At 64.9% G+C, this 57,671-nt stretch carries 46 protein-coding genes and 1 other annotated feature (2 of these 47 only partly in view); of the genes, 23 read left to right on the top strand and 23 right to left on the bottom strand.

Going from position 1 to position 57,671, the window contains the following annotated elements; all coding sequences use genetic code 11:
* Positions 1–152, top strand: the end of a protein-coding gene (locus tag ACZ1JC_RS02665; protein ID WP_465140310.1) for a glutathione S-transferase family protein. Its footprint begins 487 nt before the window's first position; 152 of the gene's 639 nt are visible here — the last part of the coding sequence; its start codon lies beyond the left edge, outside the window; its stop codon occupies positions 150–152.
* A gap of 9 nt (positions 153–161) precedes the next feature.
* Here the strand turns inward: ACZ1JC_RS02665 and ACZ1JC_RS02660 are convergent, their stop codons facing one another.
* The 6 genes from ACZ1JC_RS02660 to ACZ1JC_RS02635 all read right to left on the bottom strand — a co-directional run bounded on the left by ACZ1JC_RS02660 (position 162) and on the right by ACZ1JC_RS02635 (position 6,994).
* Positions 162–2,018, bottom strand: a complete 1,857-nt coding sequence (locus ACZ1JC_RS02660; protein ID WP_465139446.1) for an AsmA family protein — start codon at positions 2,016–2,018, stop codon at positions 162–164.
* Positions 2,019–2,126: 108 nt separating this feature from the next.
* A complete protein-coding gene (locus ACZ1JC_RS02655) occupies positions 2,127–2,420 on the bottom strand; it encodes a DUF3325 domain-containing protein (protein WP_465139447.1) in 294 nt (97 codons plus the stop codon).
* On the bottom strand, positions 2,417–4,021 hold the full coding sequence (locus ACZ1JC_RS02650) for a PepSY-associated TM helix domain-containing protein (protein WP_465139448.1): 1,605 nt from the start codon (positions 4,019–4,021) through the stop codon (positions 2,417–2,419). The genes ACZ1JC_RS02655 and ACZ1JC_RS02650 overlap by 4 nt, the downstream gene beginning before the upstream one ends.
* The gene (locus ACZ1JC_RS02645) at positions 4,018–4,281 is read right to left on the bottom strand and encodes a hypothetical protein (protein ID WP_465139449.1); all 264 of its coding nucleotides are present in this window, start codon (positions 4,279–4,281) and stop codon (positions 4,018–4,020) included. Before ACZ1JC_RS02645 ends, ACZ1JC_RS02650 begins: the two co-directional genes overlap by 4 nt.
* A 50-nt stretch (positions 4,282–4,331) precedes the next feature.
* A complete protein-coding gene (locus ACZ1JC_RS02640; RefSeq protein ID WP_465139450.1) occupies positions 4,332–6,602 on the bottom strand; it encodes a TonB-dependent siderophore receptor in 2,271 nt (756 codons plus the stop codon).
* Between the two features lie 167 nt (positions 6,603–6,769).
* Positions 6,770–6,994, bottom strand: a complete 225-nt coding sequence (locus ACZ1JC_RS02635) for a hypothetical protein (RefSeq protein ID WP_465139451.1) — start codon at positions 6,992–6,994, stop codon at positions 6,770–6,772.
* Between the two features lie 314 nt (positions 6,995–7,308).
* Between ACZ1JC_RS02635 and ACZ1JC_RS02630 the strand changes: the two genes are divergently transcribed.
* Positions 7,309–8,613, top strand: coding sequence for a sugar porter family MFS transporter (locus ACZ1JC_RS02630; RefSeq protein ID WP_465139452.1), 1,305 nt, complete (start codon positions 7,309–7,311; stop codon positions 8,611–8,613).
* Between the two features lie 117 nt (positions 8,614–8,730).
* On the opposite strand, the gene ACZ1JC_RS02625 is transcribed toward ACZ1JC_RS02630, so the two are convergent.
* The 5 genes from ACZ1JC_RS02625 to ACZ1JC_RS02605 form a co-directional block, all read right to left on the bottom strand.
* Complete coding sequence (locus ACZ1JC_RS02625; RefSeq protein ID WP_465139453.1) at positions 8,731–9,378, bottom strand: outer membrane protein; 648 nt, start codon at positions 9,376–9,378, stop codon at positions 8,731–8,733.
* A 164-nt stretch (positions 9,379–9,542) separates the two neighbouring features.
* Entirely contained in the window at positions 9,543–10,745 is a 1,203-nt protein-coding gene (locus ACZ1JC_RS02620; protein WP_465139454.1) for a glycosyltransferase family 4 protein, read from the bottom strand.
* 83 nt (positions 10,746–10,828) lie between these two features.
* The gene (locus tag ACZ1JC_RS02615; RefSeq protein WP_465139455.1) at positions 10,829–12,481 is read right to left on the bottom strand and encodes a capsular polysaccharide export protein, LipB/KpsS family; all 1,653 of its coding nucleotides are present in this window, start codon (positions 12,479–12,481) and stop codon (positions 10,829–10,831) included.
* A gap of 20 nt (positions 12,482–12,501) precedes the next feature.
* Positions 12,502–13,350: an inositol monophosphatase family protein gene (locus tag ACZ1JC_RS02610; protein WP_465139456.1), complete on the bottom strand. Its 849-nt coding sequence runs from the start codon at positions 13,348–13,350 to the stop codon at positions 12,502–12,504.
* Between the two features lie 44 nt (positions 13,351–13,394).
* The gene (locus tag ACZ1JC_RS02605; RefSeq protein ID WP_465139457.1) at positions 13,395–14,603 is read right to left on the bottom strand and encodes a DUF2279 domain-containing protein; all 1,209 of its coding nucleotides are present in this window, start codon (positions 14,601–14,603) and stop codon (positions 13,395–13,397) included.
* Positions 14,604–14,777: 174 nt separating this feature from the next.
* Between ACZ1JC_RS02605 and ACZ1JC_RS02600 the strand changes: the two genes are divergently transcribed.
* Positions 14,778–15,788, top strand: coding sequence for a phytanoyl-CoA dioxygenase family protein (locus ACZ1JC_RS02600; protein WP_465139458.1), 1,011 nt, complete (start codon positions 14,778–14,780; stop codon positions 15,786–15,788).
* A gap of 268 nt (positions 15,789–16,056) precedes the next feature.
* Positions 16,057–17,091, top strand: a complete 1,035-nt coding sequence (locus tag ACZ1JC_RS02595) for a KpsF/GutQ family sugar-phosphate isomerase (protein WP_465139459.1) — start codon at positions 16,057–16,059, stop codon at positions 17,089–17,091.
* Between the two features lie 244 nt (positions 17,092–17,335).
* Here ACZ1JC_RS02595 and kdsA read toward each other — a convergent pair whose 3' ends face one another.
* The 5 genes from kdsA to ACZ1JC_RS02570 form a co-directional block, all read right to left on the bottom strand.
* The gene (kdsA, locus tag ACZ1JC_RS02590) at positions 17,336–18,178 is read right to left on the bottom strand and encodes a 3-deoxy-8-phosphooctulonate synthase (protein ID WP_465139460.1); all 843 of its coding nucleotides are present in this window, start codon (positions 18,176–18,178) and stop codon (positions 17,336–17,338) included.
* A 129-nt stretch (positions 18,179–18,307) separates the two neighbouring features.
* On the bottom strand, positions 18,308–20,785 hold the full coding sequence (locus ACZ1JC_RS02585; RefSeq protein ID WP_465148476.1) for an EAL domain-containing protein: 2,478 nt from the start codon (positions 20,783–20,785) through the stop codon (positions 18,308–18,310).
* A gap of 200 nt (positions 20,786–20,985) precedes the next feature.
* Positions 20,986–22,596: a peptidase dimerization domain-containing protein gene (locus ACZ1JC_RS02580; protein WP_465139462.1), complete on the bottom strand. Its 1,611-nt coding sequence runs from the start codon at positions 22,594–22,596 to the stop codon at positions 20,986–20,988.
* A gap of 11 nt (positions 22,597–22,607) precedes the next feature.
* The gene (locus tag ACZ1JC_RS02575) at positions 22,608–24,230 is read right to left on the bottom strand and encodes an amidohydrolase (protein WP_465139463.1); all 1,623 of its coding nucleotides are present in this window, start codon (positions 24,228–24,230) and stop codon (positions 22,608–22,610) included.
* A 124-nt stretch (positions 24,231–24,354) separates the two neighbouring features.
* The gene (locus ACZ1JC_RS02570; protein WP_465139464.1) at positions 24,355–27,225 is read right to left on the bottom strand and encodes a TonB-dependent receptor plug domain-containing protein; all 2,871 of its coding nucleotides are present in this window, start codon (positions 27,223–27,225) and stop codon (positions 24,355–24,357) included.
* Positions 27,226–27,925: 700 nt separating this feature from the next.
* On the opposite strand from ACZ1JC_RS02570, the gene ACZ1JC_RS02565 reads away from it, so the two are divergent.
* From ACZ1JC_RS02565 to ACZ1JC_RS02520, 10 genes are all read left to right on the top strand, one after another.
* Entirely contained in the window at positions 27,926–30,394 is a 2,469-nt protein-coding gene (locus ACZ1JC_RS02565; RefSeq protein WP_465139465.1) for a zinc-dependent metalloprotease, read from the top strand.
* A gap of 48 nt (positions 30,395–30,442) precedes the next feature.
* Positions 30,443–31,018, top strand: coding sequence for an Lrp/AsnC family transcriptional regulator (locus ACZ1JC_RS02560; protein ID WP_465139466.1), 576 nt, complete (start codon positions 30,443–30,445; stop codon positions 31,016–31,018).
* A 97-nt stretch (positions 31,019–31,115) separates the two neighbouring features.
* The gene (locus tag ACZ1JC_RS02555; RefSeq protein ID WP_465139467.1) at positions 31,116–32,303 is read left to right on the top strand and encodes an FAS1-like dehydratase domain-containing protein; all 1,188 of its coding nucleotides are present in this window, start codon (positions 31,116–31,118) and stop codon (positions 32,301–32,303) included.
* A 216-nt stretch (positions 32,304–32,519) separates the two neighbouring features.
* Positions 32,520–33,515 carry a zinc-dependent alcohol dehydrogenase family protein gene (locus ACZ1JC_RS02550; RefSeq protein ID WP_465139468.1) on the top strand — a complete coding sequence of 332 codons (996 nt, stop codon included), beginning with the start codon at positions 32,520–32,522 and terminating at the stop codon, positions 33,513–33,515.
* A 35-nt stretch (positions 33,516–33,550) separates the two neighbouring features.
* Positions 33,551–34,081 carry a nuclear transport factor 2 family protein gene (locus ACZ1JC_RS02545; RefSeq protein WP_465139469.1) on the top strand — a complete coding sequence of 177 codons (531 nt, stop codon included), beginning with the start codon at positions 33,551–33,553 and terminating at the stop codon, positions 34,079–34,081.
* Positions 34,078–34,974, top strand: a complete 897-nt coding sequence (locus ACZ1JC_RS02540; RefSeq protein WP_465139470.1) for an SDR family NAD(P)-dependent oxidoreductase — start codon at positions 34,078–34,080, stop codon at positions 34,972–34,974. Before ACZ1JC_RS02545 ends, ACZ1JC_RS02540 begins: the two co-directional genes overlap by 4 nt.
* Positions 34,964–35,530, top strand: a complete 567-nt coding sequence (locus ACZ1JC_RS02535; RefSeq protein ID WP_465139471.1) for a nuclear transport factor 2 family protein — start codon at positions 34,964–34,966, stop codon at positions 35,528–35,530. Before ACZ1JC_RS02540 ends, ACZ1JC_RS02535 begins: the two co-directional genes overlap by 11 nt.
* Before the next feature lie 5 nt (positions 35,531–35,535).
* The gene (locus ACZ1JC_RS02530; RefSeq protein WP_465139472.1) at positions 35,536–36,438 is read left to right on the top strand and encodes an SDR family NAD(P)-dependent oxidoreductase; all 903 of its coding nucleotides are present in this window, start codon (positions 35,536–35,538) and stop codon (positions 36,436–36,438) included.
* Positions 36,428–37,483 (top strand): AraC family transcriptional regulator, encoded by a 1,056-nt coding sequence (locus ACZ1JC_RS02525; protein WP_465139473.1) that lies wholly within the window; start codon positions 36,428–36,430, stop codon positions 37,481–37,483. The genes ACZ1JC_RS02530 and ACZ1JC_RS02525 overlap by 11 nt, the downstream gene beginning before the upstream one ends.
* 14 nt (positions 37,484–37,497) lie before the next feature.
* Positions 37,498–37,553, top strand: a sequence feature (sul1 is cis-regulatory element that is thought to sense ions involved in sulfur or methionine metabolism; They are found in Alphaproteobacteria).
* A gap of 72 nt (positions 37,554–37,625) precedes the next feature.
* The gene (locus tag ACZ1JC_RS02520) at positions 37,626–39,113 is read left to right on the top strand and encodes a SulP family inorganic anion transporter (RefSeq protein ID WP_465139474.1); all 1,488 of its coding nucleotides are present in this window, start codon (positions 37,626–37,628) and stop codon (positions 39,111–39,113) included.
* Between the two features lie 55 nt (positions 39,114–39,168).
* Here ACZ1JC_RS02520 and ACZ1JC_RS02515 read toward each other — a convergent pair whose 3' ends face one another.
* Positions 39,169–41,430 (bottom strand): FdhF/YdeP family oxidoreductase, encoded by a 2,262-nt coding sequence (locus ACZ1JC_RS02515; protein WP_465139475.1) that lies wholly within the window; start codon positions 41,428–41,430, stop codon positions 39,169–39,171.
* A 270-nt stretch (positions 41,431–41,700) separates the two neighbouring features.
* Here ACZ1JC_RS02515 and ACZ1JC_RS02510 point away from each other — a divergent pair, with 270 nt between their 5' ends.
* Positions 41,701–42,474, top strand: coding sequence for a BON domain-containing protein (locus ACZ1JC_RS02510; protein ID WP_465139476.1), 774 nt, complete (start codon positions 41,701–41,703; stop codon positions 42,472–42,474).
* A 65-nt stretch (positions 42,475–42,539) separates the two neighbouring features.
* Here the strand turns inward: ACZ1JC_RS02510 and ACZ1JC_RS02505 are convergent, their stop codons facing one another.
* Positions 42,540–44,141 (bottom strand): ABC-F family ATP-binding cassette domain-containing protein, encoded by a 1,602-nt coding sequence (locus ACZ1JC_RS02505; protein ID WP_465139477.1) that lies wholly within the window; start codon positions 44,139–44,141, stop codon positions 42,540–42,542.
* 135 nt (positions 44,142–44,276) lie between these two features.
* On the opposite strand from ACZ1JC_RS02505, the gene ACZ1JC_RS02500 reads away from it, so the two are divergent.
* From ACZ1JC_RS02500 to ACZ1JC_RS02475, 6 genes are all read left to right on the top strand, one after another.
* Positions 44,277–44,843: a TetR/AcrR family transcriptional regulator gene (locus ACZ1JC_RS02500; protein WP_465139478.1), complete on the top strand. Its 567-nt coding sequence runs from the start codon at positions 44,277–44,279 to the stop codon at positions 44,841–44,843.
* A gap of 203 nt (positions 44,844–45,046) precedes the next feature.
* A complete protein-coding gene (locus tag ACZ1JC_RS02495; RefSeq protein WP_465139479.1) occupies positions 45,047–45,841 on the top strand; it encodes a tetratricopeptide repeat protein in 795 nt (264 codons plus the stop codon).
* Positions 45,842–45,945: 104 nt separating this feature from the next.
* The gene (locus tag ACZ1JC_RS02490) at positions 45,946–46,839 is read left to right on the top strand and encodes a MipA/OmpV family protein (protein WP_465139480.1); all 894 of its coding nucleotides are present in this window, start codon (positions 45,946–45,948) and stop codon (positions 46,837–46,839) included.
* A complete protein-coding gene (locus ACZ1JC_RS02485; protein ID WP_465139481.1) occupies positions 46,836–47,951 on the top strand; it encodes an MBL fold metallo-hydrolase in 1,116 nt (371 codons plus the stop codon). The genes ACZ1JC_RS02490 and ACZ1JC_RS02485 overlap by 4 nt, the downstream gene beginning before the upstream one ends.
* 63 nt (positions 47,952–48,014) lie before the next feature.
* Positions 48,015–48,812, top strand: a complete 798-nt coding sequence (locus ACZ1JC_RS02480; protein WP_465139482.1) for a transporter — start codon at positions 48,015–48,017, stop codon at positions 48,810–48,812.
* Positions 48,813–48,887: 75 nt separating this feature from the next.
* On the top strand, positions 48,888–49,103 hold the full coding sequence (locus ACZ1JC_RS02475; RefSeq protein WP_465139483.1) for a hypothetical protein: 216 nt from the start codon (positions 48,888–48,890) through the stop codon (positions 49,101–49,103).
* 79 nt (positions 49,104–49,182) lie between these two features.
* Here the strand turns inward: ACZ1JC_RS02475 and ACZ1JC_RS02470 are convergent, their stop codons facing one another.
* The 3 genes from ACZ1JC_RS02470 to ACZ1JC_RS02460 form a co-directional block, all read right to left on the bottom strand.
* A complete protein-coding gene (locus tag ACZ1JC_RS02470; protein WP_465139484.1) occupies positions 49,183–49,977 on the bottom strand; it encodes a hypothetical protein in 795 nt (264 codons plus the stop codon).
* A gap of 70 nt (positions 49,978–50,047) precedes the next feature.
* On the bottom strand, positions 50,048–51,352 hold the full coding sequence (gene pncB / locus ACZ1JC_RS02465) for a nicotinate phosphoribosyltransferase (protein ID WP_465139485.1): 1,305 nt from the start codon (positions 51,350–51,352) through the stop codon (positions 50,048–50,050).
* An 11-nt stretch (positions 51,353–51,363) separates the two neighbouring features.
* Positions 51,364–52,143: an NUDIX hydrolase gene (locus tag ACZ1JC_RS02460; protein WP_465139486.1), complete on the bottom strand. Its 780-nt coding sequence runs from the start codon at positions 52,141–52,143 to the stop codon at positions 51,364–51,366.
* Between the two features lie 63 nt (positions 52,144–52,206).
* On the opposite strand from ACZ1JC_RS02460, the gene ACZ1JC_RS02455 reads away from it, so the two are divergent.
* Positions 52,207–52,794, top strand: a complete 588-nt coding sequence (locus ACZ1JC_RS02455; protein ID WP_465139487.1) for a cysteine hydrolase family protein — start codon at positions 52,207–52,209, stop codon at positions 52,792–52,794.
* A 22-nt stretch (positions 52,795–52,816) separates the two neighbouring features.
* Here ACZ1JC_RS02455 and ACZ1JC_RS02450 read toward each other — a convergent pair whose 3' ends face one another.
* On the bottom strand, positions 52,817–54,532 hold the full coding sequence (locus ACZ1JC_RS02450) for a methyl-accepting chemotaxis protein (protein WP_465139488.1): 1,716 nt from the start codon (positions 54,530–54,532) through the stop codon (positions 52,817–52,819).
* A gap of 419 nt (positions 54,533–54,951) precedes the next feature.
* Here ACZ1JC_RS02450 and ACZ1JC_RS02445 point away from each other — a divergent pair, with 419 nt between their 5' ends.
* Positions 54,952–57,177, top strand: coding sequence for a TonB-dependent receptor (locus ACZ1JC_RS02445; protein WP_465139489.1), 2,226 nt, complete (start codon positions 54,952–54,954; stop codon positions 57,175–57,177).
* Between the two features lie 153 nt (positions 57,178–57,330).
* Here ACZ1JC_RS02445 and ACZ1JC_RS02440 read toward each other — a convergent pair whose 3' ends face one another.
* On the bottom strand, positions 57,331–57,671 hold the end of the coding sequence (locus tag ACZ1JC_RS02440) for a glycoside hydrolase family 97 protein (protein ID WP_465139490.1). It continues 1,690 nt past the right edge of the window; 341 of the gene's 2,031 nt are visible here — the last part of the coding sequence; its start codon lies off the right edge, out of view — the gene reads right to left on this strand; the stop codon is at positions 57,331–57,333.

Genomic DNA, 57,671 nt, shown 5'->3' with positions numbered 1-57,671 from the left:
ATATCATGATGAGCTTTCCGCTCGAAGCCGCAAGGGATCGTGGTTTCCTGGCCGTCGGCCGGCCGATGACGAATATCTGGCTGGAGACGATACAGGCAAGGCCGGCCTATGAGATCGCGTTGGAGAAGGGCGGGCCCTACCGTTTCGCATGAGCATATTGCTCAGTTCCCCTCCGCCGCCAGCGTCCGCGCACGTAGCGCCATGCAATCGGCATCGATGGCCCTGGGCGATTGCGTGCCGGAGATGGCCTTGCCCAGCGCCTTGATGACGTTGCCGATGGACTTGACCTCACGCGGGATGACGACGGCCGGGTTGCGGATCGTCCCCCCCGCATGGATCGAACCGGGCAGGCGCAAGACGGCGCCTTTCTTGGGAAGGCCGGTAAGCGTGAGCGCGATACGCTCGTCGGGAAAGGCGATCGTTCCCGTGCCGCGCGTCTGGCTTTCGCTGGTATCGATCAGCACTGGCGCCGCGGTGCCGGTTCCGCGATGCATTTCCAGGCGCGCGACGGCGCAGCGCAACGTGGCCCGCTCATCGTCCCCGGCGATGAGGCCTTTGCCGACATCGAAGCCCAGCAGGCTGGCAAGTTTTGCCGGCAGGATACCGTCATGTGCGATTACGCCGATGGTGCCGTCAGACGTGCCGACGGCTTCGCGGATCGTGTCTCCCACGCCGGACAGGCGAACCCGGCCATCGACGGTTGCGTCGATTTCTCCGCTGCCACCCGCCAGCGCATCGATGCTGCTGCCCCGCAGATCGAGGGCCAGGGCGATCGTCGGCTTGGTCTGCCCCTGTCGCTGATCCACTGTCACCGTGCCGCCGATGACACCGCGGCTGAGGCGCAGGGTCAGGGGTTTGGCGACGAGCAACCGGTGATCGAGCGTCAGAACGCCTTGCGCGCTGCGCAGTGGGGAAGAGCCGGCGCCGATGATCCGGTCGATCCGAAAGGCGATGCGCCCATCGGTCTTGTCGATCTTGTGGATATTGAGCCGGGTGTTGGGGACCAATCTCTCCCCCTGGGACTTTTCGAGGGCATGCGCGGCGGTCCGGCTTTGATCGGACGCCAGATCGGCGAAATCCAGCGTTTCGAACCGGATTTCGCCATCGAGTTTTGTACGAGCGGAAGTCTTGTCCACCGAGAGCTTGGCGGAAAGCCGACTGGTGCCGACCGTGCCCTTGAGATCGCGGACCGTCCAGACCTGCGACTGGTGCCGCACGCGCGCGGTCAGGCTGATCGGCTGCGTGTGGAAGAGACCAGCCTCGATCACGCGGTCCATCAATTTCAGGTCATTTGCCCGCGCGGTTACATCGACCTGCATGTCATCCGTGCGCAGCGGCCCAGCCATGGTGCCCTTGGCGCGCATGTCGATCGCGGATCCGGCAATGCGCGCCTCGAACGGCCAGACTGCGCTTGACGCCGTGGCCGGACCCTTGATCGATACTTCCACGGCATTGCCGTCGATCTCTCCGGGACCGGCAGCCATCAACCCGCCTCGGGGATCGATGGTGAAATGGAGGTTCACGGATCGCTTGCGCAGCGCGTCTCGATAGCGGATCTGCCCCTGCGCCGATTCAACCTCGGAAAGAGAGATCGCGCGGCCTGATCCGCCTTCCCGCTTGTTGCCGTTGCTCCAGTTGACGCGGCGGTTCGCGTCCCGGACGAGGTCGAGCATCACGCCGTCCGCGGAAACCAGTTCCGGGCTGCCGCGCCCGATGAGCATCGGCAATATCGCGATGCGCACACGAAGCTGCCGGATCGAGGCAAGCTTGCCCGGACCGGCCCACGCCGCCTGCGGAACTTCGACGCCATTCAGCCTGAGGACGGGAGTGAACGAGAAGGCTTTATCGCGAGACATCCTTGCGATCGTCACCGGGCGGCCGAATTGTGCGCTCAGTTTGCGTTCGGCAAGTTGCTTGAGCCAGCCGACCGGAAAGCTCGCGGCGAATAGCGTGGCGATGGCGAGACATGCCGCGAGAACGGCCAGAGTAATCGAAATGCGCCGACGAAGCAGGGTCATTGCCTGCTAATGCGTGGGCGGAGCGGACGTTCCTTGAGGGGAACGGTGGCACGTCGTTTGTTCTTCCCGACGCCTCGCAGCCTGGCCGCGCTGTGCTTGCCGGGAAGGTCATTTCGAACGCCGTGACCGGTCAGCCTCGGTGGGGGTGAGGTTGAGAAAGAGGAACACGGCAGCCGCCCCGAAGCTCAGCGCGCCCAGCCAGAGCACCCCGCCGTAGACAGCGCCTTGTGCCGCGAAGGCGAGCACGAAGCACAGCACCACTCCCGCCCATGCCAGACATTTCAGCACGCGCTTGCGTTCCGGTGACGGGCGGGCACCAAGGCGTTGTTGGTAGTGCTGGCCGCTGGCAAGGCCGAACAGCGCGAACGCGGCGATGGCGCAGAGAAGGCAGAGAATCGTCATTCCGCTGCCTCCAGCATGGGTGCACGCGTTGCAGTTGCCGGTGGACGCTGGCGCCTGGGACGGCGCTCCGCCGGGCGATAGGTGTGGACCCGCCACGCCGTCGCCAGAAAGGCCGTGCCGAAGACGATCAGGGCAAAGTCGATGCCCGCCAGCACGAAGTCTCCCGCCGCCAGCGTCGCCGGAAGGCCGCGCGGCGTGGCCAGCATGTCGTAGAACGGGATCGTCGCCAGCAAGGCCCCGGTGGCCGCCAGCAGCACCGACCAGGCCCGTCCTTCGCGCAGTACGCCGGCAATACCGAGTGAGAGAGCCCAGGCGATGAACAGCGTGTGGATTTCCCAGTCCGCGCGGCCTTTCATGGCCAGCGGCAGCACCCGGTTCGCCCAGAGCATCGCGGCGATGCCGAGCGGGAAACCGCCGACCACGGCCACGTTGAGCCAGGCCACGATGCGAAAGCCCAGATGCGGGCGTGCGGGATTTGGCAGTTTCTCGCGCCGCTTGACGGTCCAGAGCACAAGGCCGCTCGCCACCATCAAAGTGCCGCCCACGCCGCAAAGGAAGTAGAGCCAGCGCAGGCCGTAGTCCGCGAAGCGCCCGGCATGGAGGCCGATCATCGCCCCCGCCGTCACATTCGCGCCGCCCGGTGGCGGAGACTGCCAGATCACCGCGCCGTCGGTGCCGCGATAGGTCACGGATGGCGTGCGGGATGACAGCATGGAAGTGTTCGCGCGTGAGACGGTTACGGTGGCGGCAGCGTCTCCGGGTTCTGCTACATTGATGGAACCGGCCGGTCCGCCCAGCCGATGTTCGGCATCGCGGACCAGGCGGGTGATATCGGTCAGGGGGGCAGGATCACCGGTGCGCAGGGGGTCCTCGACGTGCGGGAACAGGCGGTCATAGAGCTTTTCGGGATCGGCATAGTTGGCGACCGAAGCCCATGGCATCAGCATCGCCATCAGCGTGACCACGCCGGTGTACGTGATCATCAGGTGAAACGGCAGTGCCAGCACGGCGGTGGCGTTGTGCCCGTCCAGCCATGAACGCTGGCCCTTGCCTCGGCGCAGGGTGAAGAAATCCTTGAAGATCTTCTTGTGCGTGACGATCCCGGTCAGGATCGCGACCAGCATCGCCATCGCCGAAATGCCCACCAGCCAGCGTGCCCAGAGCACCGGCATGTAGTGAAGATCGAAATGGAAGCGGTAGAAGAACTCGCCGCCGCGCGTTTCGCGGGCGACCGTAGGCTGGCCGTCCGCGCCGATCAGCGCCTGATTGTCGCGGCTGCGGCGCCCGCCGCGTCGGCCCCGTTCCTTGCCCGGTTCCGGCTGCGGCTGCCAATAGACTTGCGCCCCGGCCGAACGGTCGCTGGGCATCGTGATGTACCAGCTTTTCGCGTCCGGTGCCTTGTGCTGGAGGAAGCGCTGGGCCCCGGCGAGTACGGTATAAGGCTGCTCGATCCGGTCCAGTTCCGGGCGCATCCAGCGGTTCAGCCCTTCTCTCCAGAAGGCCATTGTACCGGCCGCGAAGATGACGAACAGCACCCAGCCGAGCAGCAGGCCCGACCAGGTGTGCAGGAACGATTGCGATTGGCGGAAGCTCTTGCTCATAGCCGTCCGGTTCCCATGATCGAAAGCCAGGTCAGCCCGCCGGCAAGGGCGCCGGCAAGCGCGAGTGTCCACACCGCGCGCCAGCCGCTGCGGGCGGCGAAGGCCCACATCGCTGCGCCTGCGCAGAAGGCGAAGGCGACCAGCGTTGCCGCCACCGTCGCCTCCGCCCGGTCGCCGGGCAGCAGCCGCGCCAGTGCCATGGCCCAAAGGCTGGCGACGGCATATCCCAGCGGCACGGCCGCCAGGATGCGCAGGGTCATGTCGCCCCGCCGCCGCCACGCCTCCGCACGGTTGCTGCCCGACGTAGCGCTCACGGGTAGGCGAACCGCAGCGTGGCGAAGACGGTGCGCGGGCTGCCGAAGTAATTGCCGCGACCGGTGGAGGAGATGCGCGCGTAATAGGTCTTGTCGAACAGGTTGTTGACGTTGACCGATAGCGAGATGCGCTCGTCGAAATCGTACCCGGCGCGCAGGTCCACCACGGCATAGCTGCCCTGGCGCACGATGGTGGAGCGGGTGGTGACGACGCCCGCCGCATTGCGAACCGCCGGATTGCCGCCGTAAGTCGAGCTGAACCACGTCAGCGCGCCGCCCACGCTCAGGCCATTCAGAGGGCCGCTGGGCACCTTGTAATTGGTGAAGGCCTTCACCGAGTGCTTCGGAATGATCGGTACCAGCGGCAGCCCTTCGAACTGCGCATTGGCATCTTCCAGATACTTGGTCTTGGTGAAGCTGTAGCCGCCGTTGATCCGCCAGCCGGGCAGGATCTCACCCGCGGCCTCCGCCTCGAACCCGCGCGCGCGGACCTTGCCGATCTGCAGCACGACGGTGGCGTCGTCCGGATCGTTGAACAGGCGGTTGGTCTGTTCGATCTGATAGGCGGCGGCGGACAGCAGCAGCTTGTCGTTCATCAGCGAAAGCTTGGTGCCCAGTTCGTACTGCGCGCCGACCAGCGGTTCGATCTGCCGCCCATCCGGACGCGCGCGGCCTGCCGGGGCGGCCTGCGGCGTGAAACTGTCGGCATAGGAGCCATAGAGGTTCCAGTCCTTCGTCACGTCCCAGACAAGGCCGGCGTAAGGCGTGAAGCGGGCATCGATGGTATAGCCGGACTTCTTGCCCAGCACCGGCAGCAGCGTCTGCGTATCGGTGTCCCACCAGGTCAGGCGGCCGCCGCCGATGGCTGTCAGCCCTTCCACCGGATTGAAGCGAAGCTGGCCGTAGGCGCCGTATTGCTCAACCTTGGTGTCGCTGCCGCCATAGCTCTGCAGCACGCAGTTGACGGGGGCAGGGGTGATGACGGTGGTGCTGTTCGGGCAAGTCGCGCCGGTGCCCTGCACCGGATAGTAGGGCAGCGGGCCATAGGGATTGAGCGGCGGCTCCAGCGGCGAAACCGGATCGTAGACGTCGATCCGCGCATAGTTGGACAGGCGCGTGAAGTACGACTGGTACGAACTGCTCTGATAGTCGACGCCCAGGATCAGTGTGTGGTCCCGCCCGAACGCGGGGAAGCTGCCCACCGCGTTGAAATCGAAGGCATGGGTCTTCATGAAGCTGTCGCCACGATAGGCGATGTGGTTCGTCACGCCGTTGGTGGGCGTTACCGGCTGGTTGCCGATGTAGCTGTAGACGTCGACACGGTCGGTATCGGTGTAGAGGCCGCTGGCACGCAGGGTCCACCGGTCGCTGATCTGATGCGTAACATCGGCGAAGACCGACCAGATTTCCGATTTGAAGCGGTTCCAGTCCGCGCCGAGATAGGTGGAGCGCGGCACGTCAAGCAACTGGCCTTCGCTGCCGTCCCAACCGCCAGCGATGCCGGGCAGGCCGGACTGGATAGCGGGCTTGAAGCGATCGTAATTGACGCCGAAGGTCACCGTCGTGCGCGAGCCGATGTCGACTTTGCCGGTGCCGAACACCGCCAAACGATTGCGGTGGGCGACGTCGAAAAACTGGTCCTGATCCTGCACCATGGCGCCCGCGCGCACGGCCACGCCCTGCGTCAGCGGTGCGGAGATATCCAGTTCCCCGCGGAAGTTCTGGTAGCTACCGTAGCCCAGCGAACCTTGCGCCTTGAATTCGTCCAGCGGGCGCTTGCGCACCATGTTGATGCTGCCGGCCGGGTTGCCCGATCCGCTGAACAGGCCCGCCGGTCCGCGCAGCACTTCCAGCCGGTCGTAGAAGAACAGGTCCGGCACGACGGCGGGGAAGTTGAAGGAGAGGGTGGGCGTGCCGTCGATCAGGTAATTGCTGATCGCGAAACCGCGCGACATGTAGGACGGGTCTTCGCTGCCGACACCCGTAACCGTGATGCCCGGCGTGGCGGTCAGCGCGTCTTCCAGCGTGAAGAGATTCTGCGCCTGGATCTGCTCCCGATCCACAAGCGTGACAGTATTGGGAATGTCCTTCAGCGGGGTGACCGTCTTGCCCACCTCTCCGCCATAGCTCTTGCCCAATACGATGATGTCGCCTTCACTGTTCCGTTCTGGCGCCTCAGCAGCTTCTTCGGACCACGCCTGCGCGGGATACATGGAAAGGATCGCAAGGCCGAAGGCCCCGGCCGAGTTCAACAGTCTGTTTTTCAATGGGTCGCTCCCTGATTCGCAGGGGCGGATACAGCGATTGCTATCGCGAGTCACTCGCAATATGGCTTGGACAGCAAGCCTTGCAATGTAGCAACGCATTGATACGTATCAGCAATGTTCCGCAAATGTTGCCTCCAACGGTCGGGGGTAGCGGGGAAGCGGACACGCTATTTCAGGCGGCGAACTACCGCCCGGCTTATGAAAAAGACGGCTATGACAATGAACAGAGTGGGCAGGAAAATCGGAATGCGATCGATGAGTCCGCTTCGCTTCGGCCCTGCATCGCCCATCACGCGGGCTAGATCGAGTATCAGGACGGGTACGCCAATGGCCGCGGCTGAAATGCAACCGACACGATCTTCGGGCGGCAAGCCTTCGTAACTCTCACTCATCACCACCACCTACCACGCACATCAATGTCAGCAATGTCGGCGAAAACGCGCCCCTATACCTGGGCCCCTGTGCCTGGTTCGTGTCCGTTCAAACCTGTACTCATTTCCGTTCAGGGCGGGCGAGGCCGTTTGGGATTGACGCTCCGGCCAATTCCCAACTTGATCGCGGCATGATTCACGATGGACTCGGAAGATGCGTCTCCTAGCGAATTGCCTGAAGATGGATGCGATTGACCAACTGGCGAAGTCCGCTTAGCCCGTACGGTGAAATTATAACGCAAAATTAAAAATTTAATTGGGATGGGCATGTCTTGATGAATTCTACGCTGTTTCGCGGGGTGCTGGTGGGGGCGTTGGCCGGACTGTTGTTCGGCTTCGATACGGCGGTGATTGCCGGCACGACGGAGGGCATTCGTACGGCATTCGGACTGGACGCCACCGGCGTTGGCATTACCGTTTCGAGCGCGCTTTGGGGCACCTTGGCCGGCGCGCTGCTGGCCGGTGTTCCCGGGGATCGCTTCGGCGCACGCGCTTCGCTGTCGGTGATCGCACTGCTCTACCTCATTTCGGGCATCGGCTGTCTTCTGGCGCCGAACTGGCCGGTGCTGCTGGTCATGCGTGTGCTTGCCGGTTTCGCGGTGGGGGCATCGTCCGTGCTCGCGCCGGTCTATATCGCCGAAATCGCTCCGGCCGAGCGGCGCGGGATGATGGTAGGGGCGTTCCAGCTCAATGTCGTGCTGGGCATACTTGTCGCCTATCTCAGCAACTACTTCGTATCCAGCCTGCAACTGGGCGCATTGGACTGGCATGTGAAATTCGGCGTTACCGCCATTCCGGCGGTGCTGCTGCTGGTGATGATGCGCACGATCCCGGACAGCCCGCGCTGGCTGTTCGCCAAGGGGCGAGAGGGTGAGGCGGCGGCGGTGCTCGGCAGGCTGGGCAATGCGGACGTTGCGGGCGAGATGGAGCGCTGGCGGCGGGCCGAGGGGGCAACCCATGCCCCGCGCCTCAGCTGGAAGCGGCATCACCGGCCGATGCTGCTGGCGATTGCGATTGCCGGGTTCAACCAGCTCTCAGGCATCAACGCCATCCTCTACTATCTCAACGACATTTTTGCGGCCGCTGGCTTCAGCGGCGTTTCGGCAGACCGGCAGGCCATCGTGATCGGCGCCTGCAACTTGATCTTCACGGCACTGGCGCTGACGGTGATCGACCGTATCGGCCGCAAGACGCTGTTGCTGATCGGATCCGTGGGGCTGACGGCCGCGCTAGCTGGCGTGGCGGTGATCTTCTCCAGCGGCACGCATCAGGACTGGCTGCTCTGGCTGCTGATCGGCTTCATCGCCTTCTTCGCCTTTTCGCAGGGCGCAGTGATCTGGGTCTATATCAGCGAGATCTTCCCGACCGACGTGCGCGCCCGAGGGCAGAGCCTGGGATCGTCGGTCCACTGGTTCATGGATGCGGTGATCGCCTTCGGGTTCCCGCTGGCGGCAGCCCATGCGCGGGCCCTGCCGTTCTGGCTGTTCGCGGCGATGATGGCGCTGCAATTCGTGGTGGTGGCGGTTTTCTTCCCGGAGACCAAGCGGCGTTCGCTGGAAGCCATCGGAGAGGCTATGTAGCGATCCGGCCCAGATTGGCGATCCGGGCGGTGCTCCCTGCCGAGGGGGTAGCGACGATTGCCAGCCGGCAGGGAGCGCGCGCGGAGACGGGGGCGAATGCCTCCGTCTCGGCAGGTGCTATTTGAAGCGGACGCCCACGCCGCCCATGATGCGCTGGCGTGCGGTGTGGCCGTGATAGTCCGAATAGACGTACTGGGCGTTGAGGTAGACCGGCATCCGGCCCTGCGTCAGCGTATATTCCACGCCGCCGCCGACCTGATAGCCATCGGCGCGATAGTGGTCGTAGACCAGCTGGTTGCCGTCCGGCGCATCGATCCGGCGGCGCTGTTCGGAATTGACGTAGCCGCCCTTGGCGAAGACCAGCAACTGCGGGGTGAACAGGTAACCCGCGCGAACGGCGGCGCCCCATTCCTCGAACGCCTTGTGGCAGATGCTGTTGTCGTCGGGGAGCGACTGGCAGTTCTGGTTCCAGTTGTTGGCGCGCCAGTAGCTGCCTTCGGCGCCGATCACGATCCTGTCGCCATACATGCCGTCAAAACCGACCGTGGCACCATAGCCGAACTTGTCGTTGTGCGTCCCTTCGGACTGGAAGCGGTCGCCACCGAAGTTGCCTTCGACGCGGATGCCCCGGAACGAGGTGCCGTTGCTGCTGGTTGAGGTGGAAGAAGATGAGCTCGTGGTGGTGTCCGTATCCTGGGCCGCAGCCGATTGAGATGCGATGCCTGCGATCATCACCGCAGCGAGCGTGAGGGATTTGGTAATCATGGCCAACTTCCTTTGGTTGTCGCTAGCTGCCCAACCGGAAAGGCGAAGATTTGGTTTCATTAAAATTAGTCGCAGAATGGGTATTGGCGCCAATCTGTGACGGATAGGCCACACCGTAAAGCAGGCCTATTCTAGCCCTGAAGCCCGCAGAATTCTGCGTTTTATTATGCTTTTCCGAGCGTTGCCAACCAAGGGGCCACCAAAGCCATATGATCGCCCCAGTCAGGCGTCGGGAACTTTTCCAGCGCAGCGATTTGGCGGCTGCGATCTGTGCTGTCGAGCATATAGTCGCCGGCGGCAGCGGCCCATGCGGCGGGATCGTCGGCATCCAGAAGCAGCGGCACGCCGGCCGCAATTTCGTGATAGATCGCAAGGTCCGCAGCGATCACGGGCGTGCGGCGCAGCATGGCCTCCAGCACGGGAAGGCCATACCCTTCCACCTTGCTGGGCATCAGCACGGCGCGCGCGTGGGTGATCCAGGCGTCCAGTTCCGCGTCGTCGCAGGAACCCAGTTCGATCACCCGCCCATGTTCCGGCGCAGGTTGGTCGAGGCGGGCGAATGTCGCTTCCGCCATCCACCCGCGCTGCCCAACGAGCACGAGGTCCGGCGTGTCGGGGCCAAGCTTTGCGCGCAGCTTGTCCCACGCATCGAGCAGCAGCATGTGGTTCTTGCGCCCCTCTATCGTGCCGATCGAGAGGAAATAGGGGCGGGAATGCGGGACGGCGCTGCCGCTTGGCGCAGCCGGCTCGATGCCGAGATGGGCGACCAGTTGGGCGGGATTGGCGATGCCTTTCTGTACGGCAAATTCCGTCAGGGCCCGGCCGGTATCGGCGGAATTGAGGATGATGCCATAAGCGCTGCGCAGGGCATTGCGCATGCGGACGGCGTGCTTGTCCTTCTCACCGGGGCGGCAGAATTCCGGGTGGGTGATGGGGATCAGGTCATGGATCAGGTAGACCGGGCGCAGGCCGCGCTGTTGCAGCCATTCGGGAAGGCTGTCCACATGAAGCCCGGTATGGCCGACATTCAGGTAGATCCGCCCGGCAAGGTCAGGCCCCGCCAGCATCGCGCGGGGTATCGCCCGCGCCAGCAGCAGGACGAGGCGCCGCTTGTCCAATTTGCCGATACCGTCCATCAGCAGCGCGAACAGGCGGTCGCTATCTTTCGGCCCAAGCACGATCCGGCGATCGCGCCATTGCAGGAACGCGCAGGACTGGCTGGCGAAATGGTCCAGATAGGCCAGGCACACGCGGTCGATGCCGGTTGGCAGCCGCCCGCGCCAGAGGCGCCAGATCAGGCGGCTGACATCGAGAACGATGGGCCGCGAGGCAAGGCTGTCAGTTCGGGAGGAGCGGGCTTCTGGCAAGATCTGGTCCGGTCGGGGAGGTGCCTCGGGAGCGGAGGCGCTTAGCAAGTGGCTGCGCCGATTGGCAAGCGATGGAGCCGATGTCATCGCCGCCCGAGCAAACGGTTCAGCCGGCCCTGCCATTCGCGCAGCCAGATCTGCGGCGAACGGACGATGGCCTGACCCGCTGCGATGCGTTCCACCAGCACCTCCGCCTCGCAGGGCAGGCGGGTGACCGGATCGAGATAGCGCGGATAGAGGATGAGCGTGGCCGCCACCAGTTCGTCCAGCGTGCGGCGGCGCGTGCGCCGGTCCGGCACCGGGCCCAGATCGCGCGTGAGGCCCCAGCCGGCATAGAACGGCACGCCGTGGGTGACGACCTCACGCCCGCGCATCAAAGCCTCGAACCCGGCCAGCGAACTGATGACGTGAACGGCGTCGACGCGGTCCAGCAGCGCCGCGATCGAGGAAGTGCGGTCTATCTCGTCCGCGAATTCCAGCGCCTGCGCATCGGGTACGTGGCCCTTGCGGTGGCCGGCCTCCACATCGGGATGCGGCTTGAAAATGATGCGCGATCCGGGTTCCTGCGCGCGGGCCCGGCGCAGCAGTTCGAGATTGCCCAGCCCACCGCCGCCGGTGAGCACGGCACGGTCATCCTCCACTTGCCCGGTGACCAAAACAAGCCGGCCTTCCCGCCGACCATCTTCGGCGGAGGCGGCCCGGTTGCTGTCGTTCTCGTACTTGCTGATGCCGGCCTGCACGAGCCGCCGACGCAGATCGGCGGCCCGGGACAGCATCGGGGCATCGATCTCGGCGGTTTCCAGCAGGGTTTCCAGCATGCTGGCCTGCGCGGGATCGAAATGCGGCCCCTGCGTATCGACCACGATCGACAGCGGCGGCACGCAATTGGCGCCTAGTCCGGTCGAGCGGATCATGCCGTCCTCGATCTCGCCGACGGGCACGCCCTTGGCTTCCAGCGCGGCAATGGCCGCAGGATCGCTGCGGGTGATCCAGGCGAGCGCCTGTGCGCCGGGGGTGGACACGTTCTTGCGATCATGCGGCACCGGGCCGGACCCGGCCCACAGCAGATTGTCCGCCGTGATCCGCTTCCAGCGCGCAATACCAAGCACCGATGCGACCGTGCGGTTCGCATCGATAAGCGCGCGCCAGCGGCCGAGGATGGTGATGGCTTCGAGGGCGTCTATCTCGCCGCCGGTGAACGGGTTGCGGTAGGTCCAATGCTGGCACAGTTCCCGCGCGATCACGGGCCCCAGCGCTTCTGGCTGGGCAAGCGCGGCGAAGCGGCCCGCGCCGACCACGGTAAGCGGCAGGCCAAGAATGGCGGCAATCAGCGCGATCTCGTCATCGGCCGAGGCAATCACGTGGCTGGCGCCGGCGCAGAGATGCCATGGATCGATGCCGGCCGGCAGGCTGGGGACCGCCTCGGAACCGGCTGGGCCGACCGAAACGGCGCGATCGAGCAGCCCGGCCGCGCGGGCGCTGGCCACGCAGGCAGACAGACCTTCGGTTGAAGAGGCTGCAAGGATCACGTCGCGGGCGGCTGCGGGCGCGGGCCACGCGCCCCAGAACGTCCCGCCCACCCGCGACTGCTGCAAGGCGGCCACCAGCCTGTCGGCGATGGAAAGGTCTGCCGGCCCAGCCTCTTGCCGTTTGGCGCCTTCCGGGCGCGGCACGGCAAGCGGCTGGGCGCGGTGGCCGGGGAAGGGGGGGATGCGCAGGAACGGAACGGTGTTCATGGAAATATCGGTCGCGGGGGTCACAACGTTACATTCGCCTTGGTAAGATCGTAACCCAATTCTTCAAGCCTGCGCGCCACTGCATCCCACTGTCGGGGGGAGGTAGCGGCGATCAGGCCCTCGGCATTTTCATCGCTGCGATAGGGCGCTCCGTTCGGCCGCGCGGCGCGCCCGCCGGCGGCGTTCAGGAAGACGATGCCCGCCGCGTGATCCCACGGCAGCGTGCGCGTGAACAGCGTGACGTCGTTGCCGCCGGTCGCGATGCGCGGGTACTGGTCGGCGGCGCAGCGCGGGCTGTCCACCACCTCATGATCCAGCGCCAGAGCCGCGATCATTTCCGCACGGAGGGTCCGGTCGGCGAACAGGCGTGTCACGGCAACCAGCGGGCGTTCGCGTGCGGGTTCCGGTACGGTGAACGCCTCCCCGTCGATCCAGGCACCCCGGCCCGCGCGCGCGGCGCAGAAGCGGCCGGAGAGCGGATCGAAAATCCAGCCGCCCACCGGCAGTCCATCCTCTACCAGGGCGACCAACATGCCGAATGGGCCCTGGCCCGCGGCAAAGTTGGCCGTGCCGTCCAGCGGGTCGATCAGCCATGATGTGCCGCTGCGGAGGCGCTGGAGCAAATCGGGATCGGCATGGACCGCCTCCTCGCCGACGATGCCGGCGCCCGGGATCAGTGTTGCAAGCCGGTCGGAGAGGATTTCTTCGCTCTCGCGGTCGGCTGCGGTGACGGGTTCTTCTCCGCCTTCATCCGCGCCGGCCTTGTCGATCAGGACGCGCGCGTCCGCCGTGCGAAAGCGCGGCATGATCGCCAGCCGCGCCGCATCGCGCATGGCCTGTTCGACCGCGTGCGAAAGCGGGTCCGTCATCTTGTCTTCCCGTCGGTTGCCGGCGGGCAGATAGGTTCGACCGATCAGAAGTCGAACTGTCCCGTGGTGTCGTATCGCACCGAAGTATAAGGGATCTGGACGTAGTCAAGCACCGAGTAGGCCATCCTGCCGATCTTCGACCGCGAATTCGAGAAGAGAAGTTCGCCAAGGTTCAAGCCCACGCCGACGAAGAGATGGCGCTTCGGTTCCTTGCCCGCCGCACGATCTTCGTTGAGGAAGTCCGACGCGAAATAGCCCACCTGCAGGTCGACGAAACGCAGCGGGGTGTTGTGCAGCTTTTCGAAGCCGGCGCCCTTCAGCGAGAACATGTAGCGCTGCTGCGCGTAGTGCGGCTTGCCCTGGATGCTCCAGATCTTGTCGTTGGGAATGATCTCCACCTTGAAGGAGAACTTCTCCTTCATTCCCGGCACCGTATTGCGCAGCACGGACAAGGCGGCGCCGGCGATGTTCATCGACACATCCTGAAGCGAATAACCGCTGTCCGGCTCGATCGCGTCCGAAATCTCGTTGAACGCCATCAGGCCAGAGGCGATGATGGCCGCGGTGATGGCATCGCCCTGCGATGCGCCGGTTCGGTTGTGAATGCGGTTGTGCAGGAATTCGGCGATCAGATAGGTGTCGAACGCGTGGGTCAGCTTGTCGACGCCGATATTGTCGGTGTTCTTGCCGAAGTAGCCTTCGTCCTTGAAATGGAACGGCACGGGGTCTTCGAAGAACTTGTGCGCGCTGACGGCCATGAAATAGCCGGTGAACAGCAGGGTTTCGGTCTTCACCGTGCTCGCCTGCGCGAAGAACCCGTTATAGGGCGCCTCACTCCGCGGAAGATGGTCCGACCAGCGCATCCGGGGCGGCTCAGGCGCATCGGCAATGCTTGGCGGCCCGACTTCGCTCTGCGGTTCGGCCGGCAGGGTTCCGGCGGCGAAATTACCGGCTTCCCCGGCAGGCATCGCAGCGACGAGGGCAGTGACTTCGCTCGAAACTCCCGGCGCGTCACTATCGGAAGACAGGTGCGCGAGATTCCAGCTTATCGGCTCGATGCCGATAAGCGGCTTTGGCGAGATCAAGGGAACGGGATTTGCCGCCTCGGGCAAGCTGACGGCCGGGGGCCCATGCGGCTTGGAAATAGGGTTTTGCGCGCCGTCCGGTGAAGCTGAAACTTCGGCAAAGGCGGGTGTGGCGGCGATTGCGCCGATAAGCGCCAGAATGGTCCCTGCGCTTGAGCCTGTGGTCATCTATATTCGTCGCCTTGCACAATGCTTCCGCACTGGCCGATGCGACGGAACTGGCATTCCGTGCGACGGACTCCGCGAAAGAAGTTGCCAAATACCCCTTGTTGGGGCCATTGAGCGATCCGAAGGATTGGTCCTGTTTTCATGATTGTTTTCAAGTCGGTCAAGTTATTCTTTATGTTCCCGATCTGGGTAATCCAGCTTGGAACGGGCGCGAAAAGTTTCCTGGACAATCCCCTGATCGGCTCCCAGCGGCTGAATCGGCGCGGCCTTCACCGGGCGCGCGTGCAGCTGGCCGGAGCGCTTTGCGCTTGGCGTCGGAGGCGACTCGCCCGACATGTTCGCGCCGATTGGCGTGAGGCGTTCGACCGGGACGGCTTCGTCGCGATTTCCGATTTCATCCCGCCCGAGACTTTCGCTGCACTGCGGCAGGCAATCCTCGATTATCGGGGAGAGGCGCGCGAAATGCAGCAGGGCGATGCGGTGACGCGCCGGCTCGCGGTCGATCCGGACATGCTCGCCGCGATCCCCGAATTGCGTCGACAACTCGATCGCGACGATCTGCGGGCGCTGTTCCACTACGTCGCCAGTTTTCGCGTCACGCCGCTGCACTATATCCAGACGATCGTCACCCATGACGAGGGCGATCATGTCGACCCGCAAGAGGCGCTGCACGCCGACGCATTCCACTCATCGCTGAAGGCGTGGCTGTTTCTGAACGCGGTGGAGCCTGACGAGGCGCCGTTCACTTACGTGCGCGGATCGCATCGCCTGACGCCCGAGCGCATGGATTGGGAATATCGCCGAAGCCTGGCCGATCCGCGCGAGATGAGCCGGCTTACCGGGCGCGGTTCGCCCCGCGTCGGCGAAGAGGAGCTTGCGGCGATGGGGCTTGCGGATGGTGAGGCGCTGGCGGTTGCCGGCAATACGCTGGTCGTGGCCGACACCATCGGGTTTCACGCACGCGGGGCATCGGTACGGCCGATCGAGCGGGTGGAAATATGGTCCTATGCCCGGCGCAACCCGTTCCTCCCATGGTTGGGCGGAGACCTGCTGAGTCTGCCCGGTATCGCCGAACGCCGGGTGGGATGGGTATGGGCGGCACGCGACCGTCTGGCAGGCTGGATCGGCCAGCCCTGGCGGCCCGTGGGCCTGCGCACTCCTACCGGCGATCCGCAGAAATCCTGAGGTTTACCCCGAGTCGAGCCATTCTTCCGTGCATTCAATGGCCGCAATTCCGTTTGCGAGGGACGCACCGGGAATTGCGACGAAGCGGGCGGTCTAAGGGTTTGAGGGGATTTACATACTGTATTGTGAGAGTTACGCAGTAATTAGTTGGAATTGCCGTCCGTTAACCTGGTTGGCTGACGCACCCTCTTTTATTTCTTCTTTTTTGCAGGCCTTTTGCGGGGACCGAAATTCTTATCTTCCTTTGAAGCGTAAAGGGGAGTTCATTTTGGCATCTTCAGTGGTCCTGAAGGCCGTAGGGGCAAGCGATAGGGTTCTGGCGAGGGCGCGCGATGTCATCCGCATCGAGGCGCGAACGCTCGATCATCTGGCTGCCTCGCTCGACCGGAATTTCGTTTCAGCCTGCGAACTCCTCGGGCTCGCAACCGGCCGCATCGTGGTCGCCGGCATCGGCAAATCCGGCCATGTCGGGCGCAAGATCGCAGCGACGTTGGCGGCAACGGGTTCACCCGCGATCTACCTTCACCCCGGCGAAGCGGCCCATGGCGATCTGGGCATGGTCGTGGAGGGCGACGTCATCCTGGCGCTGTCCAATTCGGGCAATACCGCCGAATTTCAGGTGCTCTTCGATCACGCCGAACGGCGCGGCATCCCCGTGGTGGGCTTCACCTCCGGCGCCGGCTCGATGGTGGAGCGCCGCTCGACCGTGTGCGTGCTGATGCCGCTGGCGAAGGAGGCCTGCACTTCGAACATCGCACCTACCAGTTCCACCGCGCAGCAACTGGCGCTGGGCGATGCGCTGGCCATGGTGCTGATGGATGCCAGCGGCTTCTCCCGCGATGGCTTCAAGGAACTGCACCCCGGCGGGACGATCGGCTTACGCCTCGCCTCCGTGGGCGAACTGATGCACGGGCAGGACAAGCTGCCGCTGGTCGATCTGGACCTGCCGATGGAAGAAGTCATCTCGCAGATGACCTCCATGGGGTTCGGCATTGCCGGGGTGGTCGATGCGGCGGGGCGATTGGTGGGCATCATCACCGATGGCGACTTGCGCCGTCATTTCCGGGCGCTGGATCAGCTTTGCGCGCGCGACGTGATGACGCGGCGGCCGAAAGTCGTGCGCACCGGCATGATGGCCGAAGATGCGCTGCGCTTCCTGAACGATACCAAGATTTCCTGCGCCTTCGTCATAGCCGACGACGAGGAGCGCTGCATAAGCGTGGTGGAGGAAGGTTTTGCGACCGGAAACCAGCTTCCGGTCGGTATCATCCACTTGCACGACTTCCTGCGCATAGGCCTTTGACGCCCACAACGGTGCTTGCGTCAAAGGCCTGAGAGAACGTTTGAAAATTCGCGAAATGCGAATTTTGCTGCACCGGCCCTCTCCCCCACCCTACCACCCGCAGGATACTACCGATGGGTGGTAGGCCCCCTCAGCGAAAAGGTCCCCCGGACCTTTTCGTGTTCTTCGGAACGGGAGAGGGCCGGTGCCGCCTCAAAAATGCCCCTGCGGGCATTTTTCAAACGGACTCTGAGATGGCCCCGCGTTAGTCGATTTCCAGCGCCGGGAACTGCTTCACCAGCCGGTCGATCGCCTGCATCTGTTCGAGGTAGGGCCTCAGCTTGTCGAGCGGCAGCGCGCAGGGCCCGTCGCAAAGGGCCTTGTCCGGGTCCGGGTGTGCTTCCAGAAACAGTCCGGCGATCCCCACCGCCATGCCGGATCGGGCCAGCACGGCCGCCTGCGTGCGCCGCCCGTCGGCGCTCGATTCACGGCCGCCCGGACGCTGCAGCGCATGGGTCGCGTCGAAGACGACGGGGGCCATGGCTTTCATCTCGTCCATGCCCAGCATGTCGACCACCAGGTTGTTGTAGCCGAAAGCACTGCCGCGCTCGCACAGCAGGATCTGGTCGTTGCCGGCTTCCTCGCACTTGCGGATGATATGGCGCATTTCGTGCGGCGCGAGGAACTGGGGCTTCTTGACGTTGATCGCCTTGCCGGTGCGGGCCAGCGCGACGACGAGATCGGTCTGGCGCGCAAGGAACGCCGGAAGCTGCAGAATGTCCGCCACCTGCGCGACGGCTTCCGCCTGGTAAGGTTCGTGAACGTCGGTGAGGACGGGCACGCCGAAACGTTCGCGCACTTCGGCCAGCACTTCCAGACCGGCTTCCAGGCCGGGGCCCCGGAATGAATTGATAGACGAGCGGTTCGCCTTGTCGAAACTGGCCTTGAACACATAGGGGATGCCGAGTTCGCCGGTCAGCCGCGCGAATTCGCCGGCAACTTCCAGAACGATGTCGCGGCCTTCGATGACGTTCATGCCGCCGATCAGCACCATCGGGCGATCGTTGGCGAAAGTGACGCCTTGGGCAAGGCTGACGGCAGTGGGCAAGGGCGCTTCCTCGTCTGGCGGGCAGGGCTGCCCGGAGCATGGTCTATCCGGCTCTCAGCAACCGCGCGGCGATGGTGTCAAGCCCGGAGCACCTCGCCGGTGTGGACGCTGCCATCAGGCCGCAGCCTTTTACGACAGGCTGCCGGCGTCCAATTCCAGCTCGTTCAGGTTCACGCCGTTCAGGCTGACTACGGCCTGTCCAAGGCTGGGTGCGGATTGCGGCCGTCCGAACAGGAAGCCTTGCACCTGATCGCAGCCTTCCGCCTGCAGCAGATCGACATGCGAATGTGTCTCCACGCCCTCGGCCAACACCGGCACGTCCAGGCTGCGGCCCAGCGCCAGCACCGCGCGGATGATCGCGCGTGCCTGCGGCCGTTCGTCGGACCCGGTGACGAAGGACTTGTCGATCTTGATCTTGTCGAACGGGAAGGAATTCAGCGTGTCGAGCGACGAATAGCCGGTGCCGAAATCGTCGATTGCGATGCTGACGCCCATGCTCTTCAGCTTGCGCAGGATATGCAGGGCCCGCACCTTGTCACCGATGATCGCGGTTTCGGTGATCTCCAGTTCGAGCCTGCGGGGCGAGAGGCCCGTTTCCACCAGAATGCCGGCAACGATCTCGGGCAAGTTCGCCTGACCCAGTTGAACGGCGGAAAGGTTCACCGCCACCATCTGGTGATCGGGCCAGCGGGCAGCTTCCCGGCAGGCTTCGCGCAGCACCCATTCGCCGATCGCGAAGATCTCGCCCGTCTCCTCGGCAATGGGGATGAAGTCGCATGGGGTGACCAGACCGCGAACCGGATGCTGCCAACGCACCAGCGCTTCGTAGCCGTTGATGCATTCGTCCTTCAGCGAGCGCTGGACCTGATAGAGGATCACCAGTTCGTTACGCTCGGCGGCACCGCGCAGATCCGCCGCCATCTGGCGGCGATGGCGTGCGCTCTCGTCCATGCCCTTTTCGTAATAGCAGATGCGCTCGCCCAGGTTGTCCTTGGCGCGGTACATCGCAAGGTCGGCGTTGTTGCACAGCTGCTCGCGGTCCTGCCCGTCGTCCGGATAGGCGGCGACGCCGAGGCTGGCCTTGATGACGAAATCGCCCGCGGCCGATGCTGTCGCGCCATTGAAGCAGGAGGCGACGCGGTGGACGAAGTCCGCCAGTTCGTGCGTTTCGCGGAACAGGATGGTGGCGGCGAATTCGTCCCCGCCAAGCCGGGCAGCGCCTTCGCCTTCCTGCAGGGCCCCGCTCAGGGCGGTTGCCACGGCCCGAAGCGCCTCGTCCCCTGCGGCGTGTCCACGTGAATCGTTGATTTCCTTGAAACCGTCGAGATCCAGGACGACAAGGCCCAGCCGTTCTCCGGAATGGGCGGCGATCGCTATGGACCGGTCTACCAGGGCATTGAACTTGCTGCGGTTCGGCAGGCCGGTAAGGCCATCGTGCAAGGCAAGATGCTGGATGTGGGCTTCGGTCTTCCGCTGCTCGGTAATGTCGTCGAAGGTCGAAACCCAGCCGCCATCGGGCAGGGGGCGGGAACGGACCGAGACGATGAAGTCTTCGTATTCCGAAACGTCCGGCGCGTGGGTGCGGCCTTCCAGCGCGGCTTCCAGATTGTGCAGCACCTTCGTGACGCGGTGGTCCAGTTCGCCGGCCGGCGCCCGCTTGCCGATGGCGACGCGGGCCATCTCGCGCATGGTCATGCCCACCTGCATTTCGTGCGGGGCCATGTGGTACATTTCGACGAAGCGCTGGTTCCACAGGATCAGGCGGCCGTCGGCGCCGAACAGGCACAGGCCCTGGTGCATGTTCTCCAGCGCCATGTCGAGCCGGCGGCCCACGAGTTCGACGCGTTCGCGGTTGAGACGCTCGGAGTTGCGGCGGGTGATTTCTGCACGGCGACTGACCATCGCCGCAGTAGCCGCTATACCCAAAGTGCAGGCGGCGACGACGAAGACCCACAGCGACATCGCGCGGGGGGACATCATCGTTTCCGGCGAAAACTCGGTACGCGAGGGGATCAGGGAGATCGCGGTCATGCCGGTGAAGTGCAGCAGCACGACGGCAAGCGTCATCAGCCCCGCCGCAGCGGCCCCGGTTCGCAAGGTCTGCCCTTTTAGAGCAAGCGGAATGGCCAGAAGCAGCGGCGCGATCGCAAGCACCAGCGAGGCCGCCACATAGCCCTGATTCCAGCGGATCACCGCCGGCATTTCCAGCGCGGCCATGCCCACGTAATGCATGGTCGCCACCCCGCCGCCCATCAACGCTGCGCCGAGGGCGATGCCGACACGGGTATTGAATTGGGAGGCCAGGACAAGCGCGGCGATCGAGGTAGCCAGCACGATGGCCAGCGATGCCACGGTTCCCGTCAGGTCGTAGCCGAAGACGAAGCCCGGATTGTAACCCAGCATGGCAATGAAATGGGTTGCCCAGATGCCCAGGCCGGCCACGAGCCCCGCCGTTGCCAGCCATCCGATGCGCCCGTGCCCGTGCGACCAGCGGACCTGCCGGCATAGTCTGACGGTCCCGACCGTAGACAGCACGCAGACCAGCGCTGCCAGCAGGACGAGGGGCGAATCATGTTCGTCGCGAATGCAATGCAGAATGGGAAGCATTTGACTTTCTTGGGAATTTGCGACCTTCCCGAACTATACTCCGGGTAATTCCGGTAGAATTGGTTAACCGGCAGGAAATTTCCAGTCGAAACGCCAGCGATGCTGCGGAGATTTGGGGGAAAAGGCCGGCCGGGGCAGTCTGTCGGGTGGGATGGCCCCGGCCGGTCGGCGCTGGTGAAGGTCAGCGCGCGCAGGTTTCGTTACTGGGCATCATATTTCGCAGCGTCGTAATCGATGCCGAGCTGCTTCAGATAGCTGTCGTACTTCTTGGGATCGTAGTACCGGCCCTGCATCAGCGGCCGCATTTCCTGCATGGTGCGGGCATTGCGGTCGATCGCGGGCATGTCCGTCGGCGCGATCAGCGGGTCGTACTTCTGGTCCTTCAACTGAACGTCGTGGAACCAGGCCTTGGCATCGGTGATGATCTGGGGCGTGGTCATGAGATCCAGCACCGTCATCGCCACGGCCTTGGCGCCGACAACGGTGCCCTTGTGCGCGATCGGCGTCGCCATCGCCATCGCGGCGGTGGCGTGGTGGAAGATCACGTTGGGGATGTTGGCGGGGTACTGGATGGTGACGGTCGGCACCGTCCACATCACATCGCCGATATCGTCCGACGCGCCGAACCCGACCTTGCCGCGCAGTTCCGGCGTGGAGAGCGGGGCTACCTTGTCGGGTAGTGGTTCCACCTTCAGCTTGTTGTGGGTCTGCACCGCCTTGGTGAAGGCCTGATCGGCGGCCGACCACTGCGGCATGCCGACCGTTTCGATATTGGCGTAAAGCGCCTCTGCCAGCGGGCGGTTGGCATAATTGGGCGCCGCGAAGCCCAGCACCTTGCGGGTGACGGTGGTGCCGGTGCCCAGTGCCGCCGCATCGGCGATGGTGTTGCCGGTTTCGTAGAGCGTGCGCAGCGATGCGAAGTCATGCTCGCGGAAATAGTACCAGTCCACCGCCTTGTCGGGCACGACATTGGGCTGGCCGCCGCCATTGACGATCACGTTGTGCGACCGCTGGCTGACCGGCAGATGTTCGCGCCGGAAGTTCCACATGACGTCCATCACCTCCACCCCATCGAGCGCGCTGCGCCCGTCCCACGGCATCGCGGCGGAGTGGGCGGTCTTGCCCTTGAACTGGTATTCGACCGAGATCATGCCGTTGAGGCCCAGATCACCCCAGCCGGTGCCGAACCCGGTGCCGACATGCGCGAAGATGGAGGCGTCCACGTCCTTGAACACGCCCGCGCGCACGTAATAGGCCTTGGTGCCCAGCAGTTCCTCGGCCACACCGGGCCAGAGCATCAGACGGCCGGGAATGTGGTGCTTCGCCATCACCTGCTTGGTGGCAATGGCGGCGGCGACCATCAGCGGCATGCCGGAATTGTGCCCTTCGCCGTGCCCCGGTGCGCCTTCGGTCAGCGGCTTGAGGTCGGGCGTGCCGGGCATCTGAGAGACGCCGAGCAAGCCGTCGATATCGCTGCCGAGCGCGATTTTCGGGCCGCCCGTACCCCACGATGCGGTGAAGGCAGTGGGCACGCCGGCGATGCCGCGCTGGATCGTGAAGCCGTTCTTTTCGAGGATGCCGATCAGATATTCGCTGGTCCGCTGCTCCTGAAAGCCGGGCTCGGCGAAGCTGAAGATCTCATCCACCATGACCTGGATCTGCTTGCGCTGCACCTCGACCGCGTCGGCGACCTCCTTTTTCAGCGCGGGATCGGCAGCCGCCGAGGCGGGGGCGGGCGCAAGCGCCGCCCCCGCGAGAGCCCCACCCAGGAGGGACAGAGCGACACCGAGGGCTCTCTTATGCCTGTTCATGATGGCCGCCCTCACTTCTTCGCCGCAGGGGCAGGGGCAGGGGCGGCGGGGGCGGTCAGGGTCGGGTACTTGATGCCGAGCTGGTCAAGGTACGTATCGTACTTCTTCGGATCGTAGTAATACTTCTCCATCTGCGGGCGGTAGAGGTCCATGGCGCGCTTGTTCAGCCAGATCGCGGGGCCCTCGTTCTCGTTGAGGATCGGGTCGTACTTCGCCGTCTTTGCCTGAACGTCGGTGAAGTAGGTCTTGGCATCGGTGATGAGCTGCGGCGTCGTCATCAGGTCCAGCACCGTCATCGCCACGGCCTTGGCGCCGGCCTCCACGCCCTTGTGCGCGATCGGGGTCGCCATCGCGAAGGCGGAGGTGGCGTTGTGGCCGATCATGTTGGGGATGTTGGAGGGGTAGCGGATGGTGATCGTCGGCACCGCCCACATGATGTCGCCCACGTCGTCCGACCCGCCGCCGATCGAGCGTTCGCGGTTTTCGGGGGTCGAGAGTTCCGCAACTTCGGCCTTTAGCGGCTCCACCTTGCGATCGTTCAGCGTCTGCGCGGCCTTGGCGAAGGCCTGATCGTCGGCGCTCCACTGCGGCATGCCCACCGCCTTGATATTGGCATAGGCGGCCTCCGCCAGCGGCTTGTTGCCGAAGTTGGGGGCGGCATAGCCGAGGATGCGGTGGGTGACGGTGGTGCCGGTGCCCATCGCGGCGGCATCGGCGATGGTGTTGCCGGTTTCGTAGAGCGAGCGGATCGTCTCGAACGTACGGTCGCGGAAATAGTACCAGATGCTGGCCTTGTCCGGCACCACGTTGGGCTGGCCGCCGCCATTGGTGATGACCATGTGCGAGCGCTGCGTCACCGGCAGATGCTCCCGCCGGAAATTCCACATGACGTCCATCACCTCGGCGCCGTCGAGCGCGCTGCGGCCTTCCCAGGGCATGCCGGCGGAGTGCGCCGTCTTGCCCTTGAAGTCGTATTCGACGGAGACCATGCCGTTGGCGCCCATCTCGCCGTACCCGGTCGAGAAATCGGAACTGACGTGGGCGAAGATCGTCGCGTCCACATCCTTGAACAACCCGGCCTTCACGTAATAGGCCTTGGTGGCGAGCAGTTCCTCGGCCACGCCGGGCCAGAGCATGAGCTGGCCCTGCATGTTGTGGTGGATCATCACTTTCTTCACTGCCAGAGCGGCGGCGACCATCAGCGGCATGCCGGAGTTATGGCCCTCGCCATGCCCCGGCGCGCCTTCGACCATCGGCATCAGCACCGGAACGCCCGGCATTTGCGAGACGCCCAGCACGTCGTCGATATCGCTGCCCAATGCGATCTTCGGGCCGCCCTTGCCCCATGTCGCGGTGAAGGCGGTGGGAATGCCGGCGACGCCGCGCGTCACCGTGAAACCGTTCTTTTCAAGGATGCCGGTCAGGTATTCGCTGGTCCGAACCTCCTGAAAGCCGGGTTCGGCATAGCTGAAGATCTGGTCTACCATGACCTGGATCTGCTTGCGCTGGGCGGCGACCTCGGCCTCCACTTCATCCTTCAGCGCCTTGGGCGCTTCGGCATGGGCGGCGGGGGCCAAGGCCATCGCGGACGAGGCGAGCGCCATGGCGGCGACGGTGCGGGTGAACTTGCGCATTATCGTATTACTCCTCTCGCGACCTTCGGAGCGTTTTCTAATCAGGTGGAACACCTGATGACTCGGAAAACGCGTAAAAACAAAAACCTAGAGCAAATTATCCGATGCAATCGGATCAACTGCTCTAGAATTCTACCTTTGCGGCAATGCGGAACGTGCGGCCCACCACTTCGTAACGGCTGCGGTTGGTCTGGGCGTAGGCGGGCACGTTGTTGCCGTCCGGCCCGTTGCCGACCAGCACCGGATCCTTGTTCAGCATGTTGTTGACGATGAAGGTCAGGTGCCCGGTGCCGTTCAGGGCGGGGAACTTGAAGTCCACCGAGGCGTCGAAATAGACGGCGCCGTCGATGTGGTTGTCGTTGATCGTGCGGTACTGGGTGGTGCTGACCGGGCAGTCGGTGGTGCACTCGATCCAGTCGTTGCCGTAGACGCCATTGGTGAAGCCGCGGGCGACGAGGTTGAAGGTCATCGGATCGATGTCGTAGAACGCGCTGACGCGGTAGACCCAGTCGGGCGAGGCATAAGTGCCGCCCGCCAGCACCCCGGCATAGTCGATGGGGAAGCTGATGCCATCGTCCACCACGTTCTTGATGTAGTGCGTGGCCTGCCCGTGCAGGCGGAAGCGGCCGGGCCCGATCGGGAAGGCGTAGCTGGCCTCGATATCGAAACCGCTGGTCTTCTGCTTCGCAAAGTTGATCGGCATCAGGTCGATCGTGCTGAGCGTGCCGTTCACGAAGTGGATATTGTCGCAATAGGGCGTGATGCCCTCGTCATAGCAGAGATCCACGGTCTGCTGTGCGGTGATCGATCCGATCGCCTTGTCGATCTTGATGTCGTAATAATCGAAGGAGGCGCTGAAGCCGGGCAGGAAACCGGGGGTGAAGACGCCGCCCACTGTCCAGGAATCCGCCACTTCGGGCTTCAGGTTGCGATTGCCGAAGGCGTTCTGGACGAATTGCTGCGATCCGGTGACCGGGGTTCCGGCATCGTCGGGAATGATGACGGTGTTGGTGCGCGCGGTACCGGCGGCGAACAGTTCCTCAAGGTTGGGCGCGCGAATGTCGTGGCTGATATTGCCGCGCAGGCGCACCGCGTCCACCACCTGCCAGTTGGCGCCCACCTTCCAGGTGCCGACCCAGCCCGAGGTCGAGTAGTGCGTCCCGCGCGCGGCGGCGTTGACGTTCAGCCCGTCGATGATCGGCACGTCGACTTCCAGGAAGCCTTCGTAGACGTCGTACTTGCCCTTGTTGACCTTGTAGTTCCCGTAGAGCCAGCCGGAAGTGTAGAGGTCGTCTACCGAGCCGTTGATCTGCTCGCGCCGCCATTCCACGCCGGTCGCGACCGAAAGGTTGCCGGCGGGCAGGGCGAAGAGCGGGCCGCTGATCGTCGCGGCAGCCACATCCTGCTTGATGGTCTGGTGGCGCAGCGGCTGCTGGCCGTTGTAGTAGATGTAGTCCAGCGCTTCCTGCGAAGGGCCATCGGTGCCAAGGCGGTCGATGGGAACGCAGCCGTTGCCGGGGTTGGTCAGGGTGGAGCGGCAGACGATGCTGCCGTCCGCCGCGAAGACCGCGTCCTGCGCATCGGCCATGCGGGCGTTGTTCCAGGTATTCACCAGCGCCTCGCGGCTCTTGGTCACGCCCTTCTGGTAATAGGCGTCCCAGTTCATCGAGTTGCCGAACAGGCCCAGGCTGCCCTTTGCCCCGCCGACGAAGCGGAAGACTTCGCGCTTGTTGTCGCTACCGGGGATCGGGAAACCGGCGTTGGAGGTGCCGATGGTGATCGAGGACAGGCCCTGCGCGGCCATTTGCGCGGCGACGGTGGGATACTGGCTCAACAGGTAGGCATTGTCCGCCTTGATGACGAGGCCGGTGCTGGGGGTCTGCTGATACGAACTCGCGCTCTTGGATCGGTTGTACGAGAACTGGCCGAAGATCTCGATATCGGGGGTGACATCGAAGCCGACGCGCTGAAACGCGCTGATGCGGTCATCCAGCGGCACAAGCGTATTGGTGCCGACATGGCCGGCCAGCGTCGTCTGCCAGTCGCCGCCGATCATCCACGGGCTGGAAACGGTGCCGTAAGTGAGTTGGTCCGTCTCACCCGCGCCCAGGAAGTAAGTGCCCTTCAGCGGACCACTGGTGATGAGGCCGCCCGCCGTATAGCCATTGGGACCGATCCCGCTGGCGACAAGGCGCTGGGGCAGGCCATTGGTGCCGTTGTAGGCGGGGTTGTTGATCTGGAAATAGCCGCTGTCGTTCCAGTCGCGGTTGATCCCTTCCTCCCGCTTCTGGTGGAAGTAGGACAGGTTGGTCAGCATATGCAGCCGGCCATCGAGCAGCGAGTAACCGGCCGTGGCGGAAACCCGATAATTGGGCGCATCGCCATAGGTGGAGATGCCGGTATCGGCGGCGAGTTTCACGCCCTTGTAACCGGTGTCGAGGATGAAGTTGACGACACCGCCCACCGCGTCCGACCCATAAGCGGCCGAGGCGCCGCCGGTGATGACTTCGACGCGCTTCACCAGATCCTGCGGGATCGTATTGATGTCGACCGTGCCGCCCACCGAGGAGGCGACGGAGCGCTGCCCGTCCACCAGCACCAGCGTACGGCCGACGCCAAGCCCGCGCAGGCCGATCGAGTTGATGCCCGCCGCCGCGTTGGACAGGCCGCCCGACTGGGTGCCGGAGGTGCCGCTGCCGGCGATCGCGGGCATCTGGTTCACGAAGTCGGAGATATTGGCGGGCGCCTGTGCGGCGATGTCGGCCTCTCCCAATACGGCGACCGGAGTGGGGGCGTTGTAGCCGTCCCCGACGATGCGGGTGCCGGTGACGACCACTTCATTGGCAGGCTGGGTATCGTCCGTCTGGGCGGCATCCTGGGCCATGGCCGGTGCGGCCAACGCGAACGGCACAGCGACCGAAGCCATGAGCAGCGAACGGCGTGCCCAGGCGCGGGACGAGGAAATCGGCAGCTTGGAACACTGCATCGAGCACATGGCAAAAACCTCCTTCGTGAACCTTCTCGCCGGAAGGCACCCTCGTCCCAGTGAGGTTTGAGAAGGACGAGCCAGATCGGCCGCCGGTTCGCACCGTCGGTCACAGCAAAGGCACCGCCCTCATTTGCGGTGGCCAGCCATGATTTGCTGCCGTATTGCCCCGTTGCCCGCGTTGACCGCGGATGCCCCTTCCGTCTCCACCAGCGCCTTTGGTCGTCTGCCGGAGACAGGTCGATCTTAGCGAGGAACCTTCGCGTGATCCCACGAAAGATGGCACTTTTTTCACACAGTTTTGATAGATGTCATCGCAGATTTCAGGTTTCGCGCAGCAATCGTGCGCCTTGAGTATTACTGGCGTCAGTTTCTGACGTGAACATCGTATACTGATTCGGAAATGCAGTGCAGCATCGCCCTTCGCGTGTTCAGGAACGTCATGATTCCGTTCCGAAAGTTTCGATTCCTGCGCATAAAACTGTCATGGCGCCGGATTTCACCATCATATCCGCGAAATCGCCCGATATGATCGGGGAACCTGCGCGGGCCTTTCTGTTAGTCTGATCGTGCTAGGCCGGGGCGTTCGCCCCCTTTCAAGGCTTGGCATCATGGGGTCGATCACGTGGTTCCGATCGCTTGAGGTTCGCCTGCGGACCTTGGCCGGGGCCTATCCGCAAAAGCCTATCCACCAACAGGGAATCGCCGAATGTCCGTCGCCGTCAGAATCAAGCATGCCCTCGTCCTTGGAGCCGCCGCCACCGGCATGATCGCCCTTATGCCGGCCACCGTGGCCGTGGCGGCGCCGGTGCGCGTGGCAGCTTCGCCTGACGGCGCGCTGATGCCGGTTTCCTACGATGCCGAAAAGGGCAAGGTGCTGCTGGTCCTGCCGCCGGCGGACGCTGACGGCGTGGCCGGGCGATACTTGTTCACGCAGGCGATCAAGACCGGGCTGGGTTCGGCCGATATCCGCATCGATCGCGGCATGCAGGGCGATACCAAGGTGCTGGCCTTCCGCCGCATGGGCAACAAGGTGGCCGCCGTCTTCGAAAACCCGCGCTTCCGTGCGAGCGGCGATGCCGAAGTGAACAAGGGTGCGCGCGGCAGCTTTCCGTTCAGCACCGTCGCCATGCTCGATGTGGTGGGCGATGCGGCGGCGGGCGGATCGGTGACGGTGGACGTGACGCCGTTGCTGATGGCCGACGCGATGGACCTGGCCGGGGCGCTGGCAGAGGGCGGCAAGGGCTACAAACTGTCCGACAAGCTGAGCGCGGTCGATCCGGCGACGATCAAGGTCTTTCCCAAGAACGTCGAGCTGGAAACCGTGCAGACCTTCACGGCGGATACGGCGGGCCGGGAGCTGGAGATCATCGCGCCGGATGGGCGGATGGTCAGCTTCACCGTCCACTCCTCGATCATCGCGCTGCCCGATCCGGGCTTCGTCCCGCGCCGCTTCGACATTCGCTCCGGATCGCATGCGACGCAGATCTACGATTTCGGCACGCCGCTGGGCAGTCCGGTGCTGGTCGAATACGCCAATCATTTCCGACTGGAGAAGGTCGATCCCTCCGCTGCGCGATCGCGCGTGAAGAAGCCGATCGTCTATTACATAGACAGCGCCGCCCCCGAACCGATCCGCAGCGCTCTGGCCGATGGCGTGCGTTGGTGGGCCGATGCCTTTGACGCGGCGGGCTTCATCGATGCCTTCAAAGTGGAGATCCTGCCGCCCGGCGCCGATCCGCAGGACGTGCGCTACAACATGGTCAACTGGGCGGACCGGCAGAACCGCAGTTGGTCCTACGGCGGCGGCGTGATCGATCCGCGAACGGGGGAAATCATCAAGGGCAATGTCGTGCTGGGCGCGCTGCGCGTACGGCAGGACGTGGCGATCTTCGAGGGGCTGGTCGGCGCCGCGCAGGACAATACCGGCTCTGGCAACGATCCGGTGGAAGTGTCGCTCGCCCGCATCCGCCAGCTTGGCGCGCATGAAGTCGGCCACTCGCTGGGCTTCGTGCACAACTTCATGGCGAGCCTGCAGAACCGCGCCTCGGTGATGGATTACCCCGGACCGATGGTGAAGATCGCAGACGGCAAGCTCGACCTGTCCGACGCTTATGCCAAGGGCATCGGCACCTGGGACAAGTTCACGATCGATTGGCTCTACGGCCAGCCCGCGCCGGGGGGCGATGCCGATACGGCAGCCGCGGCCAAGGCCGATGCGGCCTACAAGGCGGGCATGCTCTACGGCACCGATATCGATGGGCGCGCGGCCGATCTGGGCCTGCCGGGGGTGAACATGTGGACCGAAGGGCAGGATACGCCTGAGGATCTTGCCCATACGATGGAAGTGCGCCGCATCGCGCTCGGCACGTTCGGTCCGGCCGTGCTCCATGCGGGTGAGCCGCTTGCGGAACTGCGCCGGAAATTCGTGCCGATCTGGCTGTTCCACCGCTATTCGATCGACGCCACGGGCAAGCTGGTCGGCGGCGTTCGCTACGACTACGCCGTGGCGGGCGAGGGCCGGCCGGCCCCAACGGCGGTTCCGGCCGGCGAACAACTGGCTGCCATCGATGCGCTGGTGGGCACGCTTTCGGAAAAGGAACTGACGGTTCCCGCCCCGGTCGCCATGATGCTCTCCAGCGGCACCAGCGCGCGGCCCGATGTGCAGGCGACGCGGGAAGTGTTCCAGAGCGCCGGTTCGGCCGTGTTCGATCCACTGGTGGCGGCGGACGTTGCCGCGCAGATCACGCTGGATAGCCTGCTGGCGCCCGCCCGCCTCACGCGCCTGCATATCCAGCATGGCTATGACGCTGGACAGCCCGGCGTGGGCACCTTGCTGGACAAGCTGCGCCCCGTGATCGCCGCGCATTCCGGCACCGTTGGCCGCCGCATTTCGCAGCGCACGATCCTGGCCATTGCCGGGGCCGCCCGCGATCCGTCGACGCCGGCCGATGTCGCCGCCGAACTGGAGGGCTTCCTCAGCGAAATCGGCAAGAACTTCGGCAAAGCCTCCGCCAATGCCGACGACGGCTATTGGCAGCGCTCGATCGCCGCCATCCTCGGCGATCCGCAGCGTCTGGCGGCCGAACTGGAGAAGGGCCGCCGTCCCCGTCCCGCAATTCCTGCAGGCATGCCGATCGGCGGCGAGACAGGTTGGTTCGACGAACCGGTGGATTGAGACATAATATTGCAATCGGCGGTTTGATTTTGGAGAAGATCGGCTAGCATGGCATCGAAAAACGGCAAAAGGTCGCAATCAGCCATGGATAATTCGCACGGCCATAGTGCCTTGCATGGGGCGGGTGACGCCCATGCAAGGCACCACCATCAATTGGACGAAACAGACTACCGGCTGATGCGCGCGCTGGTGACAGAGGGGCGCGCATCGGACGTCTGCCTGGGCGAAAAAGTCCACCTGTCCAGCACCGCCGTCGCCCGGCGGCGCAAGATTCTGGAGGAGTCGGGCTATGTCACTCACTATTCCGCCAATCTGGACGTGCGCGCGCTGGGATACGGCACGCTCGTGGTCGTCTCCATCGAACTCATGTCGCAGGCCGAGAATGTCCTGCAGGACTTCGAACGGGCGGTGCTCCAGAGCCCGTCCATGCGGTTCTGCGCCTTCGTGACCGGCGATACCGACTTCCTGATGATCCTCAACGTCCAGTCGCTGGAGGATTACGACACGATCTATCGCAAGGAACTGTCCTGCCTGCCGCACGTGGCGCGCATCCGCAGCAGCTTCGTGCTGCGGGAAGTGGCCAACCGGCAGATCGCCCCGGCTATCCTCAAGCAGGGGCGTTGATGGGCTGAACTGACGGGGCAACTTTGTCGCGATCGGTCAAGTCCTGCCGATTGCGCCTGCGCCACCATGGCCGCACGCGCAATCGAAGGAGTAGGGCATGTCGGCCGACGAAGGCACCGTCACCATGGATATCAGCGACGTCGAATGGCGTCTTGGCCACAAGGTGGGCGGCGGGGAGCTGTGGGAACCCTGCAACAAGACCGATATCCGCCGCTGGGTCATGGCGATGGACTATGTGAACCCGCTGCACTGGGACCAGCGTTTCGCGCAGCAGACCAAGTTCGGCGACATCATCGCGCCGCAGTCGATCTGCGTCGCGCTCGATTATGGGCATGGCAACAATCAGGCCTGCGTCGGCCGGATCGAGGGCCAGCACATGATTTTCGGCGGCGAGGAGTGGTGGTGGTACGGCACCCATGTCCGCCCCGGCGACCATCTCAGCCATGAGCGGATCTTCACCGGCTACAAGCTGACCGATACCCGCTTCGCCGGCCCCACGCTGTTTCAGCGCGGCGACACGATCCATCGCAACCAGCGCGGCGATCTGATCGCCAAATCCTGCCCCACGGTGATCCGCTATCTGGCGAAGGAGGCGGAAAAGCGCGGCATGTATGCCTCCAGCGCCGGCGCGCCGCGCAAGTGGACGGCGGCCGAACTGGACGAGATCGACAAAATCCGCCGCGACTGGTTCCTCTCCAACCGCGAGGGCAAGTCACCGCATTTCGAGGAAGTGGCGGTGGGGCAGAAACTGCCGCGCCGCGTGATCGGGCCGCACTCGATCGCCAGCTTCACCACCGAATATCGCGCCTTCATCTTCAACATCTGGGGCAGCTTTTACTGGCAGGGGGTCGAGGGCGTTCCCGATTGCTGGGTCAATCAGGACATGGGCTGGATCGAAGGCTTCTCGTTCGACGAAGTGGGCGCGATGACCGATCCGCGCCTGCGCGATGGGCTCTACCTCGGCCCCTCGCGCGGGCACATCGACGATGGCCGTGCCAGCGAGATCGGGATGCACCGCGCCTATGGCTACGGCGCGACGATGGCGGCCTGGAATACCGACTACCTGGCGTTCTGGGCCGGGCATGACGGCATGGTCCGCCACGCCAAGAGCGAGTTCCGAGGGCCGGCCTTCGAGGGCGACGTCACTTATATCGAGGGCGAGGTCGTGGAGAAGATCGAGAATTCCGAATGGGGCTTCCCGGTCGTGCGGATCGAGGTGCGGATGACCGATCAGGACGGCAAGACCGTCGTCACTTCGGTCAACGAGGTGCAATTGCCCTACTGATTGGAGCGCTGCTGCGGGCATCGCTGGGGCGAATGCTCTGGGGTCGCGCATTTTGTCCGGATCGGTCAAGTTTTTGCCGCGTCGGCGCGCCGATGCAGAGCATGCTGCCGCGTGAGTCCGGCGCATAGGAGAGGTCCAGATGGTTTGCCCGCAATCGATGCGCAGGGCTGCGGTGTTCGCGCCGGATGCCGTTGAAGCGAGCGCGGAGCCTGCCCAATGAAGGCGATGCGCCTTACAAACGGGCGGTTGGAACTGGTCGACCTGCCCTCCGTATCGCTCCGGCCCGGCGAGGTCCGGGTTCGCATGCATGGCGCCTCGGTGAACTTTCGCGATGGTCTGGTAATCGGCGGCGTGTTTCCCGCTGCGCCCGGACTGATCCCGCTGTCGGATGCGGCGGGCGAAGTGGTGGAAGTGGCAGAGGGCGTCACCGAGCTTGCCCCCGGCGACCGGGTGATAAGCCTGTTCCATCCCAACTGGCGTGACGGCCATGTCGACCGCGCGGAACTGAACAATTCGCCGGGCGGCCCGGCCGATGGCTTTGCCTGCGATGAGGCGGTGCGGCCGGCATCGCACTTTACGCGTGCGCCGGGCAATCTCTCGCTGGTGGAGGCCGCCAGCCTGCCTTGCGCGGCGGTTACCGCGTGGCGGGCAGTGGTCACTGACGGACGCGTCAGTCCCGGGCAGCATGTGCTGGTGCAGGGCACGGGCGGCGTATCGCTGTTCGCGCTGCAGTTCGCCAAGGCGGCCGGCGCGACGGTCATCGCCATTGGATCGACCCCGGAAAAGCGCGAACGTCTGATGGAACTGGGCGCGGATCACGTGATCGACCGGCTCGCCGTGCCCGATTGGGGCGATGCTGTGCTGGAACTGACGGGTGGGCTCGGCGCCGAGCATGTGATCGAGGTGGGCGGCCCGAACACGCTGGCCCAAAGCTTACGCGCGGCGCGGACCGGCGCGCATGTCGCGATCATCGGTGCGGTTGCGGGGTTCGATGTCGATACCATGCCTTTTGCCGTGGTGCAGGCCAAGCGCCTGTGCCTGCAGGCTGTCACTGTGGGCAGCCGGCGCGATCAGATCGAGATGGTCCGCGCGATCGAGGCGCATGACCTGCATCCGGCGATAGACCGCGTGTTCCCGCTCCACGGCCTGCAGGACGCCATCGCGCACATGCGATCGGGCCAGCAGATCGGCAAGATTTGCATCGAAATGTGAAATTCGGACCTGAAGCCGAAAACGAGAGAGGACGCATGACCCCAGAAATCCAGACCCTTCTCGATCGCGAGGCGATCCGGGATTGCATCGCCCGCCTCGCGCGCGGCGAGGACCGGCGCAGCGCGGACCTGATCCGGTCGTGCTGGTGGCCGGAGGCTCGGTTCGACTATGGGGTCCACGCCGGCGATTTCGGAACCTATCTCGCCTGGGTGGTGCCCGGCGCCGATGCGATCAAGGACACGCAGCACCTGATCGGCCAGTCGGTGATCCTGCTCGACGGCGATAGCGCGCGCGTCGAAAGCCATGTCTTTTCCTATCACCGCATCGATATGGGTAGCGGAGATCGCGATACCTGCATCGGCGGGCGCTATCTCGACACGTTCGAGAAGCGCGATGGCGAATGGCGCATCGCAGACCGCGTGATGCTCTACGATTGGGAGCAGGACTGGGGCGCCGCTGCGGACTGGGCGAAGGGCGTGATGGGCTATCCCTTCACGGCGGAGCATTTCCCGGGGCGGGCGAAGGGCGATTTCAGCGAGCGCTGGTTCGCCGGAGAGACGGCATGACCGCGCCGCTGGCCGGTAAGGTCGCGCTGGTAACCGGCGCCAGTCGGGGGATCGGCAAGGGGATCGCTCTGGTCCTCGCCGAACAGGGCGCGACCGTCTACGTCACCGGGCGCACGGTGCGGGAGGGCGACTACTACTTGCCCGGTACCGTGGGCGGCACCGCAGCCGAATGCGACACGCGCGGCGCGGAGAGCGGCGGACGCGGCATTGCCGTCGCCTGCGATCATAGTGACGATGCGGCCGTGGCCGCGCTGTTCGAACGGATCGCGGCCGAGCAGGGCCGGCTCGACATCCTTGTCAACAATGCCTTCTCGCTCTCCGACGATCTGCTGGAGCCCAAGGGGTTTTGGGAAAAGCCGCTTTCCAATCTGGAGATGTGGGATGTGGGCGTGCGCTCCAACTATGTGGCGGCGTGGCACGCGGCGCAGATCATGGCGCCGCAGAAATCGGGGCTGATCGTCGCGATTTCGGGCTTTGCGGCAGTCACTTACACCTATGGCGTGATCTTCGGCACCTCCAAGTCCGCGGTGGACCGCATGGCGCGCGACATGGCGATCGAGCTTGAGCCGCACGGCGTTGCCTCCCTGACGCTGTGGCAGGGGCTGACCCTGACCGAAAAGGCCAAGGACAACCTTGCCAAGATGGGCGACCGGATGACCACCTCGATCACCCAGATGCACGGCAGCAGCGTGGAGCATCCCGGCCGCGTGATCGCCGCGCTGGCCGCCGATCCCGAGGTGATGAAGCGTTCGGGCGGAGAGTTCGTCACCGCCGAACTGGCGCAGGAATACGGGCTTACCGATGTGGACGGGCAAGTGATCCAGTCCGCCCGCGCCACGCGCGGATCGCCGATCTGGAAACCGATTGCGGAGGTGAACTATCGTGGCAAGTGAAGCCGCACAGGACCGCGCGGCGCGTCTGGACGCGCTGCTGGACAAGCAGGACATCCACGAATGCCTCGCCCGCTTTTCGCGGGGAATGGATCGGTTCGACCGGGACGTCTACCTCTCCGCCTTCTGGGACGATGCCGAGATGGCGGCCGGGCCTTTCGTGGGCTCCGCGGCGGATTGCTGGGACTGGGCGGTGCCGATGCACGAGGCGGGGCAGATCCTGACCCATCACGCTTTGCTGCAGACCACGATCGACCTCGATGGCGACAGCGCGCATAGCGAGACCTATTACCAGTTCGTCGGCCGCAATCGGGATGAAAGCCTGTGGATCGCGGGCGGCCGCTATATCGACCGGTTGGAGCGGCGCGGCGGCGAGTGGAAGATCGCGCTGCGCACCAATGTGATCGAATGGGGCTGCCTGCCCCCGCCGATGCCGATCCCCTTCGCGGATGTGCCCGATATCGCGCTGAACGGGGTTTCCAGCCGCAGCCGGGACGATCCTTCGTATCAGCGCCCGCTCGTCAACCGGCGCGCGCCGCAGAACCCCGCGAAGGTTTGAACGAGATGGCGCGCCTTTCGGATGGCCTCTTGGGCAAGGTTGCAGTCGTCACCGGCGCCACGCGCGGCATCGGCAAGGGCGTCGCCTGCACGCTCGCAGAGCATGGGGCGACCGTCTACGTCACCGGCCGGACCACCGGCGCAGGCCAGCACCCTCTGCCGGGCACGCTGGCCGAAACGGTGGCGGAGGTGAACGCTCGCGGTGGCCGAGGCGTCGCCGTGGCGCTCGACCTGAAGGATGACGCCCAGATCGCGGCTCTGTTCGAACAGGTGCGCCGTGACGAGGGGCGGCTCGATCTGCTGGTCAACAACGCCATGGCCATTCCCGATGCCATGACCCGGCGCGAAGGTTTCTGGGAAAAGCCGCTCGGCGAATGGGAGATCTGGGATATCGGCATGCGCGCCGCCTATATCGCCGCCTGGCACGCGGCACGGATCATGGTGCCGCAGGGCTCGGGCCTGATCGCCGCGCTGTCCGGCTATGTGGGCGTGACCTATACCTACGACGTGGTGTTCGGCACTACCAAGACCGCGACCGACCGGATGATGCGCGACATGGGGCATGAACTGCGCGATACCGGCGTGAGCGCCGTCTCGCTCTGGCAGGGGTTCACATATACGGAGCGGGCGACGGAGAACCTGAAGGCAGTTCCCGGCATGGCCGCCCAGCTGGGCAGCGCGAATGGCTCCTCGCCGGAGTTTCCCGGCCGGATCATCGCCGCGCTGGCCATGGACCCGGCAATCAAGGCGCGATCCGGCGGCACCTTCATCAATGCCGAACTCGCGGCCGAATATGGCGTGACCGACAAGGACGGCCGCACGATCCCCTCCCTGCGGGAAACGCGCGGAAGCCCGCTGTGGTCGGCGGGCGACACCACCTGGAACCGGGCCGAGGAGTATGGCGGGTAACGAACCAGCCTCCGAACCCTTACAGGCGCGGCTGCTGCGGCATTTTCCCAGGCTGGTTCGCAGCCTGGGCGCCGATCCGGCGCCGCTGCTGGCCGGTGTGGGGCTGGATGCAGCCGATTGCGACCGGGTAGGCGCGGCGACTTGTCATCAGTGGGTGGCCCTGCTCGAACGTGCGGCGGCGGTGCTGGGCAAGCCGGATTTCGGCCTGCTGCTGGCCCGCCAACAGGGCGATTCCGATGTGTTCGGGCCGCTGGGCGCGGTAATGCGCAATTCGCGGACTTTGGGCGATGCGCTGAAATATGTCGCCACGCACAATGCCGCGCACAGCCTGGCGGTGCGCGTTTGGATGGGGCGATCGGCATCGGGTGCGCACGTTTTCATGGGGCACGAACTGCTGGGTGAGGACTTGCCCAATCGCAGCCAGGCGATCGAGCAGGCGCTGCTGGCCGGACACTTGGGCGCTGTGGGTTTGACCGGGGGCAGGGCGCGGGTTCGCCGCGTTCATTTCCGGCACGAGGCACTGTCGCCGCGCGCGACCTATCGCCGGCACTTCGGCTGCGACGTCCATTTCTGCCAGAACGAGGACGGCGTGGTCTTCACGCTGGACGATCTGGCCCGGCCCATCGTCGCGGCCGATGCCGAGGCGCTGGGCGAAGTGGTTCGCCACGTGAACCAGCAGTTCGACCGCAAACGCCCGCCGTTTCATGCCCAGGTACGCGGCGTGATCATGCAACTGCTGTGGACGGGGAACTGTGCGAATGACGATGTGGCCCGCCAACTGGGCCTTCATCCCCGCACCTTGCATCGCCGATTGCACGAGGAAAACTGCGCATTTCAGGAGATCAAGGACGAAGTCCGGCGTGATTTCATGCTCTATTACTTGCGGCGGACGGACATGCGTTTTTCCCGGATTTCGGAGAAACTGGGCTTTGCCGAACAGTCCGTGATGTCCCGCTTCGCGCGCGCCGCGTTCGGCGCCTCCCCGCGCGAAATCCGGCGCGCGGGAGATGGCGCCGGCTTGCAATCCGGCCAATTCAGGGGCTAAGGGAAGGCCATTCGCAAGGACCCGGTGAAATTCCGGGTGGCTATTCCGGCCGCCGATCCGCCGGACAACGCACTTCGCAAGCCTTGATGCCATACCGCGCCGACCGCGGCGGCCTTGCGATTTTCGCGGACCTCCCTGACTCATGAATGCACCCTCTTTCGCTCGCTATCGCGCCGAGTGGTACGGCGGCCCCGGCGCTGCCCTGCGCGACCTTCTTGCCGGCCTGGTGGCGACCTTCGCCTTGATCCCGGAGGTTATTGCCTTCTCTTTCGTGGCCGGCGTCGATCCCCAGGTCGGCCTCTTCGCTTCGTTCGTGATCGGCATCGTCATCGCCATTACCGGCGGCCGCCCGGCGATGATCTCGGGCGCGGCGGGATCGGTGGCGCTGGTCGTCGGCGCGCTGGTTCATGCCCACGGGCTGCAATATCTGCTCGCCGCCACGGTATTGGGGGGATTGCTGCAGGTCGTATTCGGCCTGCTGCGGCTGGACGTGTTGCTGCGGTTCGTTTCGCGGTCGGTGCGCACCGGCTTCGTCAATGCTCTGGCGATTATGATCTTTTCCGCGCAAGTGCCGCAAATGCTGGGCGTTACTTGGCATACCTACGCCATGATCGCGCTGGGTCTGGCGATCATCTACCTTGCCCCGCGCATTACCAAAGCTATCCCGTCTCCGCTGATCTGCATCGTCGTGCTGACCGGCATCGCGATGGCCTTCCCGATGCCGCTCCACACTGTGTCGGATTTGGGGAAGCTGCCATCTTCGCTGCCATCCTTCGCGCTGCCGGTCGTGCCGCTGGACTGGGCGACCCTGCAGGTGATCGCCCCCTATTCGCTGGCGATCGCGGCGGTGGGCCTGCTGGAATCGATGATGACGGCCAGCGTCGTCGATGACTTGACCGAGACGACCAGTTCCAAGGCGCGCGAATGCACCGGGCTTGGCCTTGCCAACATCGCCGCGGGCCTGTTCGGCGGCATCGCCGGATGCGGGATGATCGGGCAGACCGTGGGCAACGTCCGTTATGGCGGGCGCGGGCGGCTGTCGACGATGGCGGCCGGGGTGTTCCTGCTGGTGGTGCTGGTGCCGCTGCGGCCATGGGTCGCGCAGGTGCCGGTGGCGGCGCTGGTGGCGATCATGGTCATGGTTTCGGTCAGCACGTTCTCATGGGGATCGCTGCGCGATCTGGGCCGCCATCCCAAGGTTTCCGGTGCGGTTATGCTGGCGACCGTGGTGGTCACCGTCGCCACGCACGATCTTGCTGCCGGCGTGGTCGTGGGCGTGCTGCTGAGCGGGGTGTTCTTCGCGTTCAAGGTTACGCGGCTGATGGACGTCTCGGCCAGCTACGATGCCGCCAGCGACACGCGCATCTATAGGGTTTCCGGGCAGATCTTCTTCGCCAGTGCAGACATTTTTGCCGATCGTTTCGATCTTTCAGACAGCGCCCGCCGCGTGCAGATCGATCTGACCGATGCGCACTTGTGGGACATTACCGCCGTCGGCGCGCTGGACAATGTGATGGCCAAGCTGCGCCGCCATGGCATTGCCGTAGAGCTTTTAGGGCTGAACGAGGCGAGCGCCATATTGGTCGATCGCCACGCCCCGCTGGTTCGCGGAGAGCCGGTATCGGCCTGATTTCGCAGAAGCGGACCTCAGATGTGACAGGGAATGCCGCAAGGCGCGGCGGCGTTCAGGCCGCCGCGCGAAGCGTCACCGGGATCGATTTGTAGGCCGGCGTCCCGCTGGCGGGGTCGTGATCGGAGAGCGGGACGAGGCAGTTCGCCTCCGGATAATAGGCCGCCAGCGATCCGCGCGCGATGGCGTGGGCGATGATCGTGAAGCCGCGCAGCACCGAGCCACTAGCAGATTCCACGTCCACCACGTCGCCATGGGCAAGGCCCATTTGCGACAGGTCCACCGCATTGGCGAAGATCACGTCTCGCCGTCCGGTCACGCCGCGGTAGCGATCGTCCAGCGTGTAGATCGTAGTGTTGTACTGGTCGTGACTGCGGATGGTGGTTAGCAGCAGCCGGGCGGCCCCGCGCTCATCGACATGCGGCGCAGCAAGGAACTGCGCCTTGCCGCTGGGCGTGTTCCACACCCGCTTGTCCGGCGCGATCGTCAGGCGGAATCCGCCGGGTTCGCGCACGCGCCGGTTGAAATCGCGGAAATCGGGATAGACCGCCTCGATCTTGTCGCGAATGCGGTCGTAGTCGGCGACCAGCGCGTCCCAATCGACCTTGCTAGCCGGCATCGTCGCTTTTGCCAGCCCGGCGACGATGGCCAGTTCGGAGCGCACTTCCGGCCCCGGCGCGGGCAGCTTCCCGCGCGAGGCGTGCACCATCGACATGCTATCCTCCACCGTCACCCATTGCGGGCGATCGTTCTGAAGATCCAGTTCGGTGCGGCCTAGGCAGGGCAGGACCAGCGTCTCTTTCGCGGTGAGCAGGCAGGTGCGGTTGAACTTGGTGAGAATGCTGACCGAAAGGTCCAGGCTCCGTACGGCGGCAAAGCAGGTTTCCGGATCGGGCATGGCGACGGCAAGGTTGCCGCCCAGCGAGATCAGCGCTTTCGATTGGCCGGCATGCATGGCCTGCAGCGCTTCCACCGCATTGTGCCCGTGCTTGCGCGGGCTATCGATGCCGAAAGCGGCATCCAGCCGCTGGAGCATGGCTTCGGCGGGAATTTCGGTGATCCCCACGGTACGGTCGCCCTGCACATTGCTGTGGCCGCGCAACGGGCAAATGCCGGCGCCCTGCCGCCCGAAATGGCCGCGCAGCAGCAACAGATTGGCAATGGCCTGCACGTTCTGGGTGCCGTGGCGGTGCTGGGTGATGCCCATGCCGTAGCAGACGATCACGCGCTCTGCGCGCATGTAGACCCCGGCCATTTCCTCTATGGCATCGCGAGTGAGGCCGCTGGACCCCTCGATCCATTCCCACGAGGTGGCGTCCAGATCGGCGCGCAGCGTTTCCAGCCCCTCGGTATGTTCGGCGATGAAGGCATGGTCCAGCGCATCGGCCGCGATCACCAGCTTCATCATGCCTTTCAGCATGGCCAGATCGCCGCCGATCTTCACCTGATGATAGGCCGAGGCGAGCGGCGTCGCATGGCCCGGGCGCAGCATTTCCGTGGGATGCTGGGGCGACTTGAACCTTTCCAGACCGCGTTCGCGCATCGGATTGGCGACCACGATCGGGACCCCGCGCTTGGACGCTGCGGCGAGCGTGGACAGCATCCGCGGGTGATTGGTGCCCGGGTTGTGGCCGATGCAGAAGATCGCATTGGCATGGTCGAAATCTTCCAGCGTCACTGTGCCCTTGCCGACGCCGATGGACTTGGGCAGGCCAACGCTGGTCGCCTCGTGACACATGTTCGAACAGTCGGGGAAGTTGTTCGTCCCGAACTCACGCGCGAAAAGCTGATAGAGGAAGGCGGATTCGTTGGAGGCGCGGCCGGAGCAGTAGAATTCCGCCTCGTCCGGATGGGCGAGCGCGCGCATGGCTGCGCCGGCGCGCGAGAATGCTTCGTCCCACGTAACCGGTACGAAGCGATCGCTCTCGGCGTCATAACGCAGTGGGTGGGTCAGGCGGCCGGCATCTTCCAACTGATGATCGCTCCACTGCCACAGTTCGGATACCGTGTGACGGGCGAAGAAATCCGGATCGACCCGCTTGACGGTGGCTTCCCAGGTAACCGCCTTGGCGCCGTTTTCGCAGAATTCGAAAGAAGACGTGTGCTTGGGATCGGGCCAGGCGCAGCCGGGGCAGTCGAACCCGTCGGGCTGGTTCATTTCCAGCAGCGCGCGGGTGTGGGTGCTGGCTTTCATCTGCTCTCGCACAGCGCGGGCGACGGCGCCCAGCGCACCCCATCCGCCAGCGGGGCCGGAATAATCGCCCACGCCCTCGACAGTCTGACCAGCCGGAATCGCTTCGTCTGTCGTTTCTGCCATGAATCAGCGTCCTTGCGGAAAACGGCCGGGGGGTGGCCGTCTGCCGCACTATAGCACTGCGATCCTGCGAAGCCATTGCCCACGCGGCCATTTTTCGCCCGATCGAGCGGGATCCACAGGCGACGACCAGCGCCAGGAAATTTCGCCAGAGGCACCCTTTTGCAGGAAAGATTCGCCCTCTGCGGCGTTTCCCAATTGGAGCACGATGCAGCGACTGTCGGGCTGCCTGAGCGGCCCGTTCCGCTGCGCCGCAATTCGAGGAGAGCAGCGATGAACAGACGCGATTCAGACCCTCGCAACGGTCAACCCGGCGGCAGCGCCGAAGGACGCTGGGACGTGCCGCGCCAACCCGGCCAGTGGCAGGATGACACGGGCCGCCAGGCCGGCGGTTTTCGCGATCCGGAGGAAGAGGCCCGCGCGGCTGCTCGCCAGCGAGAGGCCGAGGAGGCGGAACGCCGGCAGGAGGGGCGGGAGCCGCTCTACCCGACGCACAATTTCGATGCTTCGGGCGGCAACAGCTTCGCCGACTTCACCAGTGAGGATTACGGTGGCCGCGATTTTTCGGCACCGCGCGGCATGTATGGCGGGGGAATGCACCCCAGCAACAGTTACCGCCCGACGTTCAGCTTCCGCCGCGACGACTATGGCGATTGGCGCGAATATGGCGAACGGCGGGGATTCCTGCGGCGCGCCGGCGACGAAATCGCCAGCTGGTTCGGCGATCATGAGGCCGCCCACCGGCGCGAGGAGGACCACCGGCAGGACCATCGCGGCAGAGGACCGAGCGACTACACCCGGTCGGACGAACGCATTCGCGAGGATGTGAACGACGATCTGACCCGCGACTGGCAACTGGACGCCAGCCACGTCCGGGTTTCGGTAAACGACGCGGAAGTAACGCTGGACGGGCTGGTCCACTCCCGAGAGGACAAGCGCCGCGCCGAAGACATCGCCGATCACGTTTCCGGCGTGCGCCACGTGCAGAACAACTTGCGCGTGGACCCGGCCGCGAGCCTTGGCCGCGATACGGTGTCAGGCCTCTGACGGGCCTGCCGGCCGGTCGGGGAGAGCGGACATCGGGCTTCCCGACCGGCTAGTCCGGCCCTGTACTATAGCGACAGGCGCCGGGTGATGCCGATTGCGTCCAGAAACGCTTCGTCGTGGCTGACGACCAGCAGCGCCCCGTCATAGGCGCGCACCCCCGCTTCGACTGCGGCGATGGAGTCGAGATCGAGGTGATTGGTCGGTTCGTCCAGCATCAGCAGCGGCGGGGGGCGGGTGCCCCCCAGCACGCATGCAAGCGCCGCGCGCAGGGTCTGGCCGCCGGACAGAGTGCCGACCATCCGATCCGCCGCCGCCGCGCGGAACTGGAAGCGGGCCAGCGCGGCGCGGCGGGCGTTTTCGTCCATGGCCGACCGGGAATAGGGGTTCAGCCGGGCGAAGTTCTGTTCGATGGTTTCGGCCGGATCGAGCAGGGACAGGCGCTGGTCGAGGAAGGCGAAAGGCACCAGCGCCTGTGCCGTGCCCGACCACGGCGTCAGGCGTCCGGCGATCAGCGCCAGCAGGGTGGATTTGCCGGTGCCGTTCGGGCCGGTGATCGCCACGCGTTCGGGCCCGGTGAGCGTGAAGGTCAGCCCCCGCAGCAGCGGCGCCCCCGGCGCATGGCCGAAATGGAGATCGCGCGCTTTCACCACTTGCCGTTCGGCGGGCAGTCCGGTGCAGGCCAGCGAGACCGAAAGCGTTTCCAGCCGTTCGACCTTGCCCTTGGCCGCATCCAGCGCCAGCGCGGCGTCGGCTTCCAGCCGATCCGCAAGGCGGGCATTCTCTCCGCCGGATTTCTCGGCGCGATCCCGGCGCATGCCGATGAGGATGCGCGGCATGTCGCCTTTTGCGGCCTTGCGACTGCCTGCAGCATCGCGGCGCTGCTGGCGTTCGACCGCGACTTGCGCCTTGCGGCGGACTTCGCCGATGCGCCGTTCCGCCACGGCAAGGTCTGCATCGGCAGCGGCAAGTTCCACGGCCTTGCGCGCACGATAGGCGCTCCAGTTGCCGCCATAGCGGGCAGTGCCCAGCGTGGTCATTTCGACGATGGCGTCCATCGCTTCCAACAGTTCGCGGTCATGGCTGACGACTACGGCGCCGGCGCGCCAGCCTGCCAGCAGATCCCGCACGGCGCGGCGGCCTTCGCGGTCGAGATCGTTGGTGGGTTCGTCCAGCAGCAGGAAATCGGGCTGCGCGAAGACCGCGCCCGCCAGCGCGACGCGGGTGCGCTGGCCGCCGGAAAGCGTGACGAGGCGCGTGTCCGGCACCATGTCCAGCCCCACTTGCGCCAGCGCCTCCGCCATGCGGGCCTCCAGTGTCCAGTCGGCATCGGCAAGCTCGTCCAGGGTGGCGGTGCCGGCCTCGGCGCGCTTCAGCACGGCAAGCGCGGGGGCCACATCCATCAGGTCGGCAATGGTTTCGGTGGGCGAGACCTGCACGATCTGGCGCATGGTGCCCACGGTGCCGGTGCGGACGATCCGCCCGCGCTCCGGCTCCAGCGCGCCGGACAGCAGGCGCAGCAGCGTGGACTTGCCCACGCCGTTACGGCCGACGATTCCGGCGCGTTCGCGCGCGAAATCGACGGAAAGGTGCGAAAGGACGGTTTGGCCGTCGGGCGTGGACCAGGAGACATCGGTCACGGAAAGCGAGTGCGAGGAGACGGAAGACACGAGGCAAGGTTTCCCTGAAGGCAAGGCAAGAGGCAGCGTGGCAGCTGCAGCGTTGCGGTCAGGGGCGGATCACATCGTTTCGAATCGCTCGTTTGAATTATTGAATGACTGTTCCATTAAATTTATACGGATCTGATGGCAAGACCCAGAACCTTCGATCTGGACGCAGCGCTGGATGCGGCCATCGCGGTGTTTCGGGAGCATGGCTACGAAGGGACATCCGCGCAGATGCTGGTTTCGGCCATGGGGATCGGGCGGCAGAGCCTCTACGATACCTTCGGCGACAAGTGGCAGCTCTACCAGCTGGTGCTCCGCCGCCACGTCCTGGCCGAAGGACTGGCGCATCGCAGGGCTCTGCAAACCGGGCCGCGGGCGGTGGACGGCATTGCGGCAATGGTGGCGCGGGTGGTGCGCGAGGCGGAGGTGGCCTGCCTTGGCGTCGGTTCCATTGCGGAATTCGGCTGTTCCAACCGGGACATCAACGCCATCAACGCGGCGGCCGACCGGGCCCTGCGCGCGGCCATCGTCTCGCAGATCCGGCAGGCGCAAGTCGAAGGCGATCTGGCCGGCAGTGTCGATCCCGACGCTGTGGCGGCCTACCTTGTCGCCAGCTTCGGCGGCATCCGGCTGGCCGCGCGCGGCGGAGCCGATGCGGTGCAGCTCGAAAGCCTTGGCGCGATGGTCATGCGGGCCTTGCAGTGACGATTGGCCGGTCGATGCGGGGGGCGCCTTTTCCGCTGAAATACGTCTTGCGACTGCAAATTACGGATTCTTCAGAATGCGGCGATCTTCGGGCAATGTTCCGGGGCGCAGCAGCGTAGGCAGCGACCGATCCCCGGCCGTTGTTGCCGCAGCGGCCCAATCCCGGCCGCCCGTGCCACGCAGCTGACCATACCGAGACCGCCATGCGCGAAGTTCGTTCCCTGATTGCCGCCCTGTCCCTTCTGGCGCTTGCCCCCACTGCCGCGTCTGCCACCGTTCAGGCTGCCGATGCGGCGGGCGCCGATCCCAACATCGAGCAGATCCACGCCCTTGCCGCCGGCGGTCACGTCGATCAGGCATTGACCATGATGAACCGGGTGCTGAAAGACCACCCGAACAGCGCCAAGGCCCATTACGTGGAGGCGGAACTCTACGCCCGCGAAAGCAGGATGGCGCAGGGCCGCGGCGAGCTTGCCAAGGCGGAGCAGATTTCGCCGGGCCTGCCCTTTGCGGACGTCTATTCGGTGGCGGAACTAAACCGGCAGCTCTCGCTGGGGCCTTCGTTGGCACCGGCCCAGCCGGTGGACATGAAGGCGGCCGGAATGCCCCGGCATGTGCCATGGGGGCCGATCGCGGTTCTGGCGGCACTCGCCTTCGCGGCATTCCTGCTGTTTCGTCGGCGATCCGCCCCGGCGCTGCAGACGGTGGCGCCGAGCCCGTGGGCGGGAGGGATGAATGCGGGCGGCTTGAATACAGGCGGCATGGGGTCTGGCCTGCTGGGCAATCTGGCCAGCGGGGCCGCCATGGGGGCGGGCTTCGCGGCGGGTGAGGAAGTGATCGACCGGATGTTCGGCGGCGGCGAACGCCGCGAGGGAAGACCAGCCGACAGCGGCTTCGGCGCGGGCTTTACGGGCACCAATCAGGATATGGGCGGAAGCGATTTCGGGATCGCCGACGACGGTTCGTGGGATGACAATTCCACGGACGGCGGCTGGTAGGCTCGGGCGAGCCGATACCCGATTGATCCATTCGGCGGCAGGCAAGGTCTGCCGTCATCGCCTATCGCCACACCTTTGCCTGGCGGGGCAAGGAAGGAACAGCCTTGAAATCGACGAAACCAGCCCGGCCGGTGCGCGCCGGAACGCGGATGTTGCTGGCGGGAATTGCCCTCGGCGCTCTGCTTGCCGTGCCCGCACAGGCGCAGGACGTATCGGGCAAGCCGGACGATCTGAAGATCGGCGGGAACCGTATTTCCGTGGGCGTGGGCGTGGCGGCAACACCGACCTACATCGGTTCGGATACCTCCACCATCGTGCCGACCGCAGCGATCCAGGGGCAAGTTTCCGGCATCAGCTTCAACACGCAGGGCACCGCGATCTACATCGATGCCATCCCCTCCAGCGGCAAGCCGGAGTGGAAGCTGGAAGCCGGCCCGCTGGCGGCGCTGCGGCTGGACCGGTCGAACAAGGTGGGCGACGTTGCCGTGCGTGCGCTGGGCCGGCTGGACAAGGCCGTGGAACTGGGCGGATCGCTGGGCCTGCAGCGGACGGGGGTGATCACCAGCCCTTACGATACGCTGTCGTTCAGCCTGTCCTACCAGCATGACGTGGCGGGCGCCCATTCCAGCTACATTGCCAGTCCGGAGATCGATTACGATACGCCGCTTTCCGAACATGCCTTCGTGTCGTTCTCCGCCTCGGCCGATTACGTGGGGGCGGGGTTCGGCAACTATTACTATTCGGTGGATCAGGCCGGCAGTCTTGCCAGCGGCCTTCCGGTCTACGACAAGGCGGACAGGGCCGGCTGGAAGGACTGGAATCTCAGCATGATGGCGGTGCATTCGATTTCGGGCAACCTGCTGCACGGCATGGGCCTGTTCGTGACCGGCGGCTACCAGCGCCTGCTGGGCGTCTATGCGCGATCGCCCATCGTCGCCGATGTCGGCAGCGCGAACCAGTGGAGCGGGGCCATCGGCGTGGAGTACACTTTCCGATGAAGCGGGCCGTTCTGGCATTGGCCCTGCTGGCGCCGCCGCTGATCCTGTCCGGCTGCCTTGATCGCAACCGCACGCCGCAATCCCGGATCTACTACCACGGGCCGAAAAGCGATCACTTCGACGGCGCGCACTTCTTCAATCCGGAAGGAGAGGACGGCAGCGGCGGCGCCCAGCGCGACGGGCCGGGCACGTTCCTGCGCATCGCCGAGGGCAGGGGCGGCCATCACACCTGGCCCGCCTCCGTTCCGGTAGAGCAGACCGTTCCTGCGCGCCGCATCGATGGAGCGCAGATGGTCGTCACCTGGATCGGCCACGCGACGACGCTGGTGCAGACGCAAGGGATCAACATCCTGATCGACCCGGTCTGGGCCCACCGCGATTCCCCCGTGCAGTTCGCCGGGCCGGTCCGGGTGCGCAAGCCGGGCGTGAAGCTGCGGGACCTGCCGAAGATCGACCTGGTGCTGATCAGCCACAACCACTACGACCATCTCGATGTAACGGCGTTGAAGAAGATCTACAGCCGCGATCACCCGATGATCGTCACCGGGCTGGGCAACGACACCGTGCTGGCCGATCACGATATCAAGTCCACGGCGGGGGACTGGGGCCAGTCCTTCGCATTCCGTCCCGGCATCGATGTGGAGATCACCCGCGCCCACCACTGGAGCGCGCGCTGGTATGACGATCGGGACCGCGCGCTGTGGTGCGGTTTCCGTGTCACTTTACCGTCGGGCGGCGATCTCTACTATGCGGGGGACACGGGCGACGGACAGATGATATGGGCCCATCAGGCCGAACAGGACGATCGCCCGATCCGCCTCGCGATCCTGCCCATTGCGCCTTACAAGCTGACCGAACAGAAAACCGGCAACCACATCGATCCCGATGGCGCGGTGACGGCGTTTGGCATCCTCCATCCCGGCTGGGCGCTGGGCGTGCACTGGGGCACTTTCGAACTGGGCGAGGAGGCGGTGGACGATGCGCCGAAACGCCTTGCCGCCGCCGCGGCGCGGCAGGGCTTGGCGGCGGACCGGTTCCGCACACTCGACGCCGGGCAGTCCTGGGAAATTCCGGTCCTGCCGGCGATGTCGGGCCAGGGAGCGGCCAAGTGATTCTATAAAGGAACTCAGCCCGGCCTCGCGGATTACCGTGCGGTCCGTCATGAGGTTTAGTTCATGCGTGTTCCTGCCATCGCCCTGTTCAGCATTGCCCTCCTGCCCACGGCGGCATGGGCGCAAGATCGCGACTACTGCCCGGATCGTCCCGGCATCGGCACGCCGGCCTGCACGATGTCGCCCGGGCAGTCCTCGCTGGAAATGGGCGTGGGGGACTGGACGCTGGACAAGGACGATACCCAGCGGACCGACACCTTCACGGTGGGCGATGCGCTGCTGCGCTATGGCGTTGCCGATCATGCCGAAGTGCAGGTGGGCTGGTCGATGGTGGGTTTCGCCCGCACGCGGGACAAGCTGACCGGGGCGATCCAGCACCAGACCGGCACCGGCGACGTCACGCTGGCGCTGCGCCGCAATCTGGCCAATCCGGACGGATCGGGCTTTTCCATCGCGGTGATGCCCTATGTCTCGCTGCCGGTGGGCACCGATCCGCTTGGCGCGGGGGACTGGGGCACGGGCGCGCTGGTGCCGATGTCCTACGAATTGTCCGACCGCTGGAGCCTTGCCAGCACCACCGAAGTGGACGCCGCCGTCGATGGCGACGGCCATGGCCGCCATTTCGCCGTGGCGGAGACGGTGGGCGCCTCGTTTGCGTTCAACGACAAGCTTTCGGCCAGCGCGGAATATCAGGTGCTGGCCGATCATGACCCCGCAGGGCACAGTGTGCAGCATCTGTCCGGCCTGTCGCTTGCCTGGCAACCGCGCGACAACATGCAGTTCGACCTGGGCGCCAATGCCGGGCTCGACCGGGATGCCGACGATCTGGAAGTCTACCTCGGCGTGTCCCGGCGGTTCTGAAGCGGAAGTTCATCGACACGAAAGCTCTGGAGGCGCACCAGAGGCGACGTGGGTGCGCATCGAAGGAGAGCAACCATGATTCGCCAGATGATCGCGATAGCCGCCGCAGCGGGAATGCTCGCTGCGACACCCATTTTGGCGGCCAGTTCCTGCCGGGATTCGCACGGCAAATTCATCAAGTGTCCGGCGACCACCGCGAAGGCCACGACCACCGGCGTGACCAAGGGCAAGGACGGCAAGTGCCGCTACACGGCCGGCCCGAACAAGGGCAAGTTCGCCAAGTGCCCCTGATTTCCTGAATTCACCCGATATTCGCAGGGCCTGGGCGGGATCGTCCGGGCCCTCGATTTTATGAAGTGAAGGCGTTCTGTCAGCCGGATGCTTGCAGGTCAGCGTTGGCGGCGCGGGCGTGCCATGCGTCGTAAGCCTGCTGCGCGGCATCCGCTAGTGGAAGGCCGGGGCCGTCTATTGAAAGAATGACAGCCTTGCGCCGAAACCATGGTCCCCATGGACGTGGTTCTTCCGGAAAGAAGCGCCTGGGATCGGCCAGTTCCAGTACGAGGTTGATGCCCCTGCTGGAACTGGAAACGCTTATGGAGGTGATGTCATCCCACCGCAAGTAGTCCGGCTGCTGTCTTGGGAATCCGATACCGTTGGAGCCCACAATGGCAAGCGGCGAGCCCCATCCCCGGAGCTGTTGGGTAAATTGTTTCATCAACACAGAGCTCGGCAAGATGGCGCAAATCGCGAACCCGATCATGCCGCTGCCCAATTTGAAGTCTCCCGCGAATATCAGGGTCAACCCAGAGACCCACGCGAAAACTCCCAGCACCGTTATGGCGGTTGCGACGGGTAACATCAGCGTAAGTACAGGCAGTGCGTACCATTGCCGCTTGAACGCTTTCCCCTCGGCCGTTCGCCATGCCTCCCGCCTTCGTATTGCCCCGGTATCCTGGGGGCGCAACATGACCCATGCGCCCCAAATGGCAAATGCGATCGTGTGGATCAGGATGATGCAGGCGAAGATAGTGGCCTGCAAGTCGGCGGTCTGTCGCCTAGGCGACACGACATCTGCTATGACCATGATCAGAAATGCGAAAGGTACCACCGCCGCTACCGCTACGGCGGCGCCGATGATTTTTCGCAGGACAGTCATTATCGTCACAGTTGCTCTCGCCTCCGCCCGATTCCGGAAGTAGGGCGGAAAAGCTAAGCAACCCTGAAGTGGAGCCCGTCTACACCGTCACTTCGGCGGCATGCCGTCCCGCCTCGCCGAAGACGCGCAGGTAGCGTTCGATCTCGGCCGGGTCGCCAGTCGCCTTGGCGGGATTGTCGGACAGCTTCACGGCGGGGCGGCCATCGGCTTCAACCACCTTGCACACCAGCGAGATCGGATCGAGCCCTTCGGTGGGGAATGGCGCGCAGCCGCGGAAGTCGTTGGTGAGGTTGGTACCCCAGCCGAAGCTCATCCGCACGCGGCCGTGGAAGTGGCGATAGGTCGCCTCTATGCTGTCGATGTCCATCCCGTCGGAGAAGATCAGCAGCTTCTCGCGCGGGTCGCGGCCCTTTTCCTGCCACCAGCGGATGATCTGTTCGCCGCCTTCGATGGGCGGGGCGCTGTCCGGGCGGAAGCCGGTCCAGTCCGCCACCCAGTCCGGCGCATTGCGCAGGAAGGCAGCGGTGCCGAAGGCATCGGGCAGGACGACCAGCAGGTTGCCGGCATAATGGTCCTGCCAGTCCTTCAGTACGCGATACGGCGTGGCGGCCAGTGCCGCGTCATCGGGGGCGAGTGCGGCCAGCACCATCGGCAGTTCGTGCGCATTGGTGCCGATCGCCTCCAGATCGGCGTCCATGGCCAGGAGCACGTTGGACGATCCGATGAAGCGCGATCCCAGCCCTTCCTTCAGCGCCTCCACGCACCAGCGTTGCCACAGGAAACCGTGACGGCGACGGGTGCCGAAGTCGGAGATCACAAGGTCCGGCAACTGGCTCAGCCTCTCCACCTTCTCCCACAGTTTCGCCTTGCCGCGGGCATAGAGCACGTCCAGCGCGAACCGTCCCTGTCCGCGCATCGCCGCGCGCGAGCGCAGTTCGTTGACGATGGCCAGCGCCGGGATTTCCCACATCATCGTGTGCGTCCAGGGGCCGTGGAAGCGCAGTTCGTATTGCCCATCCACCTTGCGCAATTCGTATTCGGGCAGCTGGAAGGTGCCGAGCCATGCGATGAAATCCGGGCTGAACATCTGCCGCTTGCCATAGAAGCTGTTGCCCGCCAGCCAGATCAGTTCCTTCTTGCCGAACCGCAGCGACCGCGCGTGGTCCAATTGCGCGCGCAGTTCGTCCTCGTCGATCACTTCGGCCAGGCGGACCGTCTTCGTGCGGTTGATCAGTTCGAACGTGGCGTGGACGTCCGGATAGAGATGGCGGACCATCTGCAGCATCAGCAGCTTGTAGAAATCGGTATCGAGCAGGCTGCGTACGATCGGATCGAGCCGCCAGTTGTGGTTGTAGGTGCGCGTGGCGATGTCGGTATAGACCATGGGTAACCTGTTCAGCCGGTAACGGTTGGGGAGGGGCGGAAGCGGAAGAGTTCGGCGGGGCGGAAGGAGGATCCGGTTTCGCGTTCGCCGGTAGCTTCCAGCCAGCCGCGATCGAGCATGCGGCGGCGGAAGGCGGGCTTATTGAGCGGCGTGCCCAGGATCGCCTCATGCACGTCCTGCAAGGCGCGAAGGGTAAAGCGTTCGGGCAGCAGCGCGAAAGCGATCGGCGAATAGTCGATCTTTCCGCGCAGGCGCTGGATTGCCAGATCGAGAATGGCGGCATGGTCGAATGCGAGTGGAAGCGGGCCGTCCTCTCCTGCCGCCGTCACGCCCTGCGGTGCGGGGGAGACCTGCGGTGTGGGGGAGAGGCGAGCCAGTGTCAGAGCTGGATCGCCCTTGAGCGCGGCGGCGAAGCAATCGGGCGGCAGCAGCGCGAAATAGGCGACCGCGATTACCCGCGTGCGCGGATCGCGGGCGGTGGCGCCGAAGGTATAGAGTTGCTCCATGTAGGCGCCGGCCATGTGCGCCTTGTCACCCAGCACGCGGCGGGCCGCATCGTCCAGGCTTTCATCGATGCGCACGAAGCCGCCGGGAAGCGCCCAGGATCCAGCGAAAGGCGCCTCCATGCGGCGCATCAGCAGCGCGGCGGGCACGCCGTCGATCACCGACATCAGCACAAGATCCACCGCGACCGAGGGACGATCGAAGGCGTCCTTGTCGAACGGGGAGGTGTCCATACTGGTCAGGCTTTCCGCCATCGCAACCGATCCGCCTTCTAGGCTTATATCCAAGATGCACTTTACTTATGTGCGTATAGAATATAAGTCAATGGGAGAGGCGGATGGAGATGTGCGATGGCCGGCTTCGTAATCGTGGTGGATATGCAGCGCGACTTCGTGATGGCATCGGGCGCCTTGCGGGTGCCCGATGCGGAGGCGATCGTCGATCCGATGCGACAATGGCTGGCCGCGCTCGATCCGGCGGAAACGGCGGGCGTGCTGATGACTTTCGACACGCATGTTCCCGAGCTCTACGCCGGTTCGTCGGAGGCGTCGCAGTTCCCCATCCATTGCGTTCGGGGCACGGACGGGTGGGAGAGCGTACTCGACCCGGCCGCCATCCCTGCGCAAATCCCGGTTTACCTGCTGGAAAAGGTTGTTTTTGACATGTGGCAGGAATCCGGGCTGCGCATCCGCCTGCTCAACGGCGGCGAAGACGTCGATCGGGACGACTTCTTTGCCCGGCTGGCCGGCCGGGGCGTCACGCGGGTGACGGTGGTCGGCGTCGCCGCCGACTTCTGCGTGCGCTGGGCGGCAGAAGGGCTGATCGCGCGCGGCTTCACCGTCGAATTGCCGGAGCGGCTGACGCGCGGCATCGTTCACGGGATCGATGCCGTGGCCGACGATCTCGCCACCAGAGGCGAAGTGCAACTGGTGGCCTAACCGGCTCCGCGTTCGGCCGCAATCAGGCCACCTTGAAGCTCGCCGCCTGATCCGCAAGGCGATCGACTTCCGCCGTCAGGCTACGCGCGGCGGCGGAGGCCTGTTCCACCATTGCGGCGTTCTGCTGGGTGGCAAGGTTCATGGCACCGATCGCGGACGTGACCTCGCTGACCGAGTTCGACGCGGCGGCATTCCCTTCCGCCACGCCGCCAAGCAGCGTGCGAACTTGCCCCATGTCCTGCGCAATGCCGACAAAGGCAGCGTCCACACTCTCCACTGCGGAAACGGCGGTGACGATGCCGGTGCGCGTGAGCGTAAGCTGTTCGCGCGCGCTGCGCGCCTCCTCTTCCGAACGGATTGCCAGCGCGGAGACCAGATCGGCCACCACTGCGAAGCCACGTCCTGCCTCGCCTGCCTGTCCGGCCTCCACGGCTGCGTTCATGGCGAGCACGCGGGTCTGGAAGGCGATCTTGTCCAGTCCCTCGATCACGCTGTCGATGTCTTGCGCGCTGTCAGCCACGCTGCGCATCGCGTTGACCGCACGCGCCGCAACGTCGCGGCCGTGATCGACCGTGGTCATGGCCTGATCCGCCCGCAGGACTGTGTTGGCCGCGGAGTTCGAGCCGGCGCGCAGGCGCTGGTCGATCTCCACCAGTGCGGCCGAACTCTGTTCCAGGCTGGCGGCGCTTGCCTCGGTGCGGCGCGCGAGGTCTTCGGATGCCTGCGCGATTTCGGAGGAGCCGCCGCGGATCGCATGGGTGCTAGCCGTGGCGGCGCCGATCAGGCCGCGCAGCCCGGTCAGTGCGGAGTTGTAGTTCACCCGCAGGCCTTCGTAGGATCCGGGGAATGCCTGCCCGATTTCGGCAGTCAGGTCGCCGGAGGACAGACGCTCCAGCCGCGCGGCAAGCGTTTCCACCACCTCGCGCTGCTGCCTGTCGGCCTGTTCCTTGGTCATGGCGGCGTCGCGGAATACCAGCAGGGCGCGGGCGATATTGCCGATCTCGTCCGGCCTTTCGGTATCGGCGATGGCAATGTCGTTCTGCCCGCGTGAGAGGCTGGCCATCGTTTCGGTGGCGGTTTCCAGCGGTTGGAACAGGCGCTTGGCCACGCGCATGCAGACGGCGGCGCAGAGGGCGGTGAGCACCAGCGCGATCAGCAGGATATTCCAGCCCAGCCGGTCCACTTGTGCGTAGAAGCTGTCCTTGGGGACGCCGACATAGAGTATGCCGATCACCTGACCCTGCGCATCGCGGATCGGGTCATATGCCGCGAAGTAGGGCTTGTCGAGAATGTGGGTTTCGCCGCGATAGGTCTCGCCGCGGCCCAGCACCGCCTCGCGCGCCGGGCCGGGATCGAGCCGGGTGCCGACCGCGCGGGTGCCATCGTCCTTCTTGACGTTGGTGGCGACGCGGGTGTCACCCGCAAAGATCGTCGCGGTGCCGCCGACAAGCGCCTTGATGCGGTCCACGGCGGCGTCGTTGCCGTCCAGCCGGGTGTCACCGGCGTAAAGCGCGCCGCCGCGCAGGCTGTAGCCCTTGCCTTGGCTTTCGAGCACGTTCCAGGCGACGCGCATGTTGGAATCGAGCTGTTCCGAGCCCTGCTTGCGGGCGCTGTCGACCAGCATGATGCGGGTGCCAACGAACAGGATGGCGGCCAGCAGTACCAGGGCGGTGACCGCCATCAGGGTGACTTTGGTCGACAGATACTGGCGGGAGATGAAGGCGTGAAGGCGGGTCATTTTGATGCAGATCCTGAGGGGGCTGGCAGGACGGGGCCGCGGGTCTTGGGGGTTTGGTGCTGATGCAATCGTTATAGGCCGCGCACGATCCCAATGGTTCGCAGGTGCAGCAAATTCACATGCCGAGAGGGTGTTTGCGGGGAGAAATTGGGTAAGCCGCTGAATGCTGGAGAACCCCGATCTCATTCTATCACGCTGTAAATAAGCACGTTTTTTGAGACGTTGCAGCGTCTGCGCGTTGTGCGCCATCGGCGAAATTTTCTTTTGGTCCAGTTGCATTGTGCGCCTGCAACCCGCCCCTCCCGCCCAGCCGCGATTCCCCCGCTTGACGCGATCCGATTCGCTCCGTAATTAGAATGCGTATTCCGGTTTTATAAAGGCGGGTCCGAAACAGGACGCCGCCCTGGAGGGAGAGAGAAATGAGACTGGCATTCGTGCTTCTTGCGACGTCCGCGCTGGCCGCTCCTGTGGCCGCCAATGCGCAGGCCGCTACTGGAGCCGCTTCGGGCGCACAGGCTGCCGACACGGCGCCGCAGCAGGAACAGGGCGGCTTCGGCGAGATCATCGTCACCGCCAACCGCACCGCATCGTCCGCGCAGGACACCCCGATTGCGCTCAACGTCTATTCGGGCGACGCCCTGCGCGATGCCGGCATCTCTTCGGTGCGCGATCTGGCGGCGATCGATCCCAGCGTGAACATCTCGCCCTCCGCCGGTGCGGCCTATGTCGCGATCCGCGGCATCGCCTCCACCGACGTGACCGAGATCGGCGATCCCTCGGTGCCCATCGCGCGCGACGGGTTCTACACCAACCGTCCTTTCTCGATTAATGCGTCGATGTACGACCTTGCCCGTATCGAGGTGCTGAAAGGCCCGCAGGGCACGCTGAACGGCCGCAATTCCACCGGCGGCCTGATCAGCATCATCACCAACCGCCCCACTTTCACCAATGGCGGCTACAGCACGGTCGAAGTCGGCAACTACAACGCCTTCACTGGCGAGATGGGCGCGAACGTCGCCATCAGCGATCACTTCGCGGTGCGCGCATCGGGCACCTTCATCACCCATGACGGCTATCGCAAGCTGGACGGCCCGGCCAAGGACGGTGACGACGAGGATTTCGCATCGGGCCGCCTGCAGGCACTATACCAGAACGGCGGGTTCTCGGCCTGGGTTTCCTACCAGCACGATTCCCGCAAGGTGAACGGCGATGCGCAGCTGAAGTCCACGCTGGGCGGGCCGAAGCCTTCGTTCAAGAATCTCGACCCGTTCCCCAACGATACGCTGACCTCCACCCGCCTCGAAGGCGACCGGGTGCGCTGGGAACTGGCCTATGAAACGCCGGGCAAGCTGAACTTCGTCTATGCCGGCGGCTATGACGAACAGCACTGGAAGAACGTGCTGGACGCCACCGGGCCCTCCTATCCGGCCAATCGCCAGTTCCGCCAGAGCGAGACGCCGAAGACCTGGAACCACGAATTCCGCATCAGCAACGATTCCGCATCGCGCCTGTTCTTCCAGGCCGGTTACTTCCGGTTCCAGGAAGACAACACGGTCGATTCCGGGCTCTACAATCTGGACATGACCGGCGATTTCGCCCCCGGCGGTCCGCTTGAGGCATTGGGCCAGCCCGATCAGTACGGCATCAAGTTCGACTACCGCATCAAGACCCGCTCGCAGGCGGTGTTCGGGCAGGTGGAATACGACCTGACCGACAAGCTGGAACTGAGCCTGGGCGGCCGCTACACGTGGGACAAGAAGACCCGCACCGGCCAGGCCGTGCTGTTCCTGCCCGCACTGGCCAGCCCCTTCGCCCCGGGCCTGACGCTGACCACGCCGGGTGACGGCAAGCTCAGCGAAAGCCAGCCGACCTGGCACGTGGGCCTGAACTATCGCCCCACGCCCGATACGCTGATCTATGCGAAGTACGATCGCGGCTACAAGTCGGGCGGCTTCAACTCGAACGGCAGCGCGGCTTCGGTGCCCTACGGCCCGGAAAAGCTGGACGCGTTCGAAATCGGCACCAAGAATTCGCTGATGGGCAACACCCTGCAGCTGAACGCAGACGTGTTCTATTCGAAGTACGATGGGTATCAGGCCTCGCAGACTTCCAGCGTGATCGATGGCGGCAGCGGCACCTTCAACGTCGGCAGCGCGGAGATCATTGGCGTCGAGGCGGAAGCCAAGGTGCTGGTGGCCGAACACACCCGCCTCGGCCTGAATGCGGCCTATCTGCACACCAAGTTCGGCGACGACATCGTGGTCAACGACGGCAATGGCGATCCGGTGGACATCAGCGGCAACCGCCTGCCGAACGCGCCCAGCTTCGTCGTTACCGGATCGATCGATCAGGACTTCGCCGTGGGCAGCGGCAAGGTGACCGCGCATGTGGACGGCAAATATTCGTCCAGCCTCTATTTCTCCGCCTTCAACCTGAAGGACGTGGAATCGGACGATTTCTTCCTGGCCAATGCCTCGCTCAGCTATGAGCCGGGTTCGGGCGGCTGGAAGATCCAGGCCTTCGTGCGCAACATCTTCGACAAGAACGTGCTGGCCTATGCACAGCAGAACTTCGTGTCGTTCACCGACAACTACCAGTTCCAGCCGCCGCGTACCTATGGCGTGCGGGCCAGCGTAAACTTCTGAGGCGTGAACTTCTGAGTTTCCGAACGATCCTGCGCGGAAGAGGGTGCATTTTCCTCCTCTAGTCCCCCTTGAGCGCGCAGGGCATCATCGTTCGGGACACCTTGAAAGGGAGCATGACCGTTAGGGCCATGCTCCCTTTTTTCTGTCAGCGGATCAGTCCAGCGCGCGGAACCGGATCGCCGCGCCGCCACCGGGGGCAAGGTTCAGGTCCAGCGAGTCCTTCGCCGTCACCACTTTGCGCGTGATAGTCAGCGCGTCCGGCTTGGTGCGGTAATCCGCGCCGGGGCCATCCGCATAGATCTGCGCCTCGTAACGGCGTCCGGGCGTCAGGAAGTCCAGCTTCTGGGGCAGCGTGCGCGCGGTCTCATCGGTGATCGCGCCGAGATACCAGTCCTTGCCGCCGCGCTGCTGGCGGGCGACCACGACATAGTCGCCGATCTTGCCCTGCAGGGTGCGGGTCACTTCCCAGTCGGTCGGCACGTCGCGGATGAACT

The organism is Sphingomonas sp. BL-S-28 (genome assembly GCF_055521515.1).
The sequence above is the reverse complement of the archived record's forward strand: the minus strand, read 5'-3'. Positions and strand labels throughout refer to the sequence as shown.

Bases quoted from the DNA above. Each gene is read 5' to 3' on its own strand.
- ACZ1JC_RS02660 (WP_465139446.1), bottom strand. From the start codon at position 2,018: ATGACCCTGCTTCGTCGGCGCATTTCGATTACTCTGGCCGTTCTCGCG.
- ACZ1JC_RS02655 (WP_465139447.1), bottom strand. From the start codon at position 2,420: ATGACGATTCTCTGCCTTCTCTGCGCCATCGCCGCGTTCGCGCTGTTC.
- ACZ1JC_RS02650 (WP_465139448.1), bottom strand. From the start codon at position 4,021: ATGAGCAAGAGCTTCCGCCAATCGCAATCGTTCCTGCACACCTGGTCG.
- ACZ1JC_RS02645 (WP_465139449.1), bottom strand. From the start codon at position 4,281: ATGACCCTGCGCATCCTGGCGGCCGTGCCGCTGGGATATGCCGTCGCC.
- ACZ1JC_RS02635 (WP_465139451.1), bottom strand. From the start codon at position 6,994: ATGAGTGAGAGTTACGAAGGCTTGCCGCCCGAAGATCGTGTCGGTTGC.
- ACZ1JC_RS02630 (WP_465139452.1), top strand. From the start codon at position 7,309: ATGAATTCTACGCTGTTTCGCGGGGTGCTGGTGGGGGCGTTGGCCGGA.
- ACZ1JC_RS02625 (WP_465139453.1), bottom strand. From the start codon at position 9,378: ATGATTACCAAATCCCTCACGCTCGCTGCGGTGATGATCGCAGGCATC.
- ACZ1JC_RS02615 (WP_465139455.1), bottom strand. From the start codon at position 12,481: ATGAACACCGTTCCGTTCCTGCGCATCCCCCCCTTCCCCGGCCACCGC.
- ACZ1JC_RS02610 (WP_465139456.1), bottom strand. From the start codon at position 13,350: ATGACGGACCCGCTTTCGCACGCGGTCGAACAGGCCATGCGCGATGCG.
- ACZ1JC_RS02605 (WP_465139457.1), bottom strand. From the start codon at position 14,603: ATGACCACAGGCTCAAGCGCAGGGACCATTCTGGCGCTTATCGGCGCA.
- ACZ1JC_RS02600 (WP_465139458.1), top strand. From the start codon at position 14,778: ATGTTCCCGATCTGGGTAATCCAGCTTGGAACGGGCGCGAAAAGTTTC.
- ACZ1JC_RS02585 (WP_465148476.1), bottom strand. From the start codon at position 20,785: ATGCTTCCCATTCTGCATTGCATTCGCGACGAACATGATTCGCCCCTC.
- ACZ1JC_RS02580 (WP_465139462.1), bottom strand. From the start codon at position 22,596: ATGAACAGGCATAAGAGAGCCCTCGGTGTCGCTCTGTCCCTCCTGGGT.
- ACZ1JC_RS02575 (WP_465139463.1), bottom strand. From the start codon at position 24,230: ATGCGCAAGTTCACCCGCACCGTCGCCGCCATGGCGCTCGCCTCGTCC.
- ACZ1JC_RS02570 (WP_465139464.1), bottom strand. From the start codon at position 27,225: ATGTGCTCGATGCAGTGTTCCAAGCTGCCGATTTCCTCGTCCCGCGCC.
- ACZ1JC_RS02565 (WP_465139465.1), top strand. From the start codon at position 27,926: ATGTCCGTCGCCGTCAGAATCAAGCATGCCCTCGTCCTTGGAGCCGCC.
- ACZ1JC_RS02560 (WP_465139466.1), top strand. From the start codon at position 30,443: ATGGCATCGAAAAACGGCAAAAGGTCGCAATCAGCCATGGATAATTCG.
- ACZ1JC_RS02555 (WP_465139467.1), top strand. From the start codon at position 31,116: ATGTCGGCCGACGAAGGCACCGTCACCATGGATATCAGCGACGTCGAA.
- ACZ1JC_RS02550 (WP_465139468.1), top strand. From the start codon at position 32,520: ATGAAGGCGATGCGCCTTACAAACGGGCGGTTGGAACTGGTCGACCTG.
- ACZ1JC_RS02545 (WP_465139469.1), top strand. From the start codon at position 33,551: ATGACCCCAGAAATCCAGACCCTTCTCGATCGCGAGGCGATCCGGGAT.
- ACZ1JC_RS02540 (WP_465139470.1), top strand. From the start codon at position 34,078: ATGACCGCGCCGCTGGCCGGTAAGGTCGCGCTGGTAACCGGCGCCAGT.
- ACZ1JC_RS02530 (WP_465139472.1), top strand. From the start codon at position 35,536: ATGGCGCGCCTTTCGGATGGCCTCTTGGGCAAGGTTGCAGTCGTCACC.
- ACZ1JC_RS02525 (WP_465139473.1), top strand. From the start codon at position 36,428: ATGGCGGGTAACGAACCAGCCTCCGAACCCTTACAGGCGCGGCTGCTG.
- ACZ1JC_RS02520 (WP_465139474.1), top strand. From the start codon at position 37,626: ATGAATGCACCCTCTTTCGCTCGCTATCGCGCCGAGTGGTACGGCGGC.
- ACZ1JC_RS02515 (WP_465139475.1), bottom strand. From the start codon at position 41,430: ATGGCAGAAACGACAGACGAAGCGATTCCGGCTGGTCAGACTGTCGAG.
- ACZ1JC_RS02510 (WP_465139476.1), top strand. From the start codon at position 41,701: ATGAACAGACGCGATTCAGACCCTCGCAACGGTCAACCCGGCGGCAGC.
- ACZ1JC_RS02500 (WP_465139478.1), top strand. From the start codon at position 44,277: ATGGCAAGACCCAGAACCTTCGATCTGGACGCAGCGCTGGATGCGGCC.
- ACZ1JC_RS02495 (WP_465139479.1), top strand. From the start codon at position 45,047: ATGCGCGAAGTTCGTTCCCTGATTGCCGCCCTGTCCCTTCTGGCGCTT.
- ACZ1JC_RS02485 (WP_465139481.1), top strand. From the start codon at position 46,836: ATGAAGCGGGCCGTTCTGGCATTGGCCCTGCTGGCGCCGCCGCTGATC.
- ACZ1JC_RS02480 (WP_465139482.1), top strand. From the start codon at position 48,015: ATGCGTGTTCCTGCCATCGCCCTGTTCAGCATTGCCCTCCTGCCCACG.
- ACZ1JC_RS02475 (WP_465139483.1), top strand. From the start codon at position 48,888: ATGATTCGCCAGATGATCGCGATAGCCGCCGCAGCGGGAATGCTCGCT.
- pncB (WP_465139485.1), bottom strand. From the start codon at position 51,352: ATGGTCTATACCGACATCGCCACGCGCACCTACAACCACAACTGGCGG.
- ACZ1JC_RS02455 (WP_465139487.1), top strand. From the start codon at position 52,207: ATGGCCGGCTTCGTAATCGTGGTGGATATGCAGCGCGACTTCGTGATG.
- ACZ1JC_RS02450 (WP_465139488.1), bottom strand. From the start codon at position 54,532: ATGACCCGCCTTCACGCCTTCATCTCCCGCCAGTATCTGTCGACCAAA.
- ACZ1JC_RS02445 (WP_465139489.1), top strand. From the start codon at position 54,952: ATGAGACTGGCATTCGTGCTTCTTGCGACGTCCGCGCTGGCCGCTCCT.